The sequence below is a fragment of the Geobacter argillaceus genome (assembly GCF_007830735.1).
Classification (GTDB): domain Bacteria; phylum Desulfobacterota; class Desulfuromonadia; order Geobacterales; family DSM-12255; genus Geomobilibacter; species Geomobilibacter argillaceus.
This window is the reverse complement of sequence record NZ_VLLN01000010.1, coordinates 57,672-115,342: the sequence shown is the minus strand read 5'-3', so window position 1 is coordinate 115,342 and position 57,671 is coordinate 57,672. Positions and strand designations below refer to the sequence as shown.

The 57,671-nt window shown below is 59.6% G+C and carries 54 protein-coding genes (2 of these 54 cut by a window edge); 17 read left to right on the top strand and 37 right to left on the bottom strand.

The window, feature by feature from the left end; translation table 11 throughout:
* The 23 genes from JN12_RS09930 to JN12_RS09820 all read right to left on the bottom strand — a co-directional run.
* Positions 1-280: the beginning of a 3-deoxy-D-manno-octulosonic acid transferase gene (locus tag JN12_RS09930; RefSeq protein WP_145021936.1), read on the bottom strand. The gene continues 1,025 nt to the left of window position 1, outside the view; 280 of the gene's 1,305 nt are visible here — the first part of the coding sequence; its start codon is at positions 278-280; its stop codon lies off the left edge, out of view.
* Between the two features lie 121 nt (positions 281-401).
* The gene (locus JN12_RS09925) at positions 402-1,088 is read right to left on the bottom strand and encodes a lysophospholipid acyltransferase family protein (RefSeq protein WP_145021933.1); all 687 of its coding nucleotides are present in this window, start codon (positions 1,086-1,088) and stop codon (positions 402-404) included.
* Complete coding sequence (gene msbA, locus JN12_RS09920) at positions 1,085-2,812, bottom strand: lipid A export permease/ATP-binding protein MsbA (RefSeq protein ID WP_145021930.1); 1,728 nt, start codon at positions 2,810-2,812, stop codon at positions 1,085-1,087. The genes JN12_RS09925 and msbA overlap by 4 nt, the downstream gene beginning before the upstream one ends.
* A gap of 158 nt (positions 2,813-2,970) precedes the next feature.
* Complete coding sequence (lpxB, locus tag JN12_RS09915; protein WP_145022061.1) at positions 2,971-4,098, bottom strand: lipid-A-disaccharide synthase; 1,128 nt, start codon at positions 4,096-4,098, stop codon at positions 2,971-2,973.
* A gap of 181 nt (positions 4,099-4,279) precedes the next feature.
* On the bottom strand, positions 4,280-5,056 hold the full coding sequence (gene lpxA / locus JN12_RS09910) for an acyl-ACP--UDP-N-acetylglucosamine O-acyltransferase (RefSeq protein WP_145021927.1): 777 nt from the start codon (positions 5,054-5,056) through the stop codon (positions 4,280-4,282).
* Between the two features lie 92 nt (positions 5,057-5,148).
* The gene (gene fabZ, locus JN12_RS09905; RefSeq protein WP_407925381.1) at positions 5,149-5,607 is read right to left on the bottom strand and encodes a 3-hydroxyacyl-ACP dehydratase FabZ; all 459 of its coding nucleotides are present in this window, start codon (positions 5,605-5,607) and stop codon (positions 5,149-5,151) included.
* A 257-nt stretch (positions 5,608-5,864) separates the two neighbouring features.
* On the bottom strand, positions 5,865-6,902 hold the full coding sequence (lpxD, locus tag JN12_RS09900) for a UDP-3-O-(3-hydroxymyristoyl)glucosamine N-acyltransferase (protein WP_170241891.1): 1,038 nt from the start codon (positions 6,900-6,902) through the stop codon (positions 5,865-5,867).
* A gap of 76 nt (positions 6,903-6,978) precedes the next feature.
* Entirely contained in the window at positions 6,979-7,509 is a 531-nt protein-coding gene (locus tag JN12_RS09895) for an OmpH family outer membrane protein (RefSeq protein WP_145021918.1), read from the bottom strand.
* A gap of 48 nt (positions 7,510-7,557) precedes the next feature.
* Entirely contained in the window at positions 7,558-9,876 is a 2,319-nt protein-coding gene (bamA, locus tag JN12_RS09890) for an outer membrane protein assembly factor BamA (RefSeq protein WP_145021915.1), read from the bottom strand.
* 44 nt (positions 9,877-9,920) lie between these two features.
* A complete protein-coding gene (locus tag JN12_RS09885) occupies positions 9,921-10,601 on the bottom strand; it encodes an ABC transporter ATP-binding protein (protein ID WP_145021912.1) in 681 nt (226 codons plus the stop codon).
* Positions 10,594-11,871 (bottom strand): lipoprotein-releasing ABC transporter permease subunit, encoded by a 1,278-nt coding sequence (locus JN12_RS09880; RefSeq protein ID WP_145021909.1) that lies wholly within the window; start codon positions 11,869-11,871, stop codon positions 10,594-10,596. The genes JN12_RS09885 and JN12_RS09880 overlap by 8 nt, the downstream gene beginning before the upstream one ends.
* Before the next feature lie 75 nt (positions 11,872-11,946).
* Positions 11,947-13,422 (bottom strand): lysine--tRNA ligase, encoded by a 1,476-nt coding sequence (gene lysS / locus JN12_RS09875; RefSeq protein WP_145021906.1) that lies wholly within the window; start codon positions 13,420-13,422, stop codon positions 11,947-11,949.
* A gap of 145 nt (positions 13,423-13,567) precedes the next feature.
* Positions 13,568-14,866, bottom strand: a complete 1,299-nt coding sequence (locus JN12_RS09870; protein ID WP_170241888.1) for an RCC1 domain-containing protein — start codon at positions 14,864-14,866, stop codon at positions 13,568-13,570.
* A 44-nt stretch (positions 14,867-14,910) separates the two neighbouring features.
* A complete protein-coding gene (locus JN12_RS09865) occupies positions 14,911-15,948 on the bottom strand; it encodes a DUF4140 domain-containing protein (RefSeq protein WP_145021900.1) in 1,038 nt (345 codons plus the stop codon).
* 15 nt (positions 15,949-15,963) lie between these two features.
* Positions 15,964-16,434, bottom strand: a complete 471-nt coding sequence (locus JN12_RS09860; protein WP_145021897.1) for an FKBP-type peptidyl-prolyl cis-trans isomerase — start codon at positions 16,432-16,434, stop codon at positions 15,964-15,966.
* A gap of 78 nt (positions 16,435-16,512) precedes the next feature.
* Positions 16,513-17,754, bottom strand: coding sequence for a DUF1015 domain-containing protein (locus tag JN12_RS09855; protein ID WP_145021894.1), 1,242 nt, complete (start codon positions 17,752-17,754; stop codon positions 16,513-16,515).
* 30 nt (positions 17,755-17,784) lie between these two features.
* Positions 17,785-18,591 (bottom strand): C40 family peptidase, encoded by an 807-nt coding sequence (locus JN12_RS09850; RefSeq protein WP_145021890.1) that lies wholly within the window; start codon positions 18,589-18,591, stop codon positions 17,785-17,787.
* Between the two features lie 250 nt (positions 18,592-18,841).
* Positions 18,842-19,955, bottom strand: a protein-coding gene (gene prfB / locus JN12_RS09845) for a peptide chain release factor 2 (RefSeq protein WP_145021888.1) whose coding sequence is annotated in 2 segments (ribosomal slippage) — positions 18,842-19,885 and positions 19,887-19,955 — 1,113 coding nt in all. Because the reading frame shifts where the segments join, the coding sequence is not laid out codon by codon here.
* A gap of 95 nt (positions 19,956-20,050) precedes the next feature.
* Complete coding sequence (gene lnt, locus JN12_RS09840; RefSeq protein WP_246125825.1) at positions 20,051-21,661, bottom strand: apolipoprotein N-acyltransferase; 1,611 nt, start codon at positions 21,659-21,661, stop codon at positions 20,051-20,053.
* Positions 21,658-22,515: a hemolysin family protein gene (locus JN12_RS09835; RefSeq protein ID WP_145021885.1), complete on the bottom strand. Its 858-nt coding sequence runs from the start codon at positions 22,513-22,515 to the stop codon at positions 21,658-21,660. Before JN12_RS09835 ends, lnt begins: the two co-directional genes overlap by 4 nt.
* 50 nt (positions 22,516-22,565) lie before the next feature.
* A complete protein-coding gene (locus JN12_RS09830; protein WP_246125824.1) occupies positions 22,566-23,276 on the bottom strand; it encodes a diacylglycerol kinase in 711 nt (236 codons plus the stop codon).
* Positions 23,277-23,346: 70 nt separating this feature from the next.
* Positions 23,347-23,745 carry an rRNA maturation RNase YbeY gene (gene ybeY / locus JN12_RS09825; protein ID WP_407925382.1) on the bottom strand — a complete coding sequence of 133 codons (399 nt, stop codon included), beginning with the start codon at positions 23,743-23,745 and terminating at the stop codon, positions 23,347-23,349.
* Positions 23,696-26,107, bottom strand: coding sequence for an HD family phosphohydrolase (locus JN12_RS09820; protein WP_456237314.1), 2,412 nt, complete (start codon positions 26,105-26,107; stop codon positions 23,696-23,698). The genes ybeY and JN12_RS09820 overlap by 50 nt, the downstream gene beginning before the upstream one ends.
* Before the next feature lie 139 nt (positions 26,108-26,246).
* On the opposite strand from JN12_RS09820, the gene mnmH reads away from it, so the two are divergent.
* Positions 26,247-27,287 carry a tRNA 2-selenouridine(34) synthase MnmH gene (gene mnmH / locus JN12_RS09815; RefSeq protein ID WP_145021876.1) on the top strand — a complete coding sequence of 347 codons (1,041 nt, stop codon included), beginning with the start codon at positions 26,247-26,249 and terminating at the stop codon, positions 27,285-27,287.
* A gap of 99 nt (positions 27,288-27,386) precedes the next feature.
* Here the strand turns inward: mnmH and JN12_RS09810 are convergent, their stop codons facing one another.
* Both JN12_RS09810 and JN12_RS09805 read right to left on the bottom strand, forming a co-directional pair.
* The gene (locus JN12_RS09810; protein ID WP_145021873.1) at positions 27,387-27,806 is read right to left on the bottom strand and encodes a PilZ domain-containing protein; all 420 of its coding nucleotides are present in this window, start codon (positions 27,804-27,806) and stop codon (positions 27,387-27,389) included.
* Positions 27,807-27,846: 40 nt separating this feature from the next.
* Positions 27,847-28,065, bottom strand: a complete 219-nt coding sequence (locus tag JN12_RS09805) for a hypothetical protein (protein WP_145021870.1) — start codon at positions 28,063-28,065, stop codon at positions 27,847-27,849.
* Positions 28,066-28,298: 233 nt separating this feature from the next.
* Between JN12_RS09805 and JN12_RS09800 the strand changes: the two genes are divergently transcribed.
* From JN12_RS09800 to JN12_RS09775, 6 genes are all read left to right on the top strand, one after another.
* On the top strand, positions 28,299-29,648 hold the full coding sequence (locus JN12_RS09800) for a S41 family peptidase (protein WP_145021867.1): 1,350 nt from the start codon (positions 28,299-28,301) through the stop codon (positions 29,646-29,648).
* A gap of 15 nt (positions 29,649-29,663) precedes the next feature.
* The gene (locus JN12_RS09795) at positions 29,664-31,526 is read left to right on the top strand and encodes an AAA family ATPase (RefSeq protein WP_145021864.1); all 1,863 of its coding nucleotides are present in this window, start codon (positions 29,664-29,666) and stop codon (positions 31,524-31,526) included.
* Positions 31,523-32,272, top strand: a complete 750-nt coding sequence (locus JN12_RS09790) for a hypothetical protein (RefSeq protein ID WP_145021861.1) — start codon at positions 31,523-31,525, stop codon at positions 32,270-32,272. The genes JN12_RS09795 and JN12_RS09790 overlap by 4 nt, the downstream gene beginning before the upstream one ends.
* Positions 32,273-32,324: 52 nt before the next feature.
* A complete protein-coding gene (locus JN12_RS09785; RefSeq protein WP_145021858.1) occupies positions 32,325-33,140 on the top strand; it encodes an RMD1 family protein in 816 nt (271 codons plus the stop codon).
* Positions 33,141-33,194: 54 nt separating this feature from the next.
* Positions 33,195-33,518 carry a CxxCxxCC domain-containing protein gene (locus JN12_RS09780; RefSeq protein ID WP_246125822.1) on the top strand — a complete coding sequence of 108 codons (324 nt, stop codon included), beginning with the start codon at positions 33,195-33,197 and terminating at the stop codon, positions 33,516-33,518.
* Between the two features lie 64 nt (positions 33,519-33,582).
* Positions 33,583-34,875: a DUF6178 family protein gene (locus JN12_RS09775; protein WP_145021855.1), complete on the top strand. Its 1,293-nt coding sequence runs from the start codon at positions 33,583-33,585 to the stop codon at positions 34,873-34,875.
* A 70-nt stretch (positions 34,876-34,945) separates the two neighbouring features.
* Here the strand turns inward: JN12_RS09775 and mtaB are convergent, their stop codons facing one another.
* The 5 genes from mtaB to JN12_RS09750 form a co-directional block, all read right to left on the bottom strand.
* Positions 34,946-36,238: a tRNA (N(6)-L-threonylcarbamoyladenosine(37)-C(2))-methylthiotransferase MtaB gene (gene mtaB, locus JN12_RS09770; protein ID WP_145021852.1), complete on the bottom strand. Its 1,293-nt coding sequence runs from the start codon at positions 36,236-36,238 to the stop codon at positions 34,946-34,948.
* Between the two features lie 79 nt (positions 36,239-36,317).
* On the bottom strand, positions 36,318-37,001 hold the full coding sequence (gene cysE, locus JN12_RS09765; protein WP_145021849.1) for a serine O-acetyltransferase: 684 nt from the start codon (positions 36,999-37,001) through the stop codon (positions 36,318-36,320).
* Between the two features lie 162 nt (positions 37,002-37,163).
* Complete coding sequence (locus JN12_RS09760) at positions 37,164-37,904, bottom strand: succinate dehydrogenase/fumarate reductase iron-sulfur subunit (RefSeq protein WP_145021846.1); 741 nt, start codon at positions 37,902-37,904, stop codon at positions 37,164-37,166.
* On the bottom strand, positions 37,904-39,817 hold the full coding sequence (locus JN12_RS09755; RefSeq protein ID WP_145021843.1) for a fumarate reductase/succinate dehydrogenase flavoprotein subunit: 1,914 nt from the start codon (positions 39,815-39,817) through the stop codon (positions 37,904-37,906). The genes JN12_RS09760 and JN12_RS09755 overlap by 1 nt, the downstream gene beginning before the upstream one ends.
* A 10-nt stretch (positions 39,818-39,827) precedes the next feature.
* Positions 39,828-40,487 (bottom strand): succinate dehydrogenase cytochrome b subunit, encoded by a 660-nt coding sequence (locus JN12_RS09750; protein WP_456237313.1) that lies wholly within the window; start codon positions 40,485-40,487, stop codon positions 39,828-39,830.
* A gap of 454 nt (positions 40,488-40,941) precedes the next feature.
* On the opposite strand from JN12_RS09750, the gene tgt reads away from it, so the two are divergent.
* Together tgt and JN12_RS09740 are read left to right on the top strand one after the other, a co-directional pair.
* The gene (gene tgt, locus JN12_RS09745; protein ID WP_145021837.1) at positions 40,942-42,057 is read left to right on the top strand and encodes a tRNA guanosine(34) transglycosylase Tgt; all 1,116 of its coding nucleotides are present in this window, start codon (positions 40,942-40,944) and stop codon (positions 42,055-42,057) included.
* Between the two features lie 107 nt (positions 42,058-42,164).
* Positions 42,165-42,563 carry a PilZ domain-containing protein gene (locus tag JN12_RS09740; protein ID WP_145021834.1) on the top strand — a complete coding sequence of 133 codons (399 nt, stop codon included), beginning with the start codon at positions 42,165-42,167 and terminating at the stop codon, positions 42,561-42,563.
* On the opposite strand, the gene JN12_RS09735 is transcribed toward JN12_RS09740, so the two are convergent.
* The 5 genes from JN12_RS09735 to JN12_RS09715 all read right to left on the bottom strand — a co-directional run bounded on the left by JN12_RS09735 (position 42,564) and on the right by JN12_RS09715 (position 47,840).
* The gene (locus JN12_RS09735; protein WP_246125821.1) at positions 42,564-43,781 is read right to left on the bottom strand and encodes a putative nucleotidyltransferase substrate binding domain-containing protein; all 1,218 of its coding nucleotides are present in this window, start codon (positions 43,779-43,781) and stop codon (positions 42,564-42,566) included. It lies immediately after the preceding gene.
* A 76-nt stretch (positions 43,782-43,857) separates the two neighbouring features.
* Positions 43,858-45,846 carry a solute symporter family protein gene (locus JN12_RS09730; RefSeq protein ID WP_145022052.1) on the bottom strand — a complete coding sequence of 663 codons (1,989 nt, stop codon included), beginning with the start codon at positions 45,844-45,846 and terminating at the stop codon, positions 43,858-43,860.
* 14 nt (positions 45,847-45,860) lie between these two features.
* Positions 45,861-46,169, bottom strand: a complete 309-nt coding sequence (locus JN12_RS09725; RefSeq protein ID WP_145021831.1) for a DUF485 domain-containing protein — start codon at positions 46,167-46,169, stop codon at positions 45,861-45,863.
* Between the two features lie 119 nt (positions 46,170-46,288).
* Complete coding sequence (locus tag JN12_RS09720) at positions 46,289-47,059, bottom strand: IclR family transcriptional regulator (RefSeq protein WP_145021828.1); 771 nt, start codon at positions 47,057-47,059, stop codon at positions 46,289-46,291.
* A 400-nt stretch (positions 47,060-47,459) separates the two neighbouring features.
* Entirely contained in the window at positions 47,460-47,840 is a 381-nt protein-coding gene (locus JN12_RS09715; RefSeq protein ID WP_145021825.1) for a hypothetical protein, read from the bottom strand.
* Positions 47,841-47,996: 156 nt separating this feature from the next.
* Between JN12_RS09715 and JN12_RS09710 the strand changes: the two genes are divergently transcribed.
* Genes JN12_RS09710 through ruvA form a run of 3 tightly spaced genes read left to right on the top strand, consistent with a single transcriptional unit; the run spans position 47,997 to position 49,889 of the window.
* The gene (locus JN12_RS09710; protein WP_145021822.1) at positions 47,997-48,740 is read left to right on the top strand and encodes a YebC/PmpR family DNA-binding transcriptional regulator; all 744 of its coding nucleotides are present in this window, start codon (positions 47,997-47,999) and stop codon (positions 48,738-48,740) included.
* On the top strand, positions 48,740-49,240 hold the full coding sequence (gene ruvC / locus JN12_RS09705; protein ID WP_145021820.1) for a crossover junction endodeoxyribonuclease RuvC: 501 nt from the start codon (positions 48,740-48,742) through the stop codon (positions 49,238-49,240). The genes JN12_RS09710 and ruvC overlap by 1 nt, the downstream gene beginning before the upstream one ends.
* A 46-nt stretch (positions 49,241-49,286) precedes the next feature.
* Positions 49,287-49,889: a Holliday junction branch migration protein RuvA gene (gene ruvA / locus JN12_RS09700; protein WP_145021817.1), complete on the top strand. Its 603-nt coding sequence runs from the start codon at positions 49,287-49,289 to the stop codon at positions 49,887-49,889.
* Between the two features lie 94 nt (positions 49,890-49,983).
* On the opposite strand, the gene JN12_RS09695 is transcribed toward ruvA, so the two are convergent.
* Positions 49,984-50,499 carry a peptidylprolyl isomerase gene (locus JN12_RS09695; protein WP_145021813.1) on the bottom strand — a complete coding sequence of 172 codons (516 nt, stop codon included), beginning with the start codon at positions 50,497-50,499 and terminating at the stop codon, positions 49,984-49,986.
* A gap of 197 nt (positions 50,500-50,696) precedes the next feature.
* On the opposite strand from JN12_RS09695, the gene JN12_RS09690 reads away from it, so the two are divergent.
* The 4 genes from JN12_RS09690 to JN12_RS09675 all read left to right on the top strand — a co-directional run bounded on the left by JN12_RS09690 (position 50,697) and on the right by JN12_RS09675 (position 54,654).
* Complete coding sequence (locus JN12_RS09690) at positions 50,697-51,362, top strand: peroxiredoxin (RefSeq protein WP_145021810.1); 666 nt, start codon at positions 50,697-50,699, stop codon at positions 51,360-51,362.
* A gap of 259 nt (positions 51,363-51,621) precedes the next feature.
* Positions 51,622-53,118 (top strand): M16 family metallopeptidase, encoded by a 1,497-nt coding sequence (locus JN12_RS09685; RefSeq protein WP_145021807.1) that lies wholly within the window; start codon positions 51,622-51,624, stop codon positions 53,116-53,118.
* Positions 53,115-54,533, top strand: coding sequence for a M16 family metallopeptidase (locus tag JN12_RS09680; RefSeq protein WP_145021804.1), 1,419 nt, complete (start codon positions 53,115-53,117; stop codon positions 54,531-54,533). Before JN12_RS09685 ends, JN12_RS09680 begins: the two co-directional genes overlap by 4 nt.
* A 13-nt stretch (positions 54,534-54,546) precedes the next feature.
* On the top strand, positions 54,547-54,654 hold the full coding sequence (locus tag JN12_RS09675; RefSeq protein WP_145021801.1) for an RCKP-type rubredoxin-like domain-containing protein: 108 nt from the start codon (positions 54,547-54,549) through the stop codon (positions 54,652-54,654).
* Between the two features lie 50 nt (positions 54,655-54,704).
* Here JN12_RS09675 and JN12_RS09670 read toward each other — a convergent pair whose 3' ends face one another.
* Positions 54,705-56,936 carry a PAS domain S-box protein gene (locus JN12_RS09670; RefSeq protein WP_211360527.1) on the bottom strand — a complete coding sequence of 744 codons (2,232 nt, stop codon included), beginning with the start codon at positions 56,934-56,936 and terminating at the stop codon, positions 54,705-54,707.
* A gap of 462 nt (positions 56,937-57,398) precedes the next feature.
* On the opposite strand from JN12_RS09670, the gene JN12_RS09665 reads away from it, so the two are divergent.
* Positions 57,399-57,671 carry the 5' end (the start) of a sensor domain-containing diguanylate cyclase gene (locus JN12_RS09665; RefSeq protein WP_145021798.1) on the top strand. The gene runs 1,014 nt beyond the window's last position, so the window shows 273 of its 1,287 coding nt (coding positions 1-273); its start codon is at positions 57,399-57,401; the stop codon falls past the right edge of the window.

The following is a 57,671-nucleotide window of genomic DNA, read 5'->3' as shown; positions in this document are numbered from 1 at the left end:
CCCGGCCGGTTTCGGTCATGTTGGAGAGGATGAGGGGACGGTTCGGCCACCGCTCCTTCAGCCCCTTCAGAAGCGGCTTGGCAGCAATGGTCTCGCCGACCGACACGGCATGGACCCAGATCGGCGATCGCCCGGCAACCGGGGCCGTAATGGCATTGTCGACAAAGCCGAAACGCTCGCCGAATGCCGCCGGTCGCCCTCTACTGACGGAACGATAGAGGTGGTAGGCGAGGATGAACGGCAGCGCCAGCCAGAGCAGAATGTTGTAAAGAACGTACATAAACAAAACCTGTTCGATGTTCGATGTTCGATGTTAAAGCAATTTCGGACATCAAACCAACGTATGTACCCGCCGTTTCGTCACGTCCCGCAGAGCAGCCTGAAGCTGCTGGATGTTGCCGTTACCTCGAACCTCGAACCTCGAACCTCGAACCGAAGTAATTGTCCGCCCTCTCCGTCACGTCCCGCAGGGCAGCCTCGATCCGGACCCGGAATGCCTCCGGCTCCTCGCCATCACGGTAGCGAAGCGGTTCGCCGACCACGTAAACCCCACGGGAAAACGGCTTGGGGATGAGAAAGCGGTCCCAGCTCCCCATCCGCCATGCATGGGACGCAGCAAAAGCCATCGGGATGACCGCCTTGCCGGAAAGTCTGGCCACCTGGGCAACGCCGGGCTTTGCGACTTCACGGGGACCTTTGGGGCCGTCCGGCGTGATGGCGACGTCCTTGTCCTCCCGCAGCAGCCTGACCATCTCCTTCAGTGCCGCTGTGCCCCCCTTTTTCGACGATCCCCGTACCAGCCGGAACCCGAATCGCTCCATGACCCTGGCAATGATCTCGCCGTCACGGTGGGTACTGATCAGGACATGCATCCATTTCCCCGGATAGAGAAAGGGGATCATCAACAGACGGCCATGCCAGAAGATGCCGATGAATCCTTCGCCGCGCTCGGTAAAGGAGGGCATGACCCGACTGCCCTGCACCTCGATCCGCATGCTGGCGTGCAGCAGACGGATCAGCACGTAAAGGAGATAGGGAGCGAGCCCGACACTCAGGAACCTGGCGATGTCGCGGCGCAGTTGCTTCATGATTCCTGGAACTGCATGTCGTACAGACGCCGGTAGGTACCGTCAAGGGCCAGGAGCTGGCTGTGGCTGCCGCTTTCCACGATCCGCCCCCCCTCCAGCACCACGATCCGGTCGGCATGAAGGACGGTGGAGAGCCGGTGGGCGATAACAAAGGTGGTCCGGTTCCGCATCAGGTTGTTCAGGGCCTGCTGCACCATCTGTTCGCTCTCGGTGTCCAGGGCGCTGGTCGCCTCGTCCAGGATCAGGACCGGCGCATCTTTCAGGATGGCCCGGGCAATGCAGAGCCGCTGGCGCTGGCCGCCGGAAAGGCGGACACCCCGGTCGCCGATGCCGGTGGCATACCCTTCGGGCATCTCCATGATGAAGTCGTGGGCAAAGGCGGCCCTGGCAGCCGCCTCCACACTGGCATCGGTCGCATCCGGCCTGCCGTAGCGGATATTGTTGGCAATGGTGTCGTTGAACAGGATCGTTTCCTGATCGACAAGGGCCACATTACCGAGCAGGTCCTGCAGCCTGAGAGTACGGATGTCGTTGCCGTCGAGCAGGACAGTTCCCCGGCTGACGTCGTAAAACCGGGTGATCAGCGAGACCAGGGTGGTCTTGCCGCCGCCGGAAGGACCCACCAGGGCGACGATCTCTCCCCGCCTGGCCTCGATGTCGATTCCACTGAGGACCCACTCTTCCTGGTCGCCGTAGGTGAACCAGACATCGCGGAACTGCACGTCGCCCCGCGCCTGCTCCAGGGTGACCGGCAGAGCCGGGTCGACGATCTCGGGCAGTTCGTCGATGGAGGCAAAAACCCGCTCTGCCGCGCCCAGCGAGCGTTGCAGGGTATTGAAGGTGCCGCTCAGCTTCTTGATCGGATTGAACAGCAGGACCATGGCCGCGATGAACGACAGCAGCGCTTCCGGTTTCATGGCGCCGCTGATGACCTGGTACCCGCCGAACCAGAGGACGCCGGCAATCCCCAGGGAGGTGAGGAGTTCCATGATAGGCACCGACACCCCCTCGTATTTGATCCCTTTCCGCATGAAACGGTAAAAACCAAGGTTGGCGGCAGCAAATTTGGCTACCTCCCGCGGTTCCAGGGCAAAGGCCTTGATCACCTTGATCCCGGAAAAGCTCTCCTGGAGAATGCTCGTCAGCTCCCCCATCCGCCCCTGGCTCTCCTGGGACGCTTTCTTGATCCGCCGGCCGATCTTCTGGGCCGGCACCACAGAGGCGGGAATCACCAGAAAGGCGATGAGCGCCAGCTTCCAGTTGAGATAGAAGATCAGCCCCAGCAGAGACAGCGCCCCGAATCCGTCACGAAAGAAACTGGTGATGACGTTCGCCACCCCCTCCTGCATCATGGTCACGTCGTTCAGGACCCGCGACATGAGGCTGCCGGTCTGGTTGCTGGCGAAATACCCGATGCTCAGTGCCATGTTCTTCCGGTAGATTTCGTTGCGGATATCCTGGATCGCCAGCTGGCCCGCGGTGCGGATGAAGTATTCGTTAACGTACCGGCTTAAGCCCCGCAACAGGAAAATGGCAATGATAGCCATGGGCAGGAGTTGGAGCAGCAGCCGGTTGTTGTCCGAAAAGATCTGTTTCAGCGCCGGTCCGGCCAGATAGGCGAAGCCACTGTCCATACCGCCGACCACCAGAGACGCGATGGCGGAGATGATGATGCGCCAGGTGTAGGGCTTGCTGTAGGTAAGCAGACGTTTAAAGGTTTCCATTTATCCCATGAACGGCATTTGGAATAACACTGAGCAACGGAGCAACTGAGAAATCAAAAAATTACATCAAGAAAATAAGTCACCGAGACGGTTACCCCATTGGTTCTCAAGACTTCTCCGTTGCGCTGTTGCTCAGTGTTTCAAATGCCCTTTCAGAATTATTTTTCGTATCCGGCAGCCATTCCGAGGGCCAGTCTGGCGACGCGCTCCGAGGCGCCCGGTGTACCGAGCTTTTCGCGTATCCCCTTCAGCTTGGCAACCACCATCTCCCGATAGTCGCGGTCGGTGAAGTATAGCCCGATGGCGTCGGCAATCGGCAGCGGCTCTGCCTCGTGCTGCAGGAGTTCCGGCACCACCCGCTCGCCCGCCACGATGTTGCCGATCCCCATATGCGCCACCTTCACCAGCCGTTTCCCCACGGCATAGGTAAGCGGCGCCACCTTATAGATGATGACCTCGGGGATGCCCATGAGGGCGATCTCCAGGGTAACGGTTCCCGACGCGGCAATGATGGCATCGCAGACCTGCATGACATCGTAGTTCTTCCCCCGGACGACGGTTGCCTCCACGCCGGCACCGGCCAGCAGACCATCCACCAGGCTCCGTTCGATGCTGGACGCCAGGGGGAGGACGAACCGCAGGTCGGGAAAGCGCTCCTTGAGCAGGGCCGCCGCCGCCAGCATCACCGGCAGGAGGGAGGTGATCTCGCTCCTGCGGCTCCCCGGAAACAGCCCCACGACACGCCCCCCCGTGAGCCCGAACGCCTCCAGCGCCGCGGCACGGGTCATGGCCGGTGCTACCATCTCCAGCAGCGGGTGGCCGACAAAGGTGACCGGCGCCCCTACCTTCTCGTAGATCGGTACCTCGAACGGGAAGATCACTGCCACGTGACTCACCGTCGCGGCGATCTTCTTCGCCCGCCCGGGACGCCAGGCCCAGACCTTGGGGCTGATGTAGTACAGGACCGGCACCCCGGCAGCCTTGGCCACGGCAGCGAGACGCAGATTGAAACCGGGATAGTCGATGAGGATCAGCAGGTCCGGGGGGGTGGTGCGGATGATCCGTTTGAGGGTGCTAAAGGCCCTGGCGATGACCCGGAACTGGGAAACCACCTCCACCAGCCCCATCACGGCCAGTGTATTGGCGTCCACCAGGGTCTCGACACCGGCGGCCCGCATGTCGGCGCCGCCAATCCCGAAGAACCGGACGTCCGACTCCAGTTGAAGCGCCTCTTCGACGAGCCTGGCGCCGTACATGTCACCGGAGGCCTCGCCGGCAACTATCATGATCCGCTTGCCCAACGAACGATGTCTCCCTGTCCTTCCCAGCCGACGGGAAGGACCCCCCCAGTTCAACACGGAGGAGACACGGAGGACACGGAGAAAACCATCACCTTTCCGACAATGGTCAAACTCTGCATTTACTCCGTGTACTCTGTGCCTCTGTGTTTAATTCAGGTTCATTCGCCTACCTGATACAGCCCCGTTGCGAAGATTCCACGAACGCCAGGAACTGCTGCACCTCCGGCGTCTGCGGCACCTCGGCCCGTATCCGGGTCAACGCCTCGTCGGCCTTGCAGTCCGACGTGAAGATCAGGTAGGTTTTTTTGATGGAGGAGATCGCCTCGTCAGTGAACCCGCGCCGCTTGAGACCGATCAGGTTCACGCCGCGCAGTTCGGCGTCCCGCTTGTTGCCGGTGGCGGCAATGGTGAAGGGGGGAAGATCCCGGCCCACCAGTGTTCCACCACCGATCATGGAATGGGCGCCGATCCGGGTAAACTGGTGGACAGCCGAAAGACCGCCGATGTTGGCAAAGTCTTCCACGGTGATATGGCCCGCCAGGGTAGCGGCATTGGCCATGATGACACTGTTGCCGATATGGCAGTCGTGAGCCACGTGGGAGTACGCCATGAACAGGTTGTCGTTGCCGATGGTGGTCTCGCCGTCGCCGGTGACCGTGCCGAGATTTATGGTGGAGAACTCGCGGATGGTATTCCGGTCGCCGATCTTCAGATAGGTCTCTTCCCCCTTGTACTTGAGGTCCTGGGGAATGGCGCCGACAGAAGCCAGCTGAAAGATATGGTTGTACTCGCCGATGGTGGTCCACCCCTCCACGACCGCATGGGGGCCGACCCTGGTTCCCTTGCCGATCTTCACCTGCCCGCCGATGACGGCATAGGGGCCGATCTCCACATCCTCGGCCAGTTCGGCGCCGGGATGGATAATTGCTGTTGCATGAATCATAACTATGCTCCTCAGGAACGCAACAAGTAACTCGCAGCCGGGTTCAGGAAGCTATTTTCCCGTCACCAGTCACGAGTTACCAGTCACCGTTTTTACTGTCTGTCCATCTCGGCGAACGTCGCCTTCAGTTCCGCCTCGGCCGCCAGCTTGTCGTCAACGAATGCCTTGCCGCTGAAGCACCAGATGCCGCGCTTGCAGGCAGTGGCGGTCATCTCGATCCGGAGCTGGTCACCGGGCCGGACCGGGCGGCGGAACTTGGCGTTATCGATCCCGGCGAAATAGCAGACCTTCTTCCTGACCTCGTCATCCGAGGCGAGATAGGCGAGAATCCCCCCCACCTGGGCCATCCCCTCGATAATCAGCACCCCCGGCATTACCGGGTGGCCGGGAAAGTGCCCCTGGAAAAACGGCTCGTTGATGGTCACGTTCTTGATGCCGACAATCCGCTTACCCGCCTCGTGCTCCACGACCCGGTCAACCAGGAGGAACGGATAGCGGTGCGGAAGGATTCTCATAACCTCGTTGATGTCCATTATCATCTGCCACTCCATTCAATGAAAAACAGGTATTCATTCTACATTGTCAGATTACGTCCCATCGGGACAGAATGCCTGTAGCCCGGCGATTTATCGCCGGGGTTCAAGTAAAATGTTCGTTCGTCACGGACGTGACCGAAGGTAAAATCCAATCCGACACCGGGGGATGAATCCCCCGGCTACAAGCATTCTGTCCCGATGGGACGAAAATTCAAAGGGCAATAAAGTAGCATCAAAAGCATAGAGTGTTCAAATTGCCCCCACTCAACCACTTAGCCATTCATCGATTTTTCTGCCTTCCCTTCCAGCTCTGCCAGCCGCTTCTCCAGGCCGGCAACGGTCTTGCGCAGCTCCGGCAGACGACCGAAAACGGTTGAGGCCTTCAGCCACTCCCGGTGGGGAATAGCCGGACTGCCGCTCAGCACCTGACCGGCCGGCACATTCCCCGGCACCCCGGACTGGGCCGCGATCATGACATTGTCGCCGATCGTAAGATGGCCGGCAATCCCCACCTGTCCCCCGAGGGTCACATGGTTCCCGAGCTTGGTACTGCCCGAAACCCCCACCTGGGAGACGATCATGCAGTTCTCGCCGATCACGCAGTTATGGGCGATCTGGACAAGGTTGTCGATCTTGGTACCGCGCCTCACCACGGTGGCCTCCAGGGCTGCCCGGTCGATGACCGTGTTGGCGCCGATCTCCACGTCGTCCTCGATCACCACGATGCCGATCTGGGGGATCTTGTACCAGGCAGGACCGTCCGGCGCATAACCGAAACCGTCGCTGCCGATGACCGAACCGTTGTGAATGGTGACCCTGCTGCCGATCCGGCATCCTTCCCGTACGGCGACTCCGCTATGAAGGGTGACGTCGTCCCCCAGCACCGCACCGGGATAAAGGGTGACACCCGGATAGAGAGTCACCCGCTCGCCGATTCGCACGTTATCGGCAACGAACACCCCGGGGTACAGTGTGGCGTCGGCGCCAATGACCGCAGTAGCCGCTACGAATGCCCCTTCCATGACCCCATGGGCAACACGGGGACTGCTGGTAAACAGGGTAAGCAGCTTTGCAAATGCAAGATAGGGATTGGCCACCTCAATGGCGTTTCGGCCGTGGTTCTCCGCCCCCGGGGGCAGGATCACCGCCGCAGCCCTGGTTGTAGCCACCTTGGCCGCATACCTGGGGTTGGCCAGGAAGGTGATCTGCCCCTCGCCGGCATCGTCCAGCGTGCCTAACTCGCTGATACGGACGGCGGCGTCGCCGATCACCCGGCCGCCGAGATACTCGGCAAGTTCCTGTAGAGTCATTCCCACGTTTCTACCTCAAAGGCTGTTCGATGTTCGAGGTTTTCGGATCTTCAACATCGAACATCGAACTGATTCATCACTTCTTGATCTGATCGCCCATCTTTTTCAACGCATTGAACTGGCGAAGGATATCTTCAGTCAGATCTGATTTCTCATCAATGTAGATCATCCCCTCGTTCTTGACGTAAACATACGTAAAGCCATTCTTGCGGCCATACTCCTGAACCACCTTGACGATCTCCTCGACAAGCCGGTTGGTCAGCTCGTCGTTTTTGGTCTGGAGGTCATCCTGGGCATCCTTCAGAAACCGCTGGAACTCCTTCAGTCTCTGCTGGTAGTCCTTCTCCTTGGCGCCCCGGGCCGATTCGGAGAGGAGCACGCTCTGTTTCTCCAGCTCGCCCTTCAGCTTCTTGAGCTCTTCCTCCTTGCCGTTCTTCTCCTGCTCATATCTGGCGGCCCGTTGGGAAAGCTGGTCCTTGGCCTCCTTGCCGGCTTCCGAGGTAAGCAGGATCTTCTGGATATCCACCGAGCCGAGTTTCACCTCGGCCATGGCCGGGGCCGCGGCAACAAGCAGTGCCGCAAAGACGAATACAACGATGCGTTTCATGGGATTCTCCTTGTCTATGCTAAGTTCGCGTCCTAAGTAATATCGAGATCAGAAAAAACCGCCGATGGAAAACTCCAGCTTGCCGCCACTGGAGTCGATATCCTTGCGGGGGTTGAGCGGAATGCCGTACTCCAGACGGAGTGGGCCGATGGGTGAAAACCAGCGGACCCCGAAGCCGTAGCTGGTCCTCATGCTGGAAAAGATGTCGCTTGCCTTCTCGTAGGCGTTGCCGGCGTCAAAGAAGAGCACCCCCTTGAGACCCGCCTCTTTCAGGATGGGGAAGACCAGTTCCAGGTTCCCGATGGCCTCCGTATCGCCGCCGATGTAGGCACGGGCAATGGAGACGGATTTGATGCCGTCCACGTCGGTGCCCACGACCGTGTTCGTTCGGAACGGACTGATGGTCCTGCCACCATAGCCGCGCACCGTGCTGATGCCGCCGAGATAGAACTTCTCGTCGATCGGAACCTCCTTGCCGAGCGCCTGGATATGGCCAAGGGTGGCATGGGCCGAAAAGACCGCACTCCAGAACGCCGGAATGTAATAGGAACTCTGGCCGAGATAGCGGAGATAACGGGTGGTGCCGCCCAGGCCGGCAAACTCCACCGACAGGCTGTTCGTCATCCCTCTGGTCGGGTCAAGTCGATAGTCGGTACTGTTCCGGTTCAGGCTTGCCGAGATGGCGCTGGTGGTGGAGGTGGTTTCCGGCGCGGTTATGAGCCCGTTCCGGATGCTGTCCAGCAGGCTTTGGGACTGGTTATATATCTGTTTTCCCTCGTACTTGTACACGAAGAAACTGCTCACCGTGTCGCTCAGGGGGTAGCCGGCCTTGATGTCGCCACCGGTGGCCCGGCGGGTGTAGTCGATATACTGCCGTTCGGTCCGGTAGATGTCGCCCCCCACGGTCCAGCGACTGTCCATGAAATACGGATCCGTCAAGCCCAGGTTGTAGGTCTGGGACTTGCCGCCGATGGAGGCGGAGGCGTTCATCTTCAGGCCGAGGCCGAGGAAGTTGGCCTGCTGGATCGACCCCTGGCCGATCAGGCCGTCCAGCGAGCTGTAACCGCCGCCGATGCTGAAGGTGCCGGTCGGTTTCTCCTTCACCTCCACATTCAGGTTGAGCTTGTTGTCACTACCCCCCTTGGCCGTGGCCAGGTTGGCCTCTTCGAAGAATCCCAGGTTCATCAGGTTCTGCTTGCTCTTCTTGATGGCCGTGCTGCCGTACAGGTCGCCTTCGGCCAGCTTCAATTCCCGGCGTATGACCTTGTCGCGGGTCTTGGTGTTGCCGGAGATATTGATACGGTCGATATAGACCTTCTCCCCCTTTTCAAAGTCGAAGGTCAGGTCGATGTTCTTCTGCTCGGGGTTGAGCCTGGTAAGGGGGTTTACGTTGGCAAAGGCGTATCCCTTGTCGGCATAGAGATCGGTCAGGGTAAAGATATCCATCCGCAGGGTCGCCCGGCTGAACAGTTCGCCGCTTTTCAGCTTCACGAGCTTGGCCAGCGCATCGTGCGACTCCAGCAGGTCCCCCTTGAAATTGATCGTACCGGTTCGGAACTGGTCCCCCTCGGTGATAGCGATGGTTACCGTCAGGCCGGATTTATCCGGCAAAAGCTCGATCTTCGGCTCGCCGACCTTCACATTGACATAACCGTTGTTGAAGTAGAGATCGGCAATGGCTGCCGCGTCGTTTTTCAGAACCTCTTCCTTGTAGGTACCGGCCCCGGTGAGCCAGGATAAAAACCACTTCTCCTTAGTCTCCATTGCCTTTTTGAGCTTGCCGGCAGTGAATGCCCGGTTGCCGTCAAAGCGGATCTGCCGGATAAGTATCTTATCCCCTTCGGTAACGGTAATGCGCAGATTCAGTTCGTTTTCCGCACGCTTCTCAACCTTTTCCTGCACCTCCGCCAGGTAGTAACCTTCGTCGGCATAGAGTTTTTTGACCTTCCTGATCCCTTTGGCCAGTTCCTTCTGGGAGAAAATGCTGTTCGGCTTGATATCGAGGGCATCGCGAACCTTTTCCAGGCTCAGTTCCTTGTTCCCCTCGATGGTAATCACCCTGACAACCGGTTTCTCGGTCACCAGGTAGGTGAGTACCAGTCCCTTTTCGCCCGTCGAGGTCTCAGCCTTTACATCCTGGAAGTGGCCGAGCTTGTAGATGGCCCGCACATCGGCATCCACCTTCTCAGGGAAAAACGGATCCCCGTCTTTCACCTTGAGAACATTGGCAATGGCAGCGCTTTCTATTCGCCGGTTCCCCTTGATGACCACCTGGCCGATCCTCTGCTCGGTTTCGGCAAAGGCCACGGAACCGCAGAGAAGGACGCCCAGCAGTGCTACTATTATAATTTTGAATGAACGGAGCAAATGCCCTCCAAAACAAGCACGTCGTTAATAAAAAAATTCATATCTTACCAGTCACCGATTTTCCCGTCCACCAGCCGGACCGTCCTACCCAGGCGGGCGGCCAGCTGCTCGTTATGGGTGACGATAACCAGAGTAATCCCGATCCGTTCGCGGAGACCGGCGAAAAGATCATGGATCTCGCTGCTGGTCTTCATATCCAGGTTCCCGGTCGGCTCGTCCGCCAACACCAGCCGCGGCGAAAGCACCAGCGCCCTGGCAATGGCCACCCGCTGCTGCTCCCCGCCGGAGAGCTCCCCCGGCTTGTGGGTGACCCGATGGCCGAGCCCGACAGCGGCAAGAAGATCAGCGGCAATACCCTTTGCCTCATCCCGCTTCATCCCACCGATCAGGGCCGGCATCATGGTGTTCTCCAGTGCCGTAAACTCCGGGAGCAGGTGATGAAACTGGAACACGAAGCCGATGCTCCGGTTCCGGAATAAGGCCAGTTGCTGGTCGCTGCGCCGGAAGATATCCTCGCCGCTGAAGCGGACCTCGCCGGCGGTGGGCCGATCAAGCGCCCCCAGCAGATGGAGCAGGGTGCTTTTGCCGGCCCCGGAAGCCCCGACCAGGGCCACCGACTCGCCGGCCTGCACGGCCAGGTCGATCCCCTTCAGCACCTCCACCCGCGCAGCACCGCTCCCATAGGATTTCTGGAGCCCCGCCACCTGAATAAGAGGGTCACTCATACCGCAGGGCCTCGGCCGGCATAAGCTTCGCCGCCTGCCACGACGGGTAGAGCGTGGCCACGAAAGAGATCAGCACCGCCGTCACCGCCACCAGGACCACGTCGGCCGGGACCACCTGGGAAGGAAAACGGTCCAGATAGTAGACGTCCTTGCTGAACAGCTCGAAACCGGTCAGCCGCTGAACCACCCCAACGATCGCCTCCAGGTTCAGGGCGACCAGAAGTCCACCCAGCAGGCCAATCAGCGTGCCGAGTACCCCGATGATCAACCCCTCGAAGATGAAGATCCGCATGATGCTCCGACCGGTGGCCCCCATGGACTTGAGGATCGCGATATCCTTGGTCTTCTCCATCACCACCATGAACAGGGTGGAAGCGATGCCAAAGGCCGCCACCAGAACGATGAGGGTGAGGATGATGAACATGACCGTCTTTTCCGTCTTCAGGGCAAAGAGGATGTTCCGGTTCATCTGCATCCAGTCCCTGGCGTAGAACGCCCCGCCCAGTTCCCGGTTGATCCGCCGGGAAAGCTCGCCGGCCTTGTAGACATCGGCCACCTTGAGCTGGATGCCGGTTACCGAGGCTCCCATTCCCAGGAACGACTGGGCCTCGCCAATTCCCGCATAGGCCAGGGTGGTGTCGTACTCGAACATGCCGGTATTGAAGATCCCGGCCACCCGGAACTGCTTCATCTTCGGGATCATCCCCAGGGGGGTGATGTTCCCCAGGGGGGAGATGACATTCACCGTATCGCCCACATAGAGGTTCAGGTTCCTGGCCAGCTCCTTGCCGATCACCAGGCCGGGAAGCCTCGGTTCTGCCGCGGCCGCCGGGGTCGGCGAGGTACCGTTGGCCAGCTCTTCGAGCCGTCCCTGGACCATCGCCTTGTGCAGATTGGTCACCTGCCGGTCACTCTGGGGATCGATGCCGCGCAGCACCACGCCGGAGACGTTCTTGCCGGCAGCCAGCATCACCTGATTGTAGATGAAGGGAGTTGCCGCCACCACGCCGTCGAACTTCCCGAGCCGGGCCATGACCCCTTTCGGATCGTCGATGCTCCCGCCGCTGCCCAACACCACGATGTGGGCGTTGGTGCCGAGGATCTTCTCCTTCAGGTCCTCTTCAAAGCCGGTCATCACCGCCAGGACGATGATCAGGGCCATCACCCCCAGGGCAACGCCGGCCGTGGAGATCAGGGTGATGATGGAGATAAAGGTCGACTTCCGCTTGGCCTTCAGATAGCGCAGGCCGATGAACAGTTCGTAGGGCATCAATTTTTCCGACGGCACTGTAGGGGCGGGGTTTCCCCGCCCTGGGCGCGGCAACCGCGCCCCTACAATCAGCCGTTATTTCTCCTTGCGCAACTGAGGGAAGAGGATGACGTCGCGGATCGAAGCCGAGTCGGTCAGGAGCATCACCAACCGGTCGATCCCGATCCCCTCGCCGGCTGTGGGCGGCATGCCGTACTCCAGGGCACGGATGTAGTCCTCGTCCATGTAGTGGGCCTCTTCGTCCCCTTTGGCCTTGGCCGCCACCTGGGCCAGGAAACGCTCCTTCTGGTCCACCGGGTCGTTCAGCTCGGAGAAGGCATTGGCCATCTCGCGACCGGCACAGAAGAACTCGAACCGGTCCACGATCTCCGGATCGGCATCGCTTTTCCGGGACAGGGGCGAGACCTCAGTCGGATAGGCAGTGATAAAGGTCGGCTGGATCAGCTTGGTCTCGGCCACTTCTTCGAAAATCTCGGTAATCAGTTTGCCGTAGCCGATATCCTCCGGCAGATCCAGGCCGATGCTCTTGGCGTAGGCATAGGCCAGATCCCGGTCGTTCAGTGCCTTGGCATCGATGTCGCCGTATTCGAGGATCGCCTCCTTGACGGTGAACCGCCGCCAGGGGCGCTGGAAACTGATCGGCTGCCCCTGATAGCTGAAATCGAGGGTTCCCAGGAGCTCCTGGGCAACATGGCAGAGGAGTTCCTCGGTAAAGTTCATCAGGTCCTCGAAGGTGGCATAGGCCTGATAGAACTCCATCATGGTGAATTCCGGGTTGTGGCGGACGGAGATCCCCTCGTTCCGGAAGTTCCGATTGATTTCGAAGACCCGCTCGAAGCCCCCCACCACCAGCCGCTTCAGGTAGAGCTCCGGGGCGATCCGCAGGTACAGCTCCATGTCCAGGGCGTTATGATGGGTAACGAACGGCTTGGCCGTGGCACCGCCCGGAATCTGCTGCATCATGGGGGTTTCCACTTCGAGGAAGTCGTGGGCTACCATGAACTCACGAACCAGGTTGACAACGCGGGACCGCTTGACAAACACCTCCCGCGCCTCGGGATTGACGATCAGGTCCACATAACGCTGCCGGTAACGGGTCTCCACGTCGGTCAGGCCGTGAAATTTTTCGGGGAGTGGCAGCAGGGATTTGGTCAGGAGTCTGATGGTGGTGATATTGAGGGAAAGTTCGCCGGTCTTGGTCCGAAACGGGGTGCCGCTGGCACCGATGATGTCGCCGATATCGAAGGTCTCGAAGTTGGCGAACATCTCATCGCCGACAACATCCTTGCGGACATAGAGCTGGAGCCGCCCCTTGCGGTCCTGGAGCTGGATGAATGCCGCCTTGCCGAATGACCGGCGGGCGATGATCCGACCGGCCACCACAAAGGCCTGGCCGTTTTCCTCGATGGTCTCCACCTGGCCGTAGGCGGCCACCACATCAGCCGTGGTATGCTGGGGCCGGTAATCGTTGGGATACGGATTGACCCCGGCCTCCCAAAGGGCATCCACCTTGCGGCGGCGTTGCAAGAGCAGTTCGCTGAGTTCTTCCATTCCGGGTTCTTCCCTTTCCAAGGCCGTGCCGGCCGGTTTAACAAACTGGCAAAATAGCCTACTTATGCCTGTCAAGTCAAGCGGTAAAGGGGGAGCACAAAGGCTCCCCCTTTACCGACAATTTACAACAATTTTAAAGAGATAACTAAAAGCCGGCGATCGCGGCAGGTTCTGCCCGGTAGGTCGGCGTCCCCGGCGTCACGCCGAGCTGACCGTAGTTGTTGTTACCCCAGGCAAAGAGCCCTGCGCTGGTCTTGGCCAGCGAATGGTGTCCGATGGCCAGAATCGGGCTCATGCCGTCGACTTTGTAGAGCGCGGGGTCGAACGAGCCGGAAATGCCGGTGGTAATCTGGACCGGTGTCCGGGTAAAGTCTTCAGGCTTGATGTTCGCCGTTACCCCGCCCAATTGCCCGAAGCCGTTGAACCCCCATCCCCAGACCGTCCAGGTCGAGCCGTTCTGCGCCAGCACCAGGATATGGCCCAGCCCGGCGGAAACGGCCTTGATGGAGCCGGTGATGCCGGTTATCTGCTGCGGAATTCCGCTGAAGGTCGTCACTGCGGGATCAACATTTGGGCCCAATTGCCCGAAGCCGTTATACCCCCAGACCCAGATCGTCTCGTCGTTCCTGACCGCGACGCTGAAAGCGCCGCCGGCGGCGATGAGCTTCACGTTGTTCAGCGAAGTGCCTCCGGCCATCTGCACCCGTACCGGGATCGTGCTGCTGGCGGTGGAGTTGTTCCCCAACTGGCCGTAGTTGTTGTACCCCCAGGCAAAGACCTGGCCGCGGGCCAGGGCCAGGCTGTGGCTGCCACCGGCGGCGATGGCGCTGACCCCTGAGAGCTGCGATGCCACGGAGTCGGGATCGACGACCTTTACCGCCGTCGTGCTCAAGGTGGTCGAGTTGTTTCCCAACTGCCCGGCATAGTTAGCCCCCCAGCTCCAGACCGTGGAATAATTGGTCATTGCCAGGGAGTGATTGCCGCCTGCAGAGACACCGATGATCCTGCGCAACGGAAGGGTTGCCGTATCCGTCGGATTGTTCTTGTACACAACCCCCACCGGGTTCAGCACCCCGTTGGAACTGCTGTTGTTTCCCAACTGGCCGGAGAAATTCGCTCCCCAGGCATGAACGGTGCTGTTGTTGAAGAAGGCCAGGGTATGGGCCGAGCCGGCGGAGATCCCCTTCAGGCCGGTCACGGGACGGCCGTTCTCCAGGACCGACACCGGCGTATTGCTGGTATTGGTAACCCCGTTCCCCAACTGGCCGGACCCGTTGTATCCCCACGCCATGGCCGAATTGTTCTTGAAGGCCACGCTATGGGCGTTGTAGATGGTTACGGAGGTTACCGGGATGGTGGAGGTGGTAGAGCCACCGCCGCCGCAGGCGGTCAGGGCCGCTGTCGCGACTGCTGCCAGAAACAGGCGAATTGCATTATTGGTCATAAACGTCTCCATCGTAAAATAGACTGGCTTCTTAAGGTAGTGCATCATTCGCCACAAAGGATCTCGCGGCTCTCAAGGGACTGGATTGCTGCCAGACGGGCCGTGCCGATATACGTCCCGTTCCGGTAACAGGAGATATCGCCGCCGGGAAGCATCTGGGTCGCGGTATTGGTCATCGTGAAAGCAAGGCTCGCCGAAACGTCCCGGCCGTCTCCCTTCACCTGAACCGGGAGACGCAGGGTAACAATGGCCGACTGCTCGCCGGTTACCGGCATTGCCGCCACAGCTCCCGGCCCCTTCAGCACGCTCGCCATCGATACCGAGACCGCTCCACCTTTGGCCAGGGCCGGCAGACGGGGGTGGATCGTCACCTCGGCCGTACCGTCACCACCGAGACGGATGTCATAGCGGGGGGACCAGGAAAGGTCGGTCTGCAGCCAGGCAGCAGCGATGTCCGGCCTGCGGCCCGAGAGCCAGACCCGGGCGATACAGCCGCCAGCGTTCCCCTCCTTGCGCAGTGCCGCTTCCTTGCCGTCCAGGGCCGCCAGCTCCTTCTCCACGGCCCGTTTGGCGCCGTAGACCTCTTCCAGCTGGGTCAGGGCGAAATCGGTCCCCTTCCGGATATTCTGCAGCGGCTCGGGGTTGCTCTTGGTCTTGCGCGGTGCCTTGCCGCTCTGGGCCTTGGCTGCAGCAGTGAATATCCCCTCCCTGGTCTTCAGGGCCTGGAGCCGGGCCTGAAGACGCTCCCGCCGCTCGGTGAGCCTCGCCAGCTCGCGCTCGACCCGTAGGGGAAGGCGGGCGGGAACGGTTTCGACTCGCTCGATGCGGGTTGCAGCCCGGGGCACGAGGCGCAGCGAGCCGGGCTTCAGGGCTGCCGGCAGCGGAATCTCCAGATAGCCGCCGTTAACGACGAAGCGCTGCTCAACCTTGGCCCCGTCCAGAAAGAGAGTGACGTTCCGCTCCGCAGCGACGGCCGTACCGGCCGGCAGGATAAGGGCGATAAGTGTAGTCAGCACCTTCATGGCTTTTGTCAGGGACTGGTGACTCGTGACCGGTGACTGGAAGATGTTTTTACTCCTCACTCCTCACTCCTCACCCTACTGCTGCACGTCCAGGAGAATTACCTCGAAGGTAAGGGTCGCGTTGGGCGGGATCACGCCCCCGGCACCTGCTGCTCCGTAACCGAGCTGGGGCGGAATCACCAGCTTGCGCTTGCCGCCGACCTTCATGGTCATGACCCCCTCGTCCCAGCCGGGAATGACCTGACCTGCCCCGATGGGAAACTCGAACGGCTGGCCACGGTCCAGCGAGCTGTCGAACTTGGTCCCATCCTGCAGCCACCCCGTATAGTGGACCTTGACCACCTTGCCGGCGGTCGGCGTCGGGCCGCTCCCTGCCACCAAATCCTGATAGGCCAGGCCGGAGGGGGTGGTTATCATCCCGGCAGGAGCCTTCTGTCCAACAGCCGGCTGCTCGCCGCCGCTCTTCGTCTCTTTCTGGTAACAGGCCGGAATGGTTACCGCCATCAGCAGAAGCAGGACAATGATCAGTTTCTCCACACCACGCATGACAATCTTCCTCTCGTTCATTTTATGCGGCTGAAGCCATGAGTCCTGGCGCTCGTTTCCGCTCGACTGGCCACAGTTCTACGACAACAGGTGCACGAACAGCCCGGACCGCAGCTTCGGTTCGAACCAGGTCGACTTGGGAGGCATGATCTTGTCCGCGTCCGCCAGCACCATCAGTTCATCGATGGAGGTGGGGAACAGGGAAAAAGCCACCTGGTACTCACCGCCGTCCACCAGCCGTGTCAGCTCGTCCACCCCGCGAATGCCGCCAACGAAGTGGATACGCTGGTCAGTGCGGGGGTTGCGGACCCCCAGAATCGGATTCAGGAGGTTGTCCTGCATGATGGAAACGTCCAGGCTCCCGACCGGGTCGCCAGCCGGAAACGACCCGTTACGGGCCTGCAGCTCATACCACTTGCCGGCCAGATACATGCCGAACCGGTGCCGTCCGGCCGGTGCCAGCGGACCGGCAACCGGCGTGACGTCAAACTCCTTTGCCACCCGGGCCATGAATTCGGCCACGGTCTGGCCGTTCAGATCCTTCACCGCCCGGTTGTACGGCATGATATGGAGTTGGTCGGACGGGAAGATCACGGTGAGGAAGTAATTGTACTCCTCCTGACCGCTGTGCTGCGGATTCCTTGCCCGGTGCAGGTCGCGCACCCGGCTGGCGGCGGCGCTACGGTGATGGCCGTCGGCCACGTACAGCACCGGGATGCCGGCGACGATCCCGGTGAGCCGGTCGATCGTTTGGCGGTCTCCGATCACCCACAGGGTGTGCCCGACCCCGTCGTCGGTGACGAAATCGAACTCCGGTTCTCCGGCGGTGACACCAGCCAGGATGGTGCTTACGTCCTCATTCCGGCGGAAGGTGTAGAAGACCGGCTCATCGTTGGCGTCGAGGAGATCGATGTGCCGCACCCGGTCCTCCTCCTTGTCGGCGCGGGTCAGCTCATGCTTCTTGATGACGCCGCTCTGGTAGTCGTCCACCCCGGCGCAGACCACCAGCCCGACCTGGGTCACTGATCCCATGGTCTGGCGGTACACGTAGTAACAGTCAGCGGCATCCTGGACCAGGGTCCCCTGGCTGATGAACGCCAGCAGGTTCTCGCGTCCCTTACGGTATACCGGTTCCGAATGGATATCCACGTCGGACGGCAAATCGATCTCGGCCCGGGAGATGCGGAGAAAACTGTAGGGATTGCCAGCTGCCATGGCCCTGGCCTCGGCCGTATCCATCACGTCATAGGGGAGGGATGCCACCTTTTCGGCCAGCGCCTTGGGAGGGCGCAAGGCCCGGAACGGTTTGATTATCGCCATTGGTGCCTCGTGTTAAGTCGCGGATTCGGCTCAGAAATAGCGCTTTGCGCCAACGAACCGCTCGGTAAAATACTTTTCATCGATTGACGTGATCTTGATGTCGTCGCCCCGCCGCGGCGCATGAACGAAACGGCCGCCACCAACGTAGATCCCCACATGGTTTATCTTGTCAGCCGACGCACCGAAGAAGACCAGATCACCGTCCCGGAGCTCCTCCTTGTCCACCGACTCGCCGACCCGGAACTGCTCGGCAGAGGTCCGGGGGATATTCACCCCGCAGAGGTTGTAGACCGCCCGGACGAAACCGCTGCAGTCCATCCCGTCAACCACCGTATCCCCCCCCCAGCGGTAGGGGATACCGACAAACCGCTCGGCGGTACGGGCCGCGATGGCCCCCATGTCCCCCCGCGGTTTCTGCTCTTCGGGGCGACGGGGGGGTGGCGTCCGGACCGGCTTCTCCGGCCTGGCGGCCCTGATCTCCGGCCCCTTGCTCCGCTGGATGCCGGGCTCATTCGGGGCCGCAATAAAATAGCTCCCGATAAGCTTTTCCGCAACCAGTTTCTGAGCAGCACGCCGGGCGGCTTCCCGCGACTGATGGTCGCCGAAGCGGACGGCATAGACCCCGTTGTCCTTCTTGAAATAAAAGGCTTCGATCCCTTTGGCCTGAAGTTTGGTCGTCAACCGCTCGGCGTTTTTCACCTCGGCAAAGGCCCCCACCTGAATGGTGTAGCCGAGCCGGCTGATCCCGGTTGTCTCCTTCCGCTGGGCAGCACAGCCAGGGGTGGCAGCAATCAGAAACATGCCGAAAAACCAGAGAAGAAATATGGAACGCACCATAATAAACCCTTTACGACAAAACGATTCAACGCGGATGGCTCTTCGCCCTAATTCTACTTAGTCAGACTACGTCCCGTAGGGACAGAATGCCTGTAGCCCGGCGATTTATCGCCGGGACTCTTGGATTATCAAATCGTTTTCGTCACGTACGTGACTGAAGGGAAAGGCTAATCCATTACCGGGGGATGAATCCCCCGGCTACAGGCATTCTGTCCCGATGGGACGAAACCGATCATTTACGCAAGTAGAACTAATCGTCGGTCACGTGCCGGCGGACACCCATCAGATACGCCACCACGAACTCTTCCAGGTCACCGTCCAGCACGGCATCCGGGTTACCGGTCTCGACACCGGTCCGCAGGTCCTTGACCATCTTGTAGGGATGCAGGACATAGGAACGGATCTGGCTTCCCCAGCCGATTTCCTTCTTTTCGCCGCCGATCTCGGCGGCCTTGGACTCGCGCTCCTGAATCTCCCTCTCGTACAGCTTCGACCGGAGCACCTTCATGGCTGACGCCTTGTTCATGTGCTGGCTCCGCTCGCTCTGGCAGGCGACCACGATGCCGGTCGGCTGGTGGGTGATCCGGACCGCCGAATCGGTGGTATTGACGTGCTGACCGCCGGAGCCGCTGGAACGGTAGGTATCGATCCGCAGGTCCGACTCGTTGATCTTTACCTCGATGTCGTCGGCGATCTCGGGAAAGATGAAGACCGAGGCAAAGGATGTATGACGGCGGGCATTGCTGTCGAACGGCGAGATCCGCACCAGACGGTGAATGCCGGCCTCGGCCTTGAGGTAACCATAGGCATACTCGCCGGTCACGGTGACCGTGCAGCTCTTCATCCCCGCCTCTTCTCCGGCCTGGAATTCGGTGATCTCCCGTTTCCACCCTTTCCGTTCGCAGTAGCGGAGGTACATGCGCAGCAGCATCTCGGCCCAGTCCTGGGATTCGGTGCCACCGGCGCCGGCATTGATGGAAAGGTAGCAGGAGTTCCGGTCGTGGGGGCCGGAGAGCATCTTCTGGAACTCGGCCGCCTCCACCCCCTTTTCCAGGATATCGTTCAGCTCATGCACCTCGCCAAGGGTGGCCTCGTCCCCGGCCTCACTCCCCAGTTCGATCAGCACCTTGACGTCCTCGATCTGACTGCAGAGCCGGTCCCATCCCTCGACGGCCTTCTCCAGCACCGTCCGCTCCTTCAATATCTCCTGGGCCGCATCCGGATTGTCCCAAAAACCGGGAACCGCAATCCGCGCCTCCATCTCCTGCAGGTCTTCCCGCTTGCGATCTATGTCAAAGGGACCCCCGAAGTTTGGCGATCCGCTCTGCAAAGGCTTCCATTCTGGCAACTTCTTCTCTGAACATCGGTAACTCCTTTGTTGTTTAAGTCACAAACCGAACTGCAATTGAACGCGGATGGACGCGGATTGAATGGATTTACGCGGATCTAAAAAAACACTTTATCCGTGTTGATCTGCTTTCTTCCGCGTTGATCCGTGTTGAATTGCCTTTGCTTTTTCTGTCCGGTTACGGTTTCGGCATCCCATTCCCGCCATAATCGCCAACGCAGCCAGGCAGCCCCGGGCAAAGAGATCACCAACCCGGGTATACACGGTCTGTTCAGTCCCGAGCCGGACCTCGCCGGTCAGGACAGCCTCCCGGAAAATCCTGGTCATCCCCTGGAAATGCCCCTTGCTGTCAATGACCGAGGTGATGCCGGTATTGGCTGCCCGCACCAGCGGCACCCGGTTCTCCACTGCCCGGAAAACCGCCATGGAAAGATGCTGGGCCGGGGCTGACGAGCGACCGTACCAGGCATCGTTGGTGATGTTCACCAAAAGCTGCCCCCCCTGTCGGACATAGTCGCGGGAGATCTCCGGAAAAATTCCCTCGAAACAGACCAGGACACCGAGCTTGCCGAACGGTGCCGTCAAAGGTGCCATCTCCCTGCCGGGGGAAAAGTCGCCGACCCCCTCCACCAGTTTGTGGACAAAGGGGAGGACCCCGGCCAGGGGTACGTATTCACCGAACGGCACCAGGTGGACCTTGTCGCCCCGCCCGAGCATTTCACCGCCAGGCCCGATCAGAAAGGCACTGTTCAGATAACGGACCGTAGCGTCATCCTTCTCGTAGGCCGGACTACCCACTACCAGAGAAGCTTTCAGTTCCCGCGCCAGGGCTCGCACCCGACCGGCATACTGTTCCTCCATCTGGAAGTAAAACGGCAGCGCGCTCTCGGGCCATACCAGGAGATCACTGCTTCCCGGAGCCACCGTGCGGGAAAGCCGTTCGTAAATGGCAACGGTCTCCTGCTGAAAGGCGGGACTCCACTTGATGTCCTGGGGGATATTCCCCTGAACCAGGGCAACCCGGACCCGCTTGCCGGTCTCAGGCGCATTCAGCCGGAATGCCCCGTAACCCAGCACCGTCAGCAGAAGCAGGACCAGGATGGCACCGCTCTTGGCAGGGTAGCGGCTACCATCCCTGAGCACGAGAGACTTCACCACCATTGCAGCCACTACGTTGGCAAAGGCAATCAAACAGCCAAGACCGTAGATGCCGGCCAAGTCGGCCACCTGGATGAGCGGCAGGGTTCGGTACTGGGAGTAGGCCAGGCTCGCCCAGGGGAAACCGGTGAGGAGAAACGACCGGACATACTCCAGGGCGGTCCAGATCAGGGGGAAGGAAAGCAGGGGAGAAATCCCGACCCCTGCGCACCAGCGGACCAGCGCCATGGTGCCACCGACATACAGGGCTAAATAAGCGGCCAGGACAAGTGACAGGGAGATGCTGACCGCCAGGGGAAGCTTGCCGAAGGTGGTCATAACGATATTGAGCCAGTAGAGAATCCCGGCGTAGGCCGTAAGCCCGGACACCATACCGAAGCGAAAGGCCTGTCGCGGAGAAGCGTCATTACACGCCACCAGGAGCGGCACGAAGGCCACCCAGGCAAGAAACGCAATCCCCGGCAGCGGAAAGGAGAGGGCCAGGAGGATACCGGTGGAAAGCGCAGCCAGCAGGGCGTAGCGTCCCGGCTGCTCTCCGTTTATTGAGGAGCGTTGCTGGATCACGATGCCGGAGTTGCCTCCTCCGTTACGGACCGGCGGACGACACGGACCTTGCTGATCCGTCGTTCATCGGCATCCAGCACGGTCAGGAGGAGCCCGTTGCACGCAACCTCCTCACCGCTACAGGGAATTCTCCCGAGCAGGTAGAAGATCAGCCCGCCAACCGTATCGAACTTTTCCCGCTCGACATTGATGCCGAAATGCCCTTCCAACTCCTCGATGGGGAGACGGGCATCCACAACGACCGTGCCGTCAGCCCCCTCGGTCAGCCATTCCTCCTCCAGGTCGTACTCGTCCTGGATGTCCCCCACGATCTGCTCCAGCAGGTCCTCGATGGTGACCAGGCCGGAAGTGCCGCCGTACTCGTCGATGACGATTGCCAGGTGCACCCGACGCTTCTTGAACTCCTGGAGCAGTTCCTCCAGGTTTTTGGTTTCCGGAATGAAGAACGGGGCGCGCAACAGCTTGCGTACCACCAGGGCCGATTCGTCCTGGCCCCAGCTCTTCAGGAGGTCCTTGGCGTAGAGAATGCCGACGACGTTATCGATGGTCCCTTCGAAGACCGGTATCCGGGAGTGGCCGCAGGCGATGATCGCCTGCAGGACCTCGTTGATCGGCGCATCGACGGTCAGTGAGGCCATGTCGGTCCGGGGAACCATGATCTCGCGCACCACCGTGTCCCGCAGGGCAAAGATGGCGCGGATCATCTCGTTTTCTTCCTCGTTGATGAGCCCCTCTTCCTCGCCGGCATCCATCAACTCCTGGATCTCCTCCTCGGTCACCTTCTTCCGGCCGCGGAGGAAACGCCCGATAGCCTCCATGAGGCCGGGACTCTTGCGAAGAGCACCTTCGTCCAAGGTCAGTACCCCTCCTGTCTGTTATCTGGATAATACTGGTGACGTCTCATTCAGTTAAGCGCCGCCTTGAAGACCAGGACCACCACCAGTGTGATAGCCGTTCCGGTCACCCCGCCCAAAACGACCTCCCGCAGTGAGTGGATACGCATGAGTAGCCGGGAGTGGCTGACCATGGCCGCCAGGACGATGGTCAGGATGGAGGTGATCGGGTCCTGAGTCTTGAGGGAAACCAGGGTGGCAATGGTAAAGGCGATAGCTGCATGGCCGCTGGGCAACCCACCGTGCATTGGCGTCCCTTTACCGGACATGGCTTTGAAAATGACGACCACAATCACCACCAGGAGCAGGGAGACGATCGCTCCCAAGTCCGCAGGTGTTCCTATCATGCCGAGAGCCTCCTTGTAAATGGGGAAAACATACCGGGCAAGGATCAGGTAGCCGGTAACCATGGCGCCGATGGCCGACACCAGGACACTTCCGGCAGCCACATCCTTGGCGATCCTGGCCATGGGGTGATATTCGGGAGAAATCATGTCCACCACCACCTCAACGGCAGTGTTCATCAGTTCGGCAAACAGCACGAAGGAAACGGAAACCGCCAGAAGGGTGAACTCCAGGGCCGAGACCCGCAGAAACAGTACCAGGAGCAGCAGAACCAGGGCCGAGATGAAATGGTTCCGCATATGCTTCTGGGTACGGGCGGTATAAATGATCCCGTCAATGGCGCAGTTGACGGATTCTATGAAACGGGTCGGTTTCAAACGGCATCCTGTAGGGGCGGGGTTTCCCCGCCCTGATTCATGCATTGAGCCGGGTGGGGAAACCCCACCCCTACACGAACCCTTCCTGTTGCAACAGAGCAAAGAGCTCCCGCTCCTTCGCCTCCATCCGCTCTGCTTCCGCCTCGCCGCTCCGCTCGTGGTCGTAGCCGGTCAGGTGCAGAATGCCGTGGAGCAGGAGGAACACGAGCCGGGAGTTGTAGCTGTCCCCCCCATCTTCCGCTTCGCGGGCCGCGGTATCGGCAGAAATCACCACATCACCCAGAAGTTCGGGATTGATGGCGCCGAACGCCCCCTCCTGCATGGGGAACGAGATGACGTTGGTGGCCTTGTCCCGCCCCAGATAGTCCCGGTTAAGGCGCCTGATGCTCCGGTCGCCGACGATGGTGACCGAAAGCTCGCTAGCGGGACATGCCAAGGCGCTTAATATCCTCTGCGCCACCTTTTTCAGTTCTTTCGCCGAGGTCGGCCACCGCCTTTGGCGGTTCGTTACCGTGACTGTCACCCTGTTTCTTACCTCCTGCCACTTTTTCCTTAAACGCCGGTTCGGGATAATCGATCCGGTGATGATGTATCCCGGTCAGGATCTGAATGAAACTCTTGGCGATCTCGTGCAGGTTCTTCAGGGTCAGTTCGCATTCGTCGAGTTGACCATCGGTGAAGATGCTGCTGATGATCTTCTGCACCATCCCCTGGATGCGGGCCGGCGTCGGATCGGCGAGGGTGCGTGAGGCGGCCTCCACGCAGTCGGCCAGGAGCACCAGCCCGGCTTCACGGGTCTGGGGCTTGGGACCCGGATAGCGAAAGTCCCGCTCGTCCACCGGCTGGTCCGGCCCGGCCTGCCCCTTGGCCTTCTGGTAGAAGTAGCTGATGAGGGCAGAGCCATGGGACTGGCGGATCATGTCGATGATCGGCTGCCCCAGACGGTGCTGGCGGGCCAGTTCAACCCCTTCTTTCACGTGGGAAATGAGGATCAGTGCGCTCATGTTTGGTGAGAGCTTGTCATGCCGGTTCTCGCCGCCACCCAGGTTCTCGATGAAGTACAGGGGTTTGCTGACCTTGCCGATATCGTGATAATAGGCAGCCACCCGTGCCAGGAGTGGATTGGCGTTGATCGCCTCTGCCGCCGCCTCCACCAGGGTACCGACCAGGACGCTGTGGTGATAGGTGCCCGGTGCCCGCACCATGAGATCCCGCAGCAGGGACGAATTCAGATTGGCCAGTTCCAGGAGCTTGATGTCGGTCGTATAGAGGAAGAGCGACTCGATGAGCGGGATGGTCCCGGAAACGAAGACGGCATTGATGACCCCGCCGGCAAAGGCGAAGAGCACGCAGTACACGGTCTGGAGCGTGAACAGGGTGTCCCCCCCCAACTGGAAGGAAAGGGCCACCGCCACGTTGGCCACGCTCACCTTTGCCCCGGCCTTGTAGATGGTGCTCCGGTCCTTGCAATGACGCACGCCATGGGCGCCGACAATCCCCCCCAATAGCGAGTAGATCACCACCGGAAGGCTGTTGTTGAACATGATCCCATAGAGCGGCGCGCAGATGGCGCAGTACACCAGGGCGACTTCCGAGTTGAGAACAATCCTGACCAGAATGGCACCGGCGGCAAACGGCAACAGATAGGCGTAGGAGGCGGTTTCGATCGCCGGAAATGCCCCCCCCATGACGCTGGAAACCACATAGGCCAGCTTGATGACCAGGAAATTACCCGCCGTCACCAGCGAAAGGAAGAGAAGATCCTTGGTTGAGGGGTTGAACTTCCGGATGTTCTTGCGGGCAAAGCGAAACGGTAAATAAAAGAGGATCATGGCCAGGCCGAGGGTGCCGGCCCCCATCAGCATCCGGTTACGGTGCGGCCGTTCGGAAAAGATCTTCTGCAGCTTGAACGACTGTTCAGGCGAGATCCGCTCCCCCACCCGGACGATCATCTCCCCTCTTTTCACTTGAAGAAGTACCGGATTGACAGCGGCCCGCGCCACCTTGCGTTTTTCCTCTGAGGCGGTGCGGTTGTAGATGAGATTCGGGCGAATCAACCTCCCCAAAAGTTGTTTAAGAAGCTCACTGTCCAGCGAATCCCCAACCGACAGGAGGTTGCTGTTGGCCAGGAGGGCGCGCACCTCGGGGAGATCGATGACGTTGAAGGATGCACCGTCGCCAACCACCTGGCCTGACACGGGATCGAGAAGAACGACTCCACGCAGGCGGTCGGCAGCGAACGAACGATGGTCGGCTACCACATGCCTGCTGTAGATGCGCGCCAGCACTCTTCGCACTTCGGCAATAAAGAGCCGTTCGGACTTGATCCTGGCCAGGGCGCTCAGTTCCGCACTATTCAGATCCATTCCCAGCGTCTGGGAGAGTGTCGCCCGAATGGTCTCGCGATCAAGTCCCTCGGCCGATCCCTTCATGTCAATCAACTGGGCCATTCCCTGGGTCAACCGTTCGGCAATGTCCTGTCCCATCGTCAACTGCAGGTCATACACCACCGGTGCGGCCGCTTCCGCGTCAGCCCGTTTTTTGTCGGTCAGGGGGTCGTCTTCAATGAGAAAATCACCGGGAGAGCGGATGTCTGCGATGGCGATCTCGCCGGCCTTGTAGGTAACGGCAAGAAAGTGCTGATCAGGGAGAATGAGAAAGGTGACAACCGAGATAGTTGCCAAAAGAAGAATGAGACGATCCCGCCTGGCATACTTGTCGTTTGCCAGCCGCCTGGTCAGGGAATCCTGGAGTTGCCCCCAGAGCTTCGCCAGCGAGCCGCCGCCGGCAGTATCCTTTTCACCACCCGGGGTGGACATGTGCTTGTACACTTACCTCACAGGCGCCTTTCGGTCGCCGGAAAAACAATCGGTTTACTATGCCCGATTACCAGGCCTCTGTCAACTACAGGAGCGGCTCTCCTTGCATTCCACCTCACCGGTGACTATAATCCGGCCAAAGGAGCATCCCATGCCTCAAACCGTGCAGTTCGATCCGTCCAGCATGGGTACCCACCTGTTCGTGGATGTCCGCACCCCGCTGGAATATAGCGAAGACCATATTCCCGGAGCCATCAACGTCCCGCTTCTCACCAACGAGGAACGGGTAGAGATCGGCACTCTTTACAAGCAGGTTGGTCCCCGTATGGCCCGCCGTCGCGGCCTGGAGCTGACCGCCGGCCGGCTGCCCGTCATGGTGGCGGAAATCGACCGGGCTGCCGCCGGTCGTCCCATCATTGTCTACTGCTGGCGCGGCGGGTTACGGAGCAAGACCGTTGCCGCAGTCCTCGACCTGACCGGGTTCCCGGTGCAGCAACTGGTCGGAGGCTACAAGGCATTCCGTAACATTGTCAGCGCCACCTTCGAAAACTTCGCCCCCCCCGGCCCCCTGGTCGTCCTGCACGGGTTGACCGGCATCGGCAAAACCACCTTTCTCACGCATCTGCAGGACTATGGCGAGACGACCATCGACCTGGAAGGGCTCGCCTGTCACCGGGGGTCTGCCTTCGGCTCGCTGGGACTATCCCAGGAGCTGTCCCAGAAACATTTCGAGACCCTCCTTTGGGACGCCTTCCGACTATGTCCGCTCGGCCGGCCGATCTTCATCGAAGGGGAGAGCCGTCGCATCGGCAAGCTGTTCCTGCCGGGGAACCTGTACGAGGTCATGCGGGAGAGTATCAAGGTCTGGAGCGAGGCCTCGCGGGAAACGAGGGTGCAACGGCTCTTGGAAGAGTATGGAAAAGTTGAATACCGGGAGATGATGGCCGACGCCCTGATGAGGATCAGGAAAAAACTGGGGGGGGAACAGTACGCCGATCTGGCCGGGTATCTTGAGCGGTGGGAATTGGGACTGCTCACCGAAGGGCTCATGGCCCACTACTATGACCGACTTTACTACAGAGAGCGACCATGGGTGGAAGACCTCCGGTTATCCCTGGAAGACTTCGGCGCAGCGCGCCGGGAACTCTTGTCATTCCTTGAGAAAAAGGGGCTACCGACCTCCTCAGGATAAAAAAAAGGGAACATCCCTCTGTTCCTCTCACCGGCACAACAAAAACCCGGACACTGCTCCTTACCTACCACGCAACGTGGCCACCAGTAGCCGACGGAATCAGGAGGACGGGATATGATCATCCTGCGCAGCCAGGACATACTCGTAAAACTCGTCGGTCAGTCGCTGCGGATTTCCCTTGTGGAAGGCAAGCAGGTGCTCCAGATGGAGAAGTTTGTACACATCCAGGTGGGGAGAAAACAGCCCGACGCCGCCATCGGCGAGCCTGGCAACGGTCCCGGGAATCGTAACGGAAAGGGTGGCCGATCCTTCCAGAAAGTAGATGGAGAGTTGCACCGAATCGTTAACGGCAAACTTGCCGTCGGTCTTGAGAAACGCTCCCAGATTGCTCACGTTCCTGATCTCTCCGAATGTTGTCCGGTTGTTGTGCTCGATGAAGGCCGGGGCCTGGAATTCAATGCGTCGATATTTTCGCCGTTCGGCACCACCAACCGCTCTGACTTCAACGACCTGATCCATATGGCCCCCGTTTCGTGACAGTACATTCCACCGGCATCACTCAATGTTCGTCGCCATCCCGCCTTTTGACCCGCTCCCGGCCAGCATCAACAGGTTGAAACTTTAAGTTCCCGTCCGGACAGTCCTTGAGTTCCGAGGCATCGTGCAGGTACAATCCGGCTTCGGCGAGGTGTTCTTCTATAATCGCTTTCATATCCCGTGCCGGGGCCTTTTTTGCTCTGCGAAAATCATCAAGGATGTAAACCTTGCAGGTACCCATACCCAACTCCTTACTTCACGTCATCCAGATGAATTGTTATATCGTCGACGCCCGGCTTTTCTTTATTGCTATTTTCACATTTGGCCCCTTGGCAGCGCCCTTCTGAGCACCACTACTCTCAATTGCGGCACGACAAAGGGAGTTGACTTATTCCGTCGCTACCCCGTATAAGTAACAGGGGCAGCGCGCCTTTTCCCGCCTGCAGTCCGCAATTTCACGTATGGAGCCCCGCCATGTCACGCACCACCAAGTGGCTGATCATCTGCGCCAGCGTGGCCGTTCTGAGCGCCGCACTAATAGGTCTGACGCTACGCCGGCACGGGCAGAGACCCGCTGTCCGGGAGCAAAGCCAACTGAAACTCCTGAAAGATGTTATTGGCATTGTCAAGAAAAGCTACGTTGAAGAGGTGGATACCAAGAAGCTTCTCACCGGCGCCGTTGAAGGAATGCTCGCAACCCTCGATCCCCACAGCGCCTTTATGACCCCGGAGCCGTACAGGGAGATGCAGATATCCATGTCCGGCTCTTTCGGCGGACTCGGCATCGAGATCAACATCAGGGACGAGAAACTGACGGTCATTTCTCCGATAGAAGACACGCCGGCCTTTCGTGCCGGGATCAAGGCCAATGACTACATCTGGAAGATCGGCGACAAGCTGACCAAAGGGATGACTATAACCCAGGCGGTCAACCTGATGCGCGGCCCCAAGGGGACCAGGGTCACCCTGACCATCCTTCGTGAGGGCCAGAAAACCCCTCTCGCCTTTCACCTCGTCCGCGACACCATCAACACCAAAAGTCTCAAGGCACGCACCCTGGAGCCCGGTTACGGCTACATCCGCATCACCCAGTTCCAGGAACGGACCGGCCAGGATTTCCAGAAGACCCTCCAACTCCTCCGCCGGGAAAACAACGGCACCCTGAAAGGACTTATCCTCGATCTGCGCAACAACCCGGGCGGCCTGGTGGATACGGCCACCCAGGTAGTCGACCCGTTCATCGGCGAAGGGACGTCGGACGGGACCATCGTATCCATGCGTGGCCGGACCCCCGATGCCCAACGCAACTATTACGCCCATTTCGGCCCCAAGGAGCCACACTACCCCATTGTCGTCCTCATCAACGGGGCAAGCGCCAGTGCCTCGGAAATCATTGCCGGGGCATTGCAGGACCAGAAACGGGCCATTATCATGGGGACCCAGAGCTATGGCAAGGGATCGGTCCAGTCGGTCATAACCCTGCGGGACGGCTATGGTCTCAAGCTGACCACCGCCCGCTACTACACCCCTTCCGGCCGCTCGATCCAGGCCAAAGGGATCAGGCCGGACATCATCGTTGCCCAGAGCGACGTGGCGAACAAAACAAACGGTTCCGCCCCATCGCCCCACACTGCCACATTCGGCAACCGTTCGTCCATGCCTGCCGCGGTGAAGCCGTCGCACCGCACCTCACCGCCCGTTGCCGCGGAAGGGGATCTGGCCAACGACTTCCAACTCTCCAGGGCGCTGGAAACACTGAAAGGGCTCAACATTTTTGCAGGTCTTGCCAGCAAACCCGCCACCGTCACCGGCGGCGGCAAATAGCCTTCGGGCCTGCCCATGTACTGCGAATTCTATGGGTTTCAGGAGAAGCCGTTCAGCGTTACCCCCAATCCGCGCTTTCTTTTTCTCAGCAAGCACCATCGGGAAGCGTTCGCCCACCTCCTGTACGGAATCGACAACCACGCCGGCTTCATCGAACTGACCGGCGAGGTGGGAACCGGCAAGACCACAATTCTCCGCACCCTCCTTGAACAGATGGACGACGGCAGCCACCGCACCGCCCTCATCTTCAACCCCTGCCTTTCCGCCCTCGAACTCCTCAGAAGCGTCAACCGGGAATTCGATCTGCCGAGCGAAGGGCTCGGTACGGCTGAGCTTCTGGAGACGCTTAACCAGTTCCTGCTGAACGAAAACAGCCGGGGACGCACCGTGGTCCTGGCCATCGACGAGGCGCAGCACCTGGAACCGCAGGTTTTGGAACAGATCCGCCTGATCTCCAACCTGGAGACCGATACGGACAAGCTGATCCAGATCGTCCTGGCCGGCCAGCCGGAGCTCAAGCGGCTGCTGGAACGGCCGGACCTGCGCCAACTGGCTCAGCGGATGACAGTCCGCTACCACCTGCTCCCTCTGGACCGGGAGGATACGGCCGCCTACATCCACCACCGGATACTGGTGGCCGGCGGCGCGGCAAACGTCGTCTTCTCGCCGGCGGCAGTACGGGCCATCTTCCATTACGCCCAGGGCTCACCCAGAATCATCAATATCGCCTGCGACCGGGCACTGCTGGTGGCATACACCGAGGAGACCCGCAACGTCAGCGGCAGAATTGCCCGCCGGGCCATTGGCGAATTGACCGGGCCGGACCGTCGCCCCGTCCGGTTCACCAAGGGATGGGCGGCTGCGGCCGTCACCGGCATTATCGTCGGCGGAGTGGCGATACTGGCAATGGTTCTCGCGTTCCGACCGTCATTGCGCTCGTCCCGGAACAAGCCGGCCACCGCGGCGATACATCAACAGGCAAAGCAGACAACAGCCCGTCCGGCACCACAACCGGTAGCGCACAAACAGCTCCCTGCACCGGAAAAGGCCGTGCAGTCTCCCCCCGCAGCAATTCCTGCGGCAACCTCTCCGGCAACAGTACCGCCGCAGGGATTAAAGCCGGCAGTAAAACCTGTGGCAAAGCCAGCGGTACCGACCCCATCGCTTCCGCCGCCACAACCACGGACAATGAAATCTGCTGGCCCGCCAACGATCCCCGCAGCAAGCACAAAACCAGCCGCACTTCCCTCTCTTCTGGCCAAGCTTCCGGAAGGACCGGAACCGGCATTCAACGCCGTTGCCCGGCTCTGGAACGCCCCAGCTGCCAATGGAAAAGAAAAACCGCATTCCCTCGAGGAACTGGCGCGTAAAAGCGGCCTCTCTCTGGCCACCTTCAACGGCAAGACCGGTTTTCTGCAGCGAATGAACACCCCTGCCATCCTGGAGTGGAAGGTACCGGGAGGCGGTACCCGCTATGTCGCCGTCACCGGCATCACAAAGGACCGGATAACCACGGTGCCGGCCCTGCCCGGCAGTGGCCCACTGACCCGCAAGGAACTGGAAAAGCAGTGGTCCGGTCGCGGCTACCTCCTCTGGAAGAACCACCAGGACATCCCTGTCGACCTCTCGCCCGGCTCGGCGGACGTTGCCGCCATCCGTCTCCAGATCCTCCTGACCGGCGCCGGTTTTTTCAGCAGCGAGCCGAGCGGCCTGTTCGATGAGGCAACCCGCAAGGCGCTTGCCGACTATCAGAAAGCGCGGGGACTCAAGGCCGACGGCCGGCCCGGCGCCCAGACGCTGCTGCTGCTCTATCGGGATGGTGGCAGGTTCCCCACGCCGCAACTCGGCGCAAACGGGTCAGGCGGTAAAAAGAGATGAGCTCAATCCTGAATGCACTGAAAAAACTGGACGCAGAGAAAGCGGCCCGGCTCTCGGGCCAAGTGGAGATCTCCCGGGCCATCCTCACGGAAAAACCGTCACGGTCCGGCCGCCGGATGCCGGTTTTGGTAATTGGCAGCAGCGTTCTCCTGGCAGTAGCGGTCCTGGCCGGCAGCATGATGCTCTGGCATGGCCGTAGCACCCCCTCTGCCGGCAAACTCCTGGCGAACGCACCCCAGTTGCCGGCTCAACCGGCACCCGTCAAAGCAACCCCGTCGCCCCAACCGGCCGCCAGGCCGAGCAGTACCGTTCCGGCCACACCGGCAACAGTAGTCACCCGCAGGCCGCTAGCTGCCGTGCCCTCACCACCGCCACTGCCAACACCAACGGCGCAGGCACCACGCCAGACATCTCCCACACCTCAGCGACAGGTACCGACGGCACCGATCTCCAAACCGTTGCCAGGCCCCAACGCACCACCCCAGACTCCGGTTGAAACAGTGGCCAGACCTGTGCCGGCCCCCTCCGCCCCGCACCCCCATGCGGTGCCGGCACTGCGCGTCTCGGGCATTGCCTGGCAGAAAGACAGCGCCTCCCGGCTGGCCATCGTCAACGGCCAGCCAGTGGGGCTGGGAGTTGATGTCGGGGGAGCCACGGTGGACGAGATCTTTCCCGACCGGGTACGTTTTACCTACAAGGGAGAAAAGGTCGAAGTCGGTCTGGGAAGAAGTTCAAAGGACGACTGAAGAAACCTCCTCTGTTTGCGAATCAGCAACGATCCGTTATGCTGTACCTATCATGGAAACCTTCACCTTCACCGCCTTCGCCCTCGGTGGCGAACTGGACCTGAACCGCCTGGCAGCCTCGCTGGAGATCGCACGCCGCTATCGCTGGGAAGAACCGATGCGCCTCGATCCGCTGACCCTTGCCCCCTGCGGCGGGGCCGAGCGGGAGCAGGTCTATCTCTACCACTTCGGCGGACTGGTCTTTCTGAACTGCGGCAACGAGACCATCACCACGTTCCTGAACCGGTTGCGCGGCATTGCCGGCATCGTCAAGGGAGAGCAGCACCTCAAGTTCAGGGAAGAGTACGAACTCCGCATCGCACCGGAAGAGCCGGCCATTACCAACGATTACGCAGTCATGGACCATTTCGATCAGGCATACATCGACATCGTCTGTTTTGTGATCGCCAAGTCAGTGGCACTGGAAAGGATCGAAGGACAGGTGGAAACGGTCCTGGACGACATGGAGGGGGTGATCGGCAACCTGGGGCAAGGAAACCTGAATATCCCCGACCAACGGCTGGCGAGGCTCGCCTCTTCCATCCTCAACTTCAAGTACCTTTCCATTGCCCATATCATGGTGCTGGACAAGCCGGAGATCACCTGGGACAACCCCGAGGCGGACCGACTCTACCTGACCATGGCCACCCACTTCGAACTGGATCAGCGCTATCAGGAGATCAAGCACAAGTCCGAGACCCTCCTGGACATCACCGAGGTATTCAGCGGTCTCTCCCACGCCCGCCGGTCGGCCCGCCTGGAGTGGATCATCATCATCCTGATCGCCATCGAGATCGGGCTGTTCCTGGTGGAAATGGTCCGCCGCTAGCCGGGCAAACCATGGATTGACACGCTTCACCGTCTGGTTTATTCTTTCCAGTCCATGACATACGACCATATTGACGATACCGCGTGGGATGCTCTTTGTAACCGCTGCGGCCAGTGCTGCTTCGAGAAGATCGAGAACGAGCGGGGGACCATCTTCTACACCCAGACCCCATGCCGCTACCTGGATGTGGTGAGCAGGCAGTGCAAGGTCTACGACCGGCGCGCCACCATCAATCCGGCCTGCATAAAACTGACACCGGAGCTCCTCCAACAGCTCCGCTGGCTTCACCCCGACTGTGGCTACCGCCGCGCCTTTCCCGAACTGACCCCCGCCAAAACAGACGTAAGGAAACAGACACGGAAGGGCAGGAAACCGTAACCCTGACCGCCGGTTCTGCCCCGAGCCCCAAAAAAACGTCTCAAACTAACACAGGAGTCGAATCGTGCCCGCATCAGATAACCACAACAGCGCCAAGCTCACCCTGATCAAGGGCAACCGGCTGACACCGCAGGAATTCTCCCGGCTCTCCTTTCCGGACAAGCTGGACCACCTGCACCGCCTCGACGGCAAAGCCCAACTCGACCTGCTCCTCACCGACGCCGATGGCCAACGGCTCACCCAGGCCCTCCCGCCGCTGGAAATCTATCAGCTGGCAGCAGATGTGGGACAGGAGAGCGCTGCCGACCTTCTCTCGCTGGTCTCGCCGCGCCAGGAGCTGTTCATCCTTGATCAGGAACTGTGGGACAATGGCGAATTTCTCCCCGACCGTGCCTTCGCCTGGCTGGGGACCATCCTTGCCGCCGGCGAAGACCATTTCCTGCAGATCCTTCCTCACCTGGAACTGGAGCTCCTCATCCTCACCCTGAAACAGGGGGTGATCGTACGAGGGGGGATGGGCGACCTGATATCCGACGAAGAACGGGACATCGAGTGGGACCACAGTTTCGACGACTGCTACTTCCTGAAGTTCATCAACCAGGAGTACGCCCAACTCATCGGCATGTTCCTGGATATCGTCTTCCGCATCGATCAGCACCTTTATCTGGCCCTGATGGAAGGAATCAAGGGGGAACTGGTGATCGAACAGGCCGAGCTCTGTCTCCAATTCCGGGCCGGTCGTCTGGCCGACGAAGGGATACCGTCCCTGGAGGAGTCGCTGACGGTCTATACGCGGGTGAGTCCGGACTCCTTTCGCCTTGCTGGCGACAAAGTTTTGGCCCCGATCAGGAACGACACCGGCCTCGCCACCACCCACCAGCCTGCGACCGACACCCTGGTTGCCAGGCTGCTGGCCCGGCTGGCCTCACCGGAGCTCACCCGGGAGCTGCAGTACCTGATCAACAAGGCACTGGTAGCAGACAGGGTTCAGCTCACCAACGGGGACGCGGTGCAGAGAACCGGAGAACGTGTCGCCGGGCTCTTGAGCATCGCCCTTGAGCATCTCTCCGGCGGTGACGAAGAGCAGGCCCTGGCCATTATCCGCAAAGAGTTCCTGCTCAGGCTGTTTCATCTCGGCTACAGCATCGTGATGGGGCTCCACGACCGGGCCGGCGCAGTGACCAGTGACGACTACCCGACCAAAAAGGCGCTGAGCGGAGTCATGGAGAAACGTCCCCGTTTCTACCGGGGTCTGGACCCGGACGGGGTGGACGACTACCGTGAATTCTCGGCACTGGCCAATGTACGCAGGGTGGAGTGGTTGCTTACCCAGGTGGCGGGCTCTGAACAGGCGTAGACAGAATGTGTCCCGTTGCCTTTTGGGAAGGGGCGATTGAACTGATCTGATTCACATATTTTTCAAGGGTTCAAACCTTTTCGCCCAGGAGTTCGCCGCCGGCAAGGCCAGTTATCCGGACCATGATCTCCCGGTTCAACAACTCCTCATCCCCCGCCAGGGTAATAACCAGATAGTTCCTGGACAGCCCCCGCACCAGTCCCGGTCGCACCGCTTCCTGCACCAGCACCGACAGTTCCCTGCCGATAAATCGGGCCGCATGGACGGTCTTTTTGTGCGCCCCGAGCGCACGCAGCTCCGCTGCCCGCCGGGTGATCACCGCCGGCGGCAGATGGCCGGCCATGGTGGCGGCCGGGGTCCCGGTACGGGAGGAATAGGGAAAAACGTGCAGATAGGCGATCGGCAGTTCGTCAAGAAGCGCGACGGTCTCCGCATGCTCTTCGTCGGTCTCGCCGGGAAACCCGGCAATCACGTCCATGCCGATGGTGATGTCAGACACGGCGGCTACCAGTCTGGTGACCAGTACCCGCACAAATGCCCGGCTGTAGCGGCGGTTCATCCGCTCGAGAACAGTGTCCGACCCGCTCTGTAGCGGGATATGGAGGTGGGGACAGACGACCCTTGACATGGCCAGGAACGCAATCATCCCGTCGTTCACCTCGTTCGGCTCCACGGAGCCGAGGCGCAGCCTGGGAACAGACTCTTCCTCCTCCACCGCAGTCAGCAGGTCCAGCAGCTCCCGCTGCGGGTCCAGGTCGAGCCCATAGGCGCCGAGATGGATACCGGTCAGGACCACCTCGCGGAACCCCTCGGCCGCAAAGCGCCTGATTCCCGCCAGAACATCTACTGCGGCAACACTGCGACTCCGACCACGGGCATAGGGGACGATACAGTAGGAGCAGAAGGCGTTGCAGCCGTTCTGCACCTGCAGGAAGGCCCGGGTATGCTCGGCAAAGGTCTCCAGGCAAAGGGGCTCGGCCCGCTCCTCGGCCATGATGTCCGAGACCAGGACCCGTTGCCGGTCGTCCAGCGTGCGGAGCAGTTCGACTATCGATTTCTTTTCCGTATTGCCGACGACCAGACTGACGCCGGGGAGGGACCGCACGGCATCGGCCGCCACCTGGGCGTAGCAGCCGGTAACCACCACCCGGGCAGCGCCGTTCCTCCGCACCGCCCGGCGAATGAGCCGACGCGACTCGCTGTCGGTTCGCCCGGTCACGGTGCAGGTATTGACGATATAGACATCCGCCTCGGCATCGAAAGGGACCAGTTCATACCCCTCCCGCCCCAGCGACTCTGCCATGGCGGCTGATTCGAACTGGTTGGTCTTGCACCCCAGCGTAGATATGGCAACGCGTTTCATTGGCTCCTGCGACCCTCAAATAAAACTGGGAAGCCATCAGCGGCTTCCCAGCAATTCAGTTCTGTATTCATAGCGCGGATCAGCTGCGATCGGCAAGCTGTTTTTTCAGCGTCTCGTGCTCGGCTGCCAGACTATCGTACTTTCGCTCCAGCTCCCGGATCTGATCGAACAGGCAGGAGATCGCCTTGGCCTCGGGATCGGGAAACTTGCCGTGTTCCAGGTCGGCACGCTCTTTCGGTTCCTTCGGCTGTTCCGCCACCACCACCCGGCCGGGAATGCCCACCACCGAAGAATTGGGGGGCACCTCCTTGACCACCACCGAATTGGACCCGATCTTGCTGTTCTTCCCCACCGTGAACGGCCCGAGCACCTTGGCCCCGGAACCGACTACCACGTTGTCCTCCAGGGTCGGGTGCCGCTTGACCTTATCCCAGGTTACCCCACCCAGGGTTACCCCGTGATACATGGTGACGTTGTCGCCGATTTCAGCGGTCTCGCCGATCACCACGCCCATGCCGTGGTCGATGAAGAACTTCCGGCCGATAGTGGCGCCGGGATGGATTTCGATACCGGTGAGGAAGCGGGCCATATGGGACGTGAAACGCCCCAGAAAAAACAGCTCGTGGGTCCAGAACCAGTGGCTGATCCGGTGAAACCAGACGGCATGGAGCCCCGGATAGCAGAACAGCACTTCCAGCGAGTTCCGGGCTGCCGGGTCCCGATCAAAGACCGATTGGATATCCTCTTTCATGCGGGCAAACATGGGCTGTCTCCTCCCGTTTCACGCGTGATGATTTTGAGTAGCATGCCCGACTAAATCCGTCAATTAAATCCTCAGGCAGTTAGCGCGTCCTTCGGGAAGAAAAGCGCAAAAAAAGGCGGGTCTGACGACCCGCCTTCAGTGGTGCATCGTGCTGCCAGGATGTCAACTGGCGATGGCCTTCAGGTATTCCCGGTTAAGCTTGGCGATGAACTTGACGTTGATCCCCTTCGGGCAGGAAGCCTGGCACTCGTAATGATTGGTGCAGTTACCGAACCCACACTCCTTGAGGGCCTCGGTCATGCTGTTGACCCGCTCGGCAGCCTCGGCCTTCCCTTGCGGGAGGACCGCCAGTTGGGCCACCTTGGCGCTGGTGAAGAGCATGGCCGAGCCGTTGGGGCAACCGGCTACGCAGGCACCGCAGCCGATGCACTCGGCAGCGTCCATGGCGTAATCGGCCTCTGGCTTCGGAACGAGCAGGGCGTTCCCGTCGGCAACCCCGCCGGTATGGCAGGAGGTGTAGCCGCCGGCCTGGATGATGACATCCAGGTTCCCCCGGTCAACCACCAGGTCCTTGACGATCGGGAAGGCAGTGGCGCGCCACGGCTCGATGAAAATGTTGTCGCCGTCCTTGAACGAGCGCATGTGCAGCTGGCAGACCGTGGTCCGATCCTGCCCGCCGTGGGGAACGCCGTTGATGACCTGAGAGCACATCCCGCAGATCCCTTCGCGGCAGTCGTGGTCGAACGCAATCGGCTCGACCCCTTTCTTGATCAGTCCCTCGTTCACTTCGTCGAGCATTTCCAGGAAAGACTGGTCCGGGCTGACATTGTGTGCGTCGTAGGTCTCCAGCTTGCCCGGAGCATTGGGACCCTTTTGGCGCCAGACGTGTAGTGTAAGGTTCATTATTTGTAGCTCCTTATGGCAAGGTGAACATTCTCAAACTTGAGCGGCTCCTTGTGCAGCTCCGGCTCGTTGCCGACCCCCTTGGACTCCCAGGCGGCGGCATAACAGAAGTTGGCGTCGTCCCGCTGGGCTTCGCCGTCCGGCATCTGGTGCTCCACCCGGAAGTGGCCGCCGCACGACTCCTCGCGGTGCAGGGCATCCTTAGTCAGCAGCTCGGCGAACTCCAGGAAGTCGGCCACACGGCCGGCGTTCTCAAGCTGCTGGTTGAAGTCGCCACCCTCGCCGGAGACGTTGACGTTGTTCCAGAACTCGTCGCGCAGCTTGGGGATCTCCTTGAGCGCATTCTTGAGGCTCGCATCGCTGCGGGCCATGCCGACGTTTTCCCACATGACCTTCCCCAGAGCACGGTAGATCTCGCTGACGGTCTTCTTCCCCTTGATGGCGAACATCTTCTTGATGTTGCCATTGACCTCTTCCACCGAGCGCTTGCACTCGGCGTGGTCAACCGAAACAGCGCCCGGCTTGGTCTGGGCCAGGTAGCCGCCAATGGTGTAGGGGATGACGAAGTAGCCATCGGCCAGACCCTGCATGAGGGCCGATGCCCCCAGGCGGTTGGCGCCGTGGACCGAGAAGTTGGCCTCGCCCAGGACGAACAGGCCCGGAATGTTGCTCATGCAGTTGTAGTCGACCCAGAGACCGCCCATGGAGTAGTGGGGGGCCGGGTAGATCCGCATCGGCTGCTTGTAGGCGTTCTCGTCGGTGATCTTCTCGTACATCTCGAAGAGGTTGCCGTACCGCTCGCGGATGGTGTGTTCCCCAAGGCGCTTGATGGAAGCGGCAAAGTCGAGGTAGACACCGCGGCCACCGGGTCCGACGCCACGATTGTCGTCACACTGCTCCTTGGCGGCCCGGGATGCGATGTCCCGCGGCGCCAGGTTGCCGAAGCTCGGGTATTTCCGCTCCAGGTAGTAGTCACGATCTTCTTCTGGGATATCGCCCGGCTTGCGGTTGTCGCCCTGCTTCTTGGGTGCCCAGCAACGGCCGTCGTTCCGGAGCGACTCGGACATCAGGGTCAGCTTGGACTGATGCTCGCCGGTCTGCGGGATACAGGTCGGGTGGATCTGGGTGTAGCAGGGGTTGGCAAAGAAGGCGCCCTTCTTGTGGGCCTTCCAGGCGGCGGTTACCGAACACCCCATGGCATTGGTGGAGAGGTAGAAGACGTTCACGTAGCCGCCGGTGCAGAGAACAACCGCATCGGCCACATGGGCGCGGACTTCACCGGTCACCAGGTCGCGGATCGTGATCCCCTTGGCCTCGCCGTCGACGACGATCAGGTCCAGCATCTCGGTGCGGGGGAACATCTTGACCGTGCCGGCCTTGATCTGGCGGGCAAGGGCCGAGTAGGCGCCCAAGAGCAGCTGCTGGCCGGTCTGGCCACGGGCATAGAAGGTACGGGAGACCTGGGCGCCGCCGAAGGAGCGGTTGTCCAGGTAACCGGCGTAGTCGCGGGCAAAGGGAACGCCCTGGGCCACGCACTGGTCGATGATGTTGTTGGAGACCTGGGCCAGACGCCAGACGTCGGCCTCGCGGGCCCGGAAGTCGCCACCCTTGATGGTGTCGTAGAAGAGACGGTAGATGGAGTCGCCGTCGTTCGGGTAGTTCTTGGCGGCGTTGATCCCGCCCTGAGCCGCGATGGAGTGGGCGCGACGGGGGGAATCCTGATAGCAGAAGGCCTCCACCTGATAGCCCAGCTCTCCCAGGGAGGCGGCAGCAGCACCACCGGCCAGGCCGGTGCCGACGACGATAACCTTATACTTACGCTTGTTGGCAGGGTTCACCAGCTTCAGATCGAAGCGGTGCTTATCCCAGGTTTTTTCGATTGGTCCGGTTGGACATTTTCCGTCGAGTATCACTCTAAACCCCCTATTTTGTCAGAATGCCGGCCAGGATGGAGACGGGAATGAGAACATATCCCGCCAGCAGCACGAAAGACAGCGCCTTGCCAGCCATTGTGATCCCCGGCTGGGTCTTGTCGTTGTTCCACCCCAGGGTCTGGAAGAAGCTCTGTATCCCGTGGGAAAGGTGGAGGAAGAGGGCTGCCATGGCAACCACGTAGATCAGGGCGGTCCCGGCATTGTGGAAGGCCGAGGTCACCATGGTGAAGACGTCGTAGCGGCCCAGGGCGTCAACCCCTTTCACGACACCGGGCGTGACCCGGGCAGTGAAGTGGAGGATATGGTAGATGATGAAGGCAAGCAGGGTCAGACCGGTCCAGATCATGGTCTCGCTGGAGAAGGTCGCCTTGATCTTCTTGTTGACCGCATACCCGGTCGGGTTGGCAGCGTTGTTCTCCAGGGTCAGCATGATGCCGAAGGTCAGATGGACCAGCAGGAAGGCCAGCATCACCAGGCGGAAGACCCAGACCAGTGGCCCCAGGTCGTGAAGGTGCTGCGCGTAGGCGTTGATACCGTTGGGGCCGACAAAGATGGAGGAGTTCCCCATCATGTGCACGATGGCGAACAGAACCATCCCCTGGCCGCTGATCGACATGAGAATCTTTCTGCCCACTGTACTGTTGAGCATTTGCATGTTCCTTTCCTTTACCAGTTCTTGGGAGTGTGTTTCGTGTCAGTAAGGGATGAGGTTCCAGAGTCGTGGTTCCTGTCCGAGTGGTGGTCCTCGCCAACTGCTTAACTCTTGCATATCGATCCCCTTTCCCGAAGTTTATTGATAATCAAGATTTCCAGTGCAGTCGCACCACTGTTCCTTCCACGAATTGTCGGCTGCATCCTAAACGTCGTTTTAGGAAAAATCAACAAAATTGTGTATACAGTGGCCGGAAACAACCCGGTAAAGCCTTTTATTTAAGGGCTTGCACCATTTTCCATCGTGCACACAGTATACGCAAACAGAGGAACCGGGAATCGGGGAGATGAAAAAATCCTTACGCCTCCGGCCTCTGGCTCTTGACGTACTTCGCGGCAACGTCGATAATGCGCGAAACGATCAGCACGACACGAAAAGGATTTCATCGCCAATGCGCTTTACTCTGCTTAAAACCGATCCCCACACGGCGGCCCGTCGCGGCCGACTGGAAACGCCCCATGGCACCATCGAGACTCCAATCTTCATGCCGGTCGGCACCCACGCTGCCATGAAGGCCATGACCCCGGAGCAGGTGGAGGCCACCGGCGCCCAGATCATACTCTCCAACACCTACCATCTCCATCTGCGCCCCGGCGAGGGGCTGGTGGCAAAGGCCGGCGGGCTGCACCGTTTCATGGCCTGGGACCGGCCGATTCTCACCGACTCCGGCGGGTTCCAGGTCTTTTCGCTCCCCAACAAGCGGATCACCGAGCACGGCGCCTATTTCAAGCACGAGATCACCGGCGACGAGGTCTTCCTCGACCCGGCCAAGGCCATTGCCATCCAGGAAGCGCTGGGGGCGGACATCATCATGGCCTTTGACGAATGCATCCCCTACCCCTGCGACCGTCAGTACGCCGCCGCCTCAACCAATAAGACCATCCGTTGGGCCGAGGCGTGCAAAAAGGCCCAGACAAGGGCTGACCAGGCACTGTTCGGCATCGTCCAGGGAAGCGTTTTCGAGGATCTGCGCGCCCTGTGCGCCAGGGAACTGGTGGCCATGGACTTTCCCGGCTACGCCATCGGCGGGGTATCGGTCGGTGAAGGGCTGGAGCTCCTGAAAAAGGTGGTCGCCATGACCGCCCCGTTCCTGCCGACGGACAAGCCCCGCTACCTCATGGGGGTCGGCCTGCCCGAAGATATCCTGGAGAGCGTCGAGCGGGGAATGGACATGTTCGACTGCGTCATTCCCACCCGTTATGCGCGGAGCGCCACCCTGTTCACCAACAGGGGAAAGATCCGCCTCACCCACAAGAACTACAAACGGGACTTCTACCCCATCGAACCGAATTGCACCTGCTATACCTGTCAGAACTTCACCAGGGCCTACCTGCACCATCTGTTCAACGCCAACGAGGTCCTCTCGGCGATCCTGGCCAGCATTCACAACGTTCACTTCTACCTGGCCATGATGGCAGACATCCGTCAAGCCATCGAAGATGGCCGATTCGCAGAGTACAAGCGGACATTCCTTGCCGAGTACCTCGGCAAGGGGAGCACGAATTGACTTTTCTGCTGCCACCTTCTTCATAAGACGACATCGCACACTTGTGAAAAATATGCGGTTGCGGTAGCTTCACATCATGAAGCAGTTAGAGTCGAAAGAGCCGCCAGATGATTGAGCAGAGGACATCACACCGGATTGATTCACATCTGCCCGCCGCCATTGTGCACAACAATGCCGTCTATTTTGCCCAGTTGTGCAATCTGGGCAATCGCGGGGCATATCTAAAAACGCACATCAAGTACTATCTCGATCAGTATGTCGACCTGTCCATCTACCTGCGGGACGGAAAGACCGCCCTCTCCCTGACGGTTCCGAGTAAAGTAGTACGTGCCGATACCAACGGCATCGGCATTTACTCACAACACCTGGACGTCAGCATGCTAATCCGCCTGGAGGGACACCTGTCTTTTCATAAAGGGAATTTCGAACAGATAATGGCTGAACTTTTTCATGAAATCATGCCGAACACCGGCAACGAAACCGAGGGATCTGTCGAGCTTAGGTAATCACATGATGGAAAAATTGGTATGAATCACCTTCTGCAAATCTTCGATTCGGAGCAGGGCCTTGCGGAGCTGTTCCCGTTCCTCGGCCGGAAGCTCGTAGGGATTGATATAGTGGGAGTCTTTCTGGATTCCCTTGATGACCTTGATCTGGAGCAGGATACGGTACCTGGTTAGGATCAGGTAGGCATCGGCAAGCCCTTTGGCCATGGCAGGCGAAAAACTCCCCTCCTGTTGCAGCAGCTCGATCCGCTTCAGGGTACAGGAAGCGGGAATCCCCTGGTTGATGGCCAGAATCCGGACATTCATCACCAGCGGTGCCCAGGCCAGGAGCTTCAGGTTAAATTCGCCCTTGTGCTCCCCCCCCCCTTCGGTCCAGAACCGCTTGAGGAATCCGAGGGCCAGTTTCATCTCGGTGGCTGCCTTGGCCATTCCCCACAGGGCCTGAAAATAGTCCTGTTCAAGGCCCCGGATCAACCCGATGAGGCGCGCTGCAAGATCCCTGTCTCCGGCCACGTAGCGGGCATCGGAGAGCACGATCAGGTCCATGAGGTTCTTGGCGTAGTCCTCATATTCGTAGCGGACAATGGCGAGCAACTTCCTGCGCCACTGGGCATAGGAACCACGCCAGGTAGGGTTGGACGGCATGATGTCGCCCGTACACTTCTTGAAGCCGATCTCGGCCAATCTCTCCACCAGCAGAAGACTGAACGCGGTAAAATAGTCATCGGCCGCCAAACCGCCGTCATCGCCATACACGACCAGATAATCCTGATCGGTGATCAGTGTCTGTTCCTCGCGGCCGTCGCTCCCCATGCTGATAAGGGCAAAAGGAACCGGCGGGTCCCCATGACCGTTCCCGACCATCTCCTGCACCACCAGATCGACGGTACTGCCGGCCAGGAGGTCCCGATAGTCGGTACAGTGGCGATGCAGGCCAACCACCGACTGCATCTTGAGAAACGCATCCATCTCGTGGGTGTTGAATTCGCTGTGGATTTCAGCCAGACGGCCATAATCGCCGCAGCCGGCGATTTCGGACATAAGCGACGTTCTGCGGGCGGCATCCTCCACAGCCCACGCGATCTCCTGGTCAAGCGCATCCTTGAGCGACTGCAGCACCAGAACCGTTTCGCCACGCTCCAACTGCGTGAGAAAAGAGCGGACCCGCTTCATCACGTCGTCAATAAACTGCTGATCGTTTTCTGCAATCATATCCATCAAACGTCTCGGAAAAAAATGGGGAAGGCCAAAGCCTTCCCCAACTGTATCACAAGATTAAAAGGATGCCCGCATCTTAGTGGTCAATAGCCTTGGCCATGCCGATGCCGGTGTTCTGACGGACATAGATTTCGTCCCACATCTCTTCCGACTTGCGGCTCGGGAAGGCGAGGCAGCCGAGGATCGCGGCCAGGAAGCCGAGCGGAATGGAGATGATGCCCGGATTCTTCAGCTTGAGAAGCGGCTTGTCCAGACCGAGGATCGACTTGCCGTCCTTGTTCTTCTCATAGTCCACCTTGGCCTTCTCGAGTGCCTTGGCATCCTTCTCGTCAAGGGTGGCACCCGGAGGCAGGGCAGCCTGCTTCTTCTCCATGGCCGTGATGACCTTCTGTGCGCCGGCGGCCACGGTCTTCGGATAGGTCATGTTGGGGGAAACCATGACCAGGGCGATGGAGGCGATGGTGCCCACCAGCAGGCCGGAGATGACGCCGCCGGTGTTGAACTTCTTCCAGAAAAGCGACATGACCACGACCGGCAGGTTGCCGGAGGAGGCGACGGCAAAGGCCAACGCCACCAGATGGGCAACGTTCTGCTTCTCGGCAGCGATGCCGATGACAATGCCGACGGCGCCGACCACCAGGGAAGTAACGCGGGCAGCCATTACCTGCTCGTGCTGGTCGGCATGACCATCCTTGATCACGTTGACGTAGATGTCGTGGGCAATAGCGGCGGAGGCGGCCAGAACCAGGCCGGAAACCACCGCCAGGATGGTGGCAAAGGCAACCGAGCAGAGGAAGGCCAGGAAGATATCGCCAACGATCGGGGAGATGTCGGCGCCCAACTGCTGTGCCAGCAGCAGGGTGGCCATGTTGCCGCCGGCGTCGACCGAGGTGATCACCTGCGGGGTGACGTTAATGGCGGCGCCGAAGCCGAGCAGGGTGGTAACGACATAGAACATGCCTATGATCCACATGGCGATGATGACCGACTTGCGGGCAGCCTGGGCAGTCGGCACGGTGAAGAAGCGCATCAGGATGTGAGGCATGCCTGCGGTGCCGAGCACCAGGGCCATACCGAGGGAGATCTGGTCGAGCGGCGCCTTCATGAAGAGGGCCGGTTCCAGAAAACGCTGGCCGGCTTCGGTGCCGTTCAGGATAACGCCATCCTTCAGGACGAGCTTGGAGACGTGGTCCTGGATGTTGGGGTTGTTGACGATGTCGGAGAAGAAACCGATCGGGTTGAAATGCGCTTTGGCCAGCACCAGCACTGAGAGCAGGACCGCGCCGGACATGAGCAGGCCGGCCTTGATGATCTGGACCCAGGTGGTGGCGGTCATGCCGCCGAACACGACGTAGCCGATCATCAGGATACCGACGCCAATGATGGAAGTCTTGTAGGGGATGCCGACCAGAAGAGCCATCAGCTTGCCGGCACCGACCATCTGGGCGGTCAGGTAGAAGGTGGAGACGGCCACGGTGGAGATGGCGGCCACGGCGCGAACCGGCTTGGGCTCGGTACGGAAGGAGAGGATATCCCCCAGGGTGTACTTGCCGGCGTTACGGCACGGCTCGGCCACGATCAGGAGCACGGTGATGTAGGCCACCAGCCAGCCGACCGAGTACATGAACCCGTCATAGCCGTAAAGGGAGATCATCCCGGAAATCCCGAGGAACGAGGCGGCAGACATGTAGTCACCGGCAATGGCCCAGCCGTTCTGGGTACCGGTGATGCCGCCGCCGGCGGCGTAGAAATCGGCCGCGGTCTTGGTCTGCTTGGCAGCCCAGACGACCACGCACATGGTGATGCCGATGATGACCAGGAACATGCCGATAGTTATGACCTTGTTGGCCTTGATCTCTTTTTTGAGCGGCGCAGCCGGAGCAGGCGCCGGGGCGACCGCAGCGGGAGCGGGGGCTACAGCCGCAGGGGCGGCAACTGCTGATGCGCCGGCGGCAGCCGGAGCGGTAGCAGCAGGCGCACCGGCAGGCTCCTTGGCCGGCTCGGCTGCAATGGCGACGGAACCCAGGCTGAGGGCTAATGCAAAACCTACGAACATTTTTTTCATCATGTAGTCCTCCTTTACTTGAGTTCGTCAACCAGCTCGCGGGTCAGCCGGTCGAAGTCTTTGTTGGCCACATGGGCGTAGTAATGGGCCAGTGCCCAGGAAACGATGAACTGGGAAAGGGCGAAGATATACCCGAAGTTGATGACGCCGATGATCTTGATCTTGAAGAGGCCCGGTGTGTAGGCCGCTCCGATAGGGAGAAGGAAATAGTAGACAGTGGAAAATATCCACCAGCCGAAAAGAAAAACGGTCTTCTTGCGATGCAGCTCGACGAACTTCGGATTCCTGGCAATTGCTGCCCAATCATACTGCTTCTCTGCCATGGTCGTTACTCCTTTCTGTTGGATTCTGTAACCGAAAAGACGGCGTCCCGCCCCCCGCTAATGAGGATTCTGCGTGCAAACCTCCTTTCCGAAAATGGTTTCGGTATTAATCTGTAGAACTATACCCGAGCGTAGCCAAATTTCATTGAAAGAGTCTCAGCTCCCTCCATCAGGGATGGAACGATCTCGTTTTCTATCCGATCGGTGAGGAGTCGAAACGATGGCCCCAGGAGCGTAATGGCCCCCACCACCTTGCCGGCATAATCGCGAACAGCGACAGCCACACCGACAATCCCCTCCCCCAAGCCACCGCTGTCGATCGCCACACCTTTTTCCCGGATCTCGGAAAGTTCCGATTCAAGCCTGGCGACCTCGTCGGCATCCATGCGCCGACGGACCTTCTTGAAGAACTTTTCCAGCAGGTCCCCCGGCTCAAGGGCCTTGATCGCCTTACCAGCCGCGTTGGTAAAAAACGGGTACTTCTTGCCCACCAAGGCAGCCGCCTTGACCGGTTGATCGCAGTCGACCATATCGAGGAACAGCACCTCTTCCCCTTGCAGCACGGTCAGATACACGGCCTCGTCATGCTTGCGGGCCAGCGTCTCCATGACCGGATGGGCGTGCCGTATGAGACTGGCACCGTTCACTACCCGCTGCGCAAGCCCCAGCATCCCCAGCCCGAGACGATACACGCCGCTCTGCTCTTCCCGCTGGACCAGCTCCCGACTCTCAAGGGTGGCCAATAGCCGGAACACCTTATTGCGACTGACCCCCAACGTCTCGGACAATCTGGGGAGCGTCGCATCAAGCGTACCCTCAGCCAGAACCTCTAGAATATCCAGAGCATTCTCAACACTTTGCACCGTATATTCGCGCTTGTCCCTGAACATGGAGATCCCGTTTTCACTGCAAAAAAACGATTGTTTTACAAACGCATAGTTAAGTAGTTGGTGAATTTCTAACACGACGTTCTATATGTGTCAATATCGTTTTTGGCTTTTTGTATACATTTTTATTTTTTCCTTTATTTTCAGTGGAGTTTTAATGTGAGAGCTCCTGCAATAAATTCAGGTTATATAAATTGTATTGGCAAGAAACACGAGTTTGAAAATAAATGGCGGGTCCCGCTCCACGTCCGGATTCATCAACAATGCTGAACAGTTATAGCTGGCTCACGCCAAACGGCAGTAAACAAAAAAAAAGGGGGAAATCAAACGGGGGGGGATTCAGCCTGCCACCTCACGCAACTGGGGCAGCCCGGGTCGGCATAGGCGGGTTGCGTCAGATCGTTCAGCGGAAACGAATTGCCGTGGCCTGAGCGCTGATCTCTGAAGAGGGGAAAAATATATACGTGGCGTTCTTCACTTTGACTTCAGGAAGAATGATACCGTCGGCATCTATTCTCGCAGCTTCGGTCCGGAGCGCATGGTATGCCCAGTCATAGTCGGCCGGAGTGAGATCCTCCGGAGCCCCGTACCGCTCCCGACTCACCGTCAGTTGCCCGACCTTTGCATAAGGTCGGCTGAGTTCCTCCTGACTGAAGATAGGGGGAAGTCCGCGGCCGTTACTGCCGGTTCCGGCACACCCGGAGAGCAGCAGCCCCAACAACAGGCACGAGACCAGCGCTTGAACCAGCCGTTGCCGGTAAAACGAAAAAGCACCTATCTCCATGACAACCTCCCTAACCGGACCAGACTCGCAACTCTCGCAGGAACAAACAGATTGTCGGGCAGTTTAGCGGCATTTTTCATCCTTTACAAGGCAGATTTTACCATGCTAGTATTTCGCGTTTTTACGTCCACAACCATTCCAGGAGGAGATAGAGGGATGTCAGGTCATAATAAATGGAGTACCATCAAGCACAAAAAAGGTGCCGCTGACGCCAAGCGCGGCAAGATCTTCACCAAGCTGATCAAGGAGATCACCGTTGCCGCCAAGCTCGGTGGAGGCGACCCGAACGGCAACCCCCGCCTGCGAACCGCGGTTGACAAAGCCAAGGCCGAAAACATGCCCAAGGATAATATCGACCGGGCCATCAAAAAGGGCACCGGCGAAATGGAAGGGGTCACGTACGAGGAGATCGTCTACGAAGGCTACGGCCCCAATGGCGTGGCAGTCCTGGTGGAAGTGATGACCGACAACCGGAACCGGACCGTTTCCGATGTGCGGAGCATCTTTACCAAGTGCAACGGCAACATGGGCGAGGCCGGCTGCGTTGCCTGGATGTTCGACAAAAAAGGACTGCTTGTTTTCCCAAAATCGATCGACTTTGACAAGCTGTTCGAGGCGGCCATTGAGGCTGGTGCCGATGACGTGACCGACGAGGACGATCAGTTCGAGGTCACCACCGATCCCGCGAACTTCATCGAGGTACGTGAGGCGCTGGAAAAGGCGGGGTTCAAACCTGAATCGGCGGAAGTCACCATGATCCCCCAGACGCAGATACAGCTGGAAGGGAAAGCTGCCGAGAGCATGCTGAAGATGATGGATCGGCTGGAGGACAACGACGACGTCCAGAATGTGTACGCCAACTTCGACATCTCGGACGAAGAGATGGAAAAAATGATGTAATGCGTGTTTTAGGCATCGATCCCGGTTCCCGCATCACCGGCTATGGCATTACCGAGAAGATCGGGAACCGGCTCGTTCATATCGACAACGGCGCCATCTTCACCGACAAGGCCGGTGACTTTCCGAACCGGCTGAAAGCGATCTATGAAGGACTCGCCCATGTCATCGCCACCTATAGCCCCGACGCAGTGGCCGTCGAGCAGATCTTCCTCGCCCACAACGTCCAGAGCGCCCTCAAACTGGGGCAGGCCCGGGGCGCGGCCATCGTAGCCGGAGTCAATGCCGGCCTGCCGGTTTTCGAGTATACGGCAATGCAGGTCAAACAGGCCGTGGTCGGCCATGGCCACGCCAGCAAAGACCAGGTCCAACAGATGGTCAGAATTCTCCTGAACCTGCCGGAAATCGCCCAGGCCGACGCCTCCGATGCCCTGGCCGTGGCCATCTGTCACGCCAATTCGGCAAATCTCAAAGCAATGGTGCAGGCTAAGGTGAACAGATAATGCCCTCACCCGTCACCGTTCACACATCACTGTTCACGGACATCCCATGATCGCCCTACTTACCGGCCGACTGGCCCACAAATCGCCGGAAGCCATCGTTCTCGACGTGAACGGTGTCGGCTACCGGGTTCAGGTCCCTTTTTCCACCTATTTCGACCTGCCGGCAGAGGGGGCGAACGTCACCCTGCACATCCACACCCATGTCAAAGAGGATGCCATCCACCTCTTCGGGTTCCGTACCCCCCTGGAAAAACAGTTTTTCCAACTCCTGCTCACGGTTTCCGGCATCGGGCCCAAGCTGGGACGGGACATTCTCTCCAATGTCCAGGCCGAGGAGTTGGCAGGCGCCCTTGCCCGTGGCGATCTTGCCCGACTCTCGGCCATTCCCGGCATCGGCAAAAAAACAGCCGAGCGCCTCGTCCTGGAACTGAGGGAAAAGGTGAAAAAACTCGGGCTGGAGCTGTCCACCCAGACGGCCGCCCCGGGACGAGCACCGGACAGCGGTCTGCTCGACGATGTCGCCTCTGCCCTCATCAACCTGGGTTACAAAGAGACGCTGGTAACCAAGGTCCTGGCTGAGCTGGCACCACCTGACGATACGCAGATGGAAGCCGTGCTGAAGCAGGCCCTGAAACGGCTGATGCGCTGACCGCCTGCCGTACCGTTGTTATCAAGCCACCCCGCAACACAAAGGCCGCCGGTATTCCCCGACGGCCTTTGTGCGTTTTCGATCTCCGTGGGGCTTACCCCGCCACACCGGCCTTGGTGATGGTTACCGGCTCCAGAGGCACGTCCCCATGCCCCCCTTTGCTACCGGTCTTCACCTCCCTGATGGCGTCGACCACCTCCATACCATCAACCACCTGACCGAAAACCGCATAGCCGAACTCCTCCGGCCGCTTTCCCTTATAGTCGAGGAACGCATTGTCCACCACGTTGATGAAAAACTGCGACGTGGCACTGTCGACCACTGCCGTCCGGGCCATGGCCAGGGTCCCCCGCATGTTTTTCAGACCGTTGTTAGCCTCATTCTTAATGGCAAAGCGGGTCTTCTTGGGCTGCATATCCGCATCCATCCCTCCCCCCTGGATCATGAACCCTTTGATGACCCGGTGAAAGATAAGGCCGTCATAATACCCTTCGTTCACATAGGTGAGAAAGTTGCGGACCGTAATCGGGGCCTTGTCCTTGAAAAGTTCAATGGTGATGTTCCCGTGGGAGGTCTCCAGCACTACCCGTGGATTCTGCTCTTCGCTCATCTGCATCTCCTTTGCTTTGTAGGTTTCACTCAATCGTGAACAATTTCTCACGGATTCAGGTCGATACGTACGGCTCTTCTATCACACTTTGCCCCTGGAATGAATCGCTTTTTCCGTACTCCGGCATTGTAATGCCCGGATGCTGCGTTATGCTTTTCAAGGTCAAGTCCATTAGTATCCCACAGGAGGATCGCCACATGTCCCTATACGGATTTCGCACGCACCGCTTGACCGCGCTGGCCATGACGTTGCTGCTGCTTGCGTCGTTGAGCCTCTCCCTGCCAGTCGAAGCCACCGAAACGAAGACCACCCGGGAAGCGCCGGCCATCGCCAAAGTCGGTAAGCCCGCACCTGGCTTCACCCTGGAGGGGGTGATCGGCACCGTGCCGGGGAAAGAGTTCAAGACCGTCAACCTGGCCGACTTTCGCGGCAAATGGCTGGTATTCTTCTTTTACCCGGCCGATTTCACCTTTGTCTGCCCGACAGAGATCAAGGGGTTCAATAGCGCCCTGGAAAAGTTCAAGGAGTTGGGGGCGGAGGTCATCGGCGCCTCGACCGATAGCAAGTGGTCCCACCTGGCCTGGATCAAGCGGGGCGACCTGGGGGATCTCAAAATCCCCCTGCTGGCCGACTTCAACAAGACGACGGCCCGCAATTACGGCGTCCTGGAAGACGAAGCCGGCGTGGCTCTGCGCGGACTCTTCATTATCGACCCGAACGGCATTCTCCAGTATCAGGTGGTGCACAACCTGGACGTGGGGCGGAGCGTAGATGAGACCATCCGGGTCCTGGAGGCGCTTCAGACAGGATCGCTCTGCCCGCTTGGATGGAAGCCGGGGGAAAAGACCCTGGACAGGAAGTGATTCAGTACCGTTTGAATAACACGGAGCAACGGAGCAACGGAGCCACGGAGAAAACAAGAAAAATACAGTCCACCTCGGTTGGTGAGTTCCAAACAGAGAGGGCTATATTTCCCCCCGCGATTCTGCTCAGTTGCTCCGTTGCTCTGTGTTTAAATGCTTTTACAGGACGATTCGCCTCTCCGCCACTCTTTACATCACCCCTCCCCGCTGCTATAAATGTCAGTTGCATACCGTTCCATTCCATGATTGAGGTGATTGCATGAAACTTAGTATCAGCACCCTGGTGGCCCTCTGTGCCCTCATTACCATAGTCCTGCCGGCCCGGGGAGAAGGGCTGGCCGACAGGGTACGCGAGCACACCCTGCAAAACGGTATGAAACTCCTGATCGTCGAACGCCACACTTCCCCCACCATCGCTGCCTGGATCCGCTTCAAGGTGGGGAGCGTGGACGAACGGAGCGACGAGCGGGGAATCGCCCACCTGCTGGAGCATATGCTCTTCAAGGGGACCAAGACCCTCGGCACCACTGACTATGAGGCGGAAAAACCGCTCCTGGACCAGATCGAGACAACCGCCCAGCAGATCCTTTTGGAAAAGGCCAAACGGGAAAAGGGGGACGCCGCCCTGATTGCCAGGCTGGAAAAGGAACTGAAGGAGCTTGAGGCAAAGGCTGGAACGTATGTGGTCAAGGAGGAATTCGCCCAGGTCTACGCCAAGAATGGCGGGATCGGTTACAACGCCTTCACCAGCAAGGATGGCACGACCTACCTGATCAATCTCCCGGCCAACAAGCTGGAACTCTGGGCCGCCATCGAGTCCGACCGGATGAAGAACCCGGTCCTCCGTGAGTTCTACACCGAACGAAACGTGGTCATGGAAGAGCGGCGCCGCTCCTATGACGCCCAACCGGAAGGAAAACTCTGGGAAACGTTTCTGGCCTCTTCGTTCCTGGTCCACCCCAACGGACAGCCGGTCATCGGCTGGGCCTCGGACATCGCCAACCTGACCCGGACCAGGACCGAGGAGTTTCTCCACCGTTATTATGCGCCCAACAACGTCATCGTCGCCATCGTCGGGGACGTACGGAGCGACGCAGTGATAAAACTGGTGGAGCGCTATTTCGGCGACGTCAAGCCCGGTACGCCGGTACCGCCGGTGGCGGCGGAGGAACCGCGGCAGCAGGGTGAAAAGCGGATCGAGATCGTCGGCGATGCCGAGCCGGAACTGATGATCGGTTTCCACAAGCCGACCCTCCCCGACCGGGACGATCTGGTCTTCGACGTCATCGACATGCTTCTCACCGAGGGACGGACCTCCCGGCTCTTCAGGAAGCTGGTGGTCGAGAAACAGCTGGTGACCGAAGTCGGTGCCTTTACGGCGCCGGGGCACCGCTACCCAAACCTCTTCATCGTCAGCGCCACACCGCGCGCGCCGCACACCGTCCCTGAGGTGGAAAAGGCGATCTACGACGAACTGGAGCGACTGAAAAGCGAGCCGGTCTCGCCGCAAGAGCTGCAGCAGATCCTCAACCGGCTGGAATACGAAGAGGTCCGCCAAATGGGTTCCAACGGCGGCCTGGCCAGGAACCTCACCGAATATGAGGCGATTGCCGGCACTTGGCGCTACCTGATCGAACATAGGCAGAAAGTGGCCAAGGTAACACCGGCCGACATCCAGCGGGTAGCCAGGACCTACCTGACGGAAACCAATCGGACTGTCGGCTTTATCACCAAAAAGGGGGCAGGTAACCAATGAAAACCGTCATCCATCTCCTCGGCTTTTGCCTGACCCTGCTCGTTGCAGCCGGCTGCTCCCTGCCGGCCAAGGCCGTCGACCCGCGGGCACTCACCTTTGCCCCGCTCCGGTTCTCCATTCCCAAGGCCGATCGGGCCACCCTGGATAACGGCGTCGTGGTCTACCTGATGGAGGATCACGAGCTGCCCCTGGTCAACATGACCGCCTACGTCAGGACCGGGAGCATCTATGAGCCGGCCGACAAGCTCGGTCTGGCAAGCCTCACCGGCAGCGTCATCCGGAGCGGCGGCACGGAAACCCTTGCCCCGGAAAAACTGGATGCCGAACTCGAATTCATGGCCTCCGGCGTGGAATCGGGGATAGGCACTGAAATGGGAACAATGTCCCTGACCACCCTCACCAGGAACCTGGACCGGACCCTGGAACTGTTCGTCGACGTCATGCGCCGCCCCGCCTTTCGGGAAGACCGGGTTGCCCTGGCCAGGAACCAGACCATCGAGGCGATCCGCCGCCAGAACGACGACCCCAAAGGGGTGGCGAACCGCGAGTACACCAGGGCCGTCTATGCCGGCCATCCCCTTGGCCGTATCCCAACCATCGAGACGGTGAAGAACATCACCCGTGATGACATGATCGCCTTCCACCGCCAGTTCTACGGCCCCGCTAACATCATGCTGGCGATCTCGGGCGACTTTCGCAAAGAGGAGCTTCTGGCCGCCCTGAACCGGCTCATGGCCGGCTGGAAAGGGGCGGAGAACCCGCTGCCCGCCATTGCCCAGCCGGCCATGAACAAGCCCGGCGTCCTGTTTGCCCGCAAAGAGGTGAACCAGTCCGTCATCCGGATGGGCCTCCTGGGGATCGACAAGAACAACCCGGACCTCTACGCCCTTCGGGTCATGGACTATATCCTGGGAGGGGGCTTCACCTCCCGGCTTACCAACGAGATCCGCTCCAACCAGGGGCTCGCCTACAACGCCGACAGCCATATGGATGTGGGGCGCCTTTTCCCCGGCACCTTCATGGCCGAAACCGAGACCAAATCAGAGTCAACCGGCAAGGCGATCTCCCTCATGCGGAACATCATAACCGGCATGACCAGTGAGCCGGTGACCGATCAGGAGATCAGGCAGGCCAGGGATTCCCTTATCAACTCCTTCATGTTCGGCTTCACCAAGACCGACATGATCGTCAATCAACATGCCCGGCTGGAGTTTTTCGGCTACCCTGCCGGCTACCTGGAGAACTACCGCGACAACCTCGCCAAGGTCAGCAGGGACGACGTGCTGCGGGTGGCGAAGAAGTATCTCCGTCCCGAGGCCATGGTGCTGATGGTGGTGGGTGACGACAGGAAGTTCGATCAGCCCCTTGCTACCTTCGGACCGGTAACCGAGATCAGGCTGGAGACGACAAAATAACGGAGGTAAAAAAATGGCTACCTGGAAGTGCAAGAGCTGCGGCTACACCAAGGAAGGACGCTGTAAACCCCAGAACTGTCCCCAATGTCAGGAAAAGGGAAAATTCGAGAAGAGTGAGTAGACTGCAATAAAGGCTGGCGGGAATCCGCCGGCCTTTATGTTTCGCCCATATCAGGCAATTCCGAAGCCTGGCAGGGTGAAGGAAAATGTCGCCCCCGCCCCGAGTGCGCCTTCTCCCCAGACCGACCCGCCATGGCGGTGGATGATCCGCTGCACCGTAGCCAGCCCCACGCCGGTCCCCTCGAATTCATCGACACTGTGCAGCCGCTGAAAAGGGCCGAACAGCTTTTCGGCATAGGCCATGTCGAACCCGGCCCCGTCATCACGGACATAATACACCGTTACGCCATTTCGTTTCTCTGTCCCGAATTCGATGCGTGCAAATTGATGGTGGCTGGTGTATTTCCAGGCATTACCCAGCAGGTTGTCCATGACTACCCTGATCAGTCGAGGATCGGCGTTGGCCTGCACCCCTTCGGCAATGACAGCCTCGACCGACCTGTCCGGATACCCATTGGCCAGTTCTCCGAGTATTTCCCGCACCATGCCGCTCAGATCGACCGTCTCCAGCTGTATCTCACCGCGGGACATCCGGGAGAGCTCCAGCAGGTCATCGATCAATTGGGCCATCCTGGCGGTCGCCCGGCGGACACGCTCCAGATCATCCCGGCCCTCGGCCGGCAGCAGCGCGCCGCAGTCCTCGATAAGGGCGTGGCTGAAGCCGTCGATATGACGCAGCGGCGCCCGCAGGTCATGGGAAACGGCGTAGCAGAATGATTCCAGTTCCCGGTTGGCCGCCTCCAACTGCACGGTCCTTGCCGCGACCCGCTGTTCCAACTCGGCATTCAGGATAAGGATCTCTTCCTCGGCCCGTTTCCGCTCGGTGATATCATCATAGAGGGCAAGTATCCCATACGGGACGCCATCGCCACCACGAAGGGCAGTGCCGGACAGGCGCAGATCGATGGTCTCGCCGCTCTTCCTCACCCGCTGGATCTCCCGATCCACAACCACCCCGTCACGAAGCACTTCCTGCAGCACCTGCGGCGACTCATCCTGTTTTTCCGGCAGAATCAGCGGCGAGAGCTTGCCAAGCACCTCGGCGGCTTGCCAGCCAAAGGTCTTTTCAGCGGCCGGGTTCCACAGGACCACTGTCCCGTCCAGTCCGAGACAGGAGATGGCGACCGGCGAAGCGTCCACGACCGTCTGCAATGCAAGGTGCGCCTTGCAGAGCTCGTCATGCCCCCGCATGCTCTCGTCCATCTGCTGTCGCAACTCTTCTTCGGTCATGGTCAACTCTTCATTGCGGTGCTTAAGCTCTTCCTCCCGCTGATCCACCGCCTCGGCCATCAGGATAAAGCGATCTGCCAGGAGATCCAACTCCTCGAACCCCGACGTTTGCGTCTTCAGCCCATAGTCGCCTGCGGTGATCAACTGGGCGTTGCGGCCAAGGGTATCAAGCGGGCGAAGAAGATGCTTCAGACTCCAAAGTGCGCTGATTAAAGCCAGCAGCACCGTCGCCCCCAGTCCGACAGCAAAGGCAACCTTCACCTTCCTGAGCGGGGCAAAGGCCTGTTCGACAGGTTGGGCCACAGCCAGCAGCCAGCCGGTTTCCGGAATAACCGTAATACTGGCGATCCGGTCGGTTCCCTGAAAGGTATACCGGTAGGTGCCGTATTTCCCCATCAACCCATTTTTGATCACCGACAGATTCGAACCGTCGTATCGCTTTCTGACAAGGGTGGCATCGGGGTGACTCACTAACCTGCCCTGCCGGTCAACGATGTAGGCGTACCTTTGATCCTTGGTGACTCGCATGACCATGCTGTCGAGCCGCTGCAAACCAACGCTCCCCACCACGGACCGATCGTCGTCGACAGACACCGCCAGGCTCACGGCGGGAAGGCCGGTCGTTACGGAAACGAACACATCGGACCAGTGGTGCGGGGCCGGTCGTCCCTTGCCGAACAGTTCATTGTCTCCGGCAAAGTGAGCCAGCCCGAACCGTTCCCCCATCTTATCGAACAGGGGGGAGGTACCGTCACGACGCGCAAGACAGAGCACATCAGGCTTACCGGCCACACTGTAACCGGGACTGACGGCCGTATCGCTGCACCGGTCAGTTCGGGCAATGGCGGTGACCTGTTCCCTGAAGAGGCTCAGATAGTCGGATGCCTCTCTGGCCAGGATCTTTGCCAGGGCCATATTTTCACTACCGACATCTTCGAGAAAGTCGCGTTCGAAAAGCTTATAGGAGACGAAACCGACACCCAGCATCGGAAGAAGCGCCACAAAGAGCGAGTTGATCACCAGCGCCTGTTTTAAGGTCTTGACGAGCTTCATGGCAACCTTTGTCAAACGTCGTTACAGCCCGGAGAGGTCGTGAAAATTACCAGGACAACCGATTGGAACGGCAGCAAATTGCTATAAACAATATCTTTTCGGAACCATGACTGTCAATAATTAAACGTTAAAAATTAACAATTTATCGCATTGGCAAATAAACTGCATTATGGGCGTAAGACACCACCGCTGGTATACATTGTACATTTCCGTCACGGTGCTAACCATGAGCAGACTGGCATTACCTACATGGTTCTCTGTCCGCCGCCTGTAAACGGCGCAAAAATATGCTGTTAAATCATTCAAACATGTTATAGATTTAATCTTTAAAAATGAAGCCGGGCGCTACAAACGGCAATGGATACACAGACTCGTGCGGAAAAAATCAAGAGCACAGACTACCCACCGATACCTCGACATATGCATAGTCGCAAAAACATCCCTCAATGACGGAGTTCGGTGATGATTGACGCTCAGGCGGCAAATACGTGCCCGATCATCCTGATCGTGGAAGATGATCCCGGAATTGCGCGATTGGCATGTATCTCCCTTAACAAACATGGATTTTCCTGTATCCGGGCCGCCAACGGCAGCGCGGCGATAAACCTGCTTGCCGACCACCGTCCGACCCTCCTGCTCCTCGACTACACGCTGCCGGACCGGACCGGTGCCGCACTGGTCGCCGAACTGAAAGAGCTGAAACTCCTCCCGCCGTTCGTCATCATCACCGGCAGC

Excerpts from the sequence above, each read along its gene's own strand:
- JN12_RS09780 (WP_246125822.1), top strand. The coding sequence starts at position 33,195 with ATGACATACGACCATATTGACGATACCGCGTGGGATGCTCTTTGTAAC.
- JN12_RS09800 (WP_145021867.1), top strand. The coding sequence starts at position 28,299 with ATGTCACGCACCACCAAGTGGCTGATCATCTGCGCCAGCGTGGCCGTT.
- lpxD (WP_170241891.1), bottom strand. The coding sequence starts at position 6,902 with ATGACTCTACAGGAACTTGCCGAGTATCTCGGCGGCCGGGTGATCGGC.
- JN12_RS09925 (WP_145021933.1), bottom strand. The coding sequence starts at position 1,088 with ATGAAGCAACTGCGCCGCGACATCGCCAGGTTCCTGAGTGTCGGGCTC.
- JN12_RS09805 (WP_145021870.1), bottom strand. The coding sequence starts at position 28,065 with ATGGGTACCTGCAAGGTTTACATCCTTGATGATTTTCGCAGAGCAAAA.
- JN12_RS09735 (WP_246125821.1), bottom strand. The coding sequence starts at position 43,781 with ATGGATATGATTGCAGAAAACGATCAGCAGTTTATTGACGACGTGATG.
- JN12_RS09880 (WP_145021909.1), bottom strand. The coding sequence starts at position 11,871 with ATGCCCTACGAACTGTTCATCGGCCTGCGCTATCTGAAGGCCAAGCGG.
- lpxA (WP_145021927.1), bottom strand. The coding sequence starts at position 5,056 with ATGATTCATGCAACAGCAATTATCCATCCCGGCGCCGAACTGGCCGAG.
- JN12_RS09895 (WP_145021918.1), bottom strand. The coding sequence starts at position 7,509 with ATGAAACGCATCGTTGTATTCGTCTTTGCGGCACTGCTTGTTGCCGCG.
- JN12_RS09710 (WP_145021822.1), top strand. The coding sequence starts at position 47,997 with ATGTCAGGTCATAATAAATGGAGTACCATCAAGCACAAAAAAGGTGCC.
- cysE (WP_145021849.1), bottom strand. The coding sequence starts at position 37,001 with ATGTTTGCCCGCATGAAAGAGGATATCCAATCGGTCTTTGATCGGGAC.
- tgt (WP_145021837.1), top strand. The coding sequence starts at position 40,942 with ATGCGCTTTACTCTGCTTAAAACCGATCCCCACACGGCGGCCCGTCGC.
- JN12_RS09680 (WP_145021804.1), top strand. The coding sequence starts at position 53,115 with ATGAAAACCGTCATCCATCTCCTCGGCTTTTGCCTGACCCTGCTCGTT.
- JN12_RS09795 (WP_145021864.1), top strand. The coding sequence starts at position 29,664 with ATGTACTGCGAATTCTATGGGTTTCAGGAGAAGCCGTTCAGCGTTACC.
- JN12_RS09860 (WP_145021897.1), bottom strand. The coding sequence starts at position 16,434 with ATGCGTGGTGTGGAGAAACTGATCATTGTCCTGCTTCTGCTGATGGCG.
- JN12_RS09750 (WP_456237313.1), bottom strand. The coding sequence starts at position 40,487 with ATGCTCAACAGTACAGTGGGCAGAAAGATTCTCATGTCGATCAGCGGC.
- JN12_RS09675 (WP_145021801.1), top strand. The coding sequence starts at position 54,547 with ATGGCTACCTGGAAGTGCAAGAGCTGCGGCTACACCAAGGAAGGACGC.
- JN12_RS09855 (WP_145021894.1), bottom strand. The coding sequence starts at position 17,754 with ATGGCGATAATCAAACCGTTCCGGGCCTTGCGCCCTCCCAAGGCGCTG.
- JN12_RS09715 (WP_145021825.1), bottom strand. The coding sequence starts at position 47,840 with ATGGAGATAGGTGCTTTTTCGTTTTACCGGCAACGGCTGGTTCAAGCG.
- lpxB (WP_145022061.1), bottom strand. The coding sequence starts at position 4,098 with ATGATAGTTGCCGGCGAGGCCTCCGGTGACATGTACGGCGCCAGGCTC.
- JN12_RS09790 (WP_145021861.1), top strand. The coding sequence starts at position 31,523 with ATGAGCTCAATCCTGAATGCACTGAAAAAACTGGACGCAGAGAAAGCG.
- msbA (WP_145021930.1), bottom strand. The coding sequence starts at position 2,812 with ATGGAAACCTTTAAACGTCTGCTTACCTACAGCAAGCCCTACACCTGG.
- JN12_RS09760 (WP_145021846.1), bottom strand. The coding sequence starts at position 37,904 with ATGAACCTTACACTACACGTCTGGCGCCAAAAGGGTCCCAATGCTCCG.
- JN12_RS09885 (WP_145021912.1), bottom strand. The coding sequence starts at position 10,601 with ATGAGTGACCCTCTTATTCAGGTGGCGGGGCTCCAGAAATCCTATGGG.
- JN12_RS09695 (WP_145021813.1), bottom strand. The coding sequence starts at position 50,499 with ATGAGCGAAGAGCAGAATCCACGGGTAGTGCTGGAGACCTCCCACGGG.
- JN12_RS09785 (WP_145021858.1), top strand. The coding sequence starts at position 32,325 with ATGGAAACCTTCACCTTCACCGCCTTCGCCCTCGGTGGCGAACTGGAC.
- JN12_RS09690 (WP_145021810.1), top strand. The coding sequence starts at position 50,697 with ATGTCCCTATACGGATTTCGCACGCACCGCTTGACCGCGCTGGCCATG.
- JN12_RS09740 (WP_145021834.1), top strand. The coding sequence starts at position 42,165 with ATGATTGAGCAGAGGACATCACACCGGATTGATTCACATCTGCCCGCC.
- ruvA (WP_145021817.1), top strand. The coding sequence starts at position 49,287 with ATGATCGCCCTACTTACCGGCCGACTGGCCCACAAATCGCCGGAAGCC.
- JN12_RS09725 (WP_145021831.1), bottom strand. The coding sequence starts at position 46,169 with ATGGCAGAGAAGCAGTATGATTGGGCAGCAATTGCCAGGAATCCGAAG.
- JN12_RS09870 (WP_170241888.1), bottom strand. The coding sequence starts at position 14,866 with ATGACCAATAATGCAATTCGCCTGTTTCTGGCAGCAGTCGCGACAGCG.
- fabZ (WP_407925381.1), bottom strand. The coding sequence starts at position 5,607 with ATGGAGTGGCAGATGATAATGGACATCAACGAGGTTATGAGAATCCTT.
- lysS (WP_145021906.1), bottom strand. The coding sequence starts at position 13,422 with ATGGAAGAACTCAGCGAACTGCTCTTGCAACGCCGCCGCAAGGTGGAT.
- mnmH (WP_145021876.1), top strand. The coding sequence starts at position 26,247 with ATGCCTCAAACCGTGCAGTTCGATCCGTCCAGCATGGGTACCCACCTG.
- JN12_RS09720 (WP_145021828.1), bottom strand. The coding sequence starts at position 47,059 with ATGTTCAGGGACAAGCGCGAATATACGGTGCAAAGTGTTGAGAATGCT.
- JN12_RS09810 (WP_145021873.1), bottom strand. The coding sequence starts at position 27,806 with ATGGATCAGGTCGTTGAAGTCAGAGCGGTTGGTGGTGCCGAACGGCGA.
- JN12_RS09850 (WP_145021890.1), bottom strand. The coding sequence starts at position 18,591 with ATGGTGCGTTCCATATTTCTTCTCTGGTTTTTCGGCATGTTTCTGATT.
- mtaB (WP_145021852.1), bottom strand. The coding sequence starts at position 36,238 with ATGAAACGCGTTGCCATATCTACGCTGGGGTGCAAGACCAACCAGTTC.
- ruvC (WP_145021820.1), top strand. The coding sequence starts at position 48,740 with ATGCGTGTTTTAGGCATCGATCCCGGTTCCCGCATCACCGGCTATGGC.
- JN12_RS09685 (WP_145021807.1), top strand. The coding sequence starts at position 51,622 with ATGAAACTTAGTATCAGCACCCTGGTGGCCCTCTGTGCCCTCATTACC.
- JN12_RS09670 (WP_211360527.1), bottom strand. The coding sequence starts at position 56,936 with ATGAAGCTCGTCAAGACCTTAAAACAGGCGCTGGTGATCAACTCGCTC.
- JN12_RS09730 (WP_145022052.1), bottom strand. The coding sequence starts at position 45,846 with ATGAAAAAAATGTTCGTAGGTTTTGCATTAGCCCTCAGCCTGGGTTCC.